General features: G+C 51.6%; 47 protein-coding genes and 2 tRNA genes (1 of these 49 only partly in view). 14 read left to right on the forward strand and 35 right to left on the reverse strand.

Annotated elements, in window-relative coordinates:
* Nucleotides 1-102 precede the first annotated feature (102 nt).
* A complete protein-coding gene (gene cas1, locus G497_RS18475) occupies nt 103-1011 on the forward strand; it encodes a type II CRISPR-associated endonuclease Cas1 (RefSeq protein WP_034638146.1) in 909 nt (302 codons plus the stop codon).
* A gap of 11 nt (nt 1012-1022) precedes the next feature.
* Here the strand turns inward: cas1 and cas2 are convergent, their stop codons facing one another.
* The 3 genes from cas2 to G497_RS0114410 all read right to left on the reverse strand — a co-directional run bounded on the left by cas2 (nt 1023) and on the right by G497_RS0114410 (nt 5356).
* Nucleotides 1023-1340, reverse strand: coding sequence for a CRISPR-associated endonuclease Cas2 (gene cas2 / locus G497_RS0114400; RefSeq protein ID WP_027188671.1), 318 nt, complete (start codon nt 1338-1340; stop codon nt 1023-1025).
* Nucleotides 1341-1362: 22 nt separating this feature from the next.
* Nucleotides 1363-4971 (reverse strand): type II CRISPR RNA-guided endonuclease Cas9, encoded by a 3609-nt coding sequence (gene cas9 / locus G497_RS0114405; protein ID WP_027188672.1) that lies wholly within the window; start codon nt 4969-4971, stop codon nt 1363-1365.
* Between the two features lie 309 nt (nt 4972-5280).
* Nucleotides 5281-5356, reverse strand: a tRNA-Ala gene (locus G497_RS0114410).
* Between the two features lie 257 nt (nt 5357-5613).
* Here G497_RS0114410 and pagP point away from each other — a divergent pair.
* From pagP to G497_RS0114445, 4 genes are all read left to right on the forward strand, one after another.
* On the forward strand, nt 5614-6339 hold the full coding sequence (gene pagP, locus G497_RS19425; RefSeq protein ID WP_051258174.1) for a lipid IV(A) palmitoyltransferase PagP: 726 nt from the start codon (nt 5614-5616) through the stop codon (nt 6337-6339).
* A 328-nt stretch (nt 6340-6667) separates the two neighbouring features.
* Nucleotides 6668-7876: an FIST signal transduction protein gene (locus tag G497_RS0114430; protein WP_027188673.1), complete on the forward strand. Its 1209-nt coding sequence runs from the start codon at nt 6668-6670 to the stop codon at nt 7874-7876.
* Nucleotides 7873-10158 carry an ATP-binding protein gene (locus G497_RS19430; protein ID WP_051258175.1) on the forward strand — a complete coding sequence of 762 codons (2286 nt, stop codon included), beginning with the start codon at nt 7873-7875 and terminating at the stop codon, nt 10156-10158. Before G497_RS0114430 ends, G497_RS19430 begins: the two co-directional genes overlap by 4 nt.
* An 864-nt stretch (nt 10159-11022) precedes the next feature.
* Nucleotides 11023-11679, forward strand: a complete 657-nt coding sequence (locus G497_RS0114445) for a hypothetical protein (protein ID WP_156908135.1) — start codon at nt 11023-11025, stop codon at nt 11677-11679.
* Nucleotides 11680-12329: 650 nt separating this feature from the next.
* Here G497_RS0114445 and G497_RS0114450 read toward each other — a convergent pair.
* On the reverse strand, nt 12330-16076 hold the full coding sequence (locus G497_RS0114450; protein WP_034638149.1) for an ATP-binding protein: 3747 nt from the start codon (nt 16074-16076) through the stop codon (nt 12330-12332).
* A 455-nt stretch (nt 16077-16531) separates the two neighbouring features.
* Between G497_RS0114450 and G497_RS0114460 the strand changes: the two genes are divergently transcribed.
* Together G497_RS0114460 and G497_RS0114465 are read left to right on the forward strand one after the other, a co-directional pair.
* A tRNA-Leu gene (locus G497_RS0114460) sits at nt 16532-16617 on the forward strand.
* A gap of 377 nt (nt 16618-16994) precedes the next feature.
* A complete protein-coding gene (locus G497_RS0114465; protein ID WP_281171067.1) occupies nt 16995-17903 on the forward strand; it encodes a substrate-binding domain-containing protein in 909 nt (302 codons plus the stop codon).
* A gap of 115 nt (nt 17904-18018) precedes the next feature.
* On the opposite strand, the gene G497_RS18495 is transcribed toward G497_RS0114465, so the two are convergent.
* From G497_RS18495 to G497_RS0114580, 22 genes are all read right to left on the reverse strand, one after another.
* A complete protein-coding gene (locus G497_RS18495; RefSeq protein WP_169727015.1) occupies nt 18019-19788 on the reverse strand; it encodes a methyl-accepting chemotaxis protein in 1770 nt (589 codons plus the stop codon).
* A 748-nt stretch (nt 19789-20536) separates the two neighbouring features.
* Nucleotides 20537-21067 carry a hypothetical protein gene (locus tag G497_RS19435; protein WP_051258178.1) on the reverse strand — a complete coding sequence of 177 codons (531 nt, stop codon included), beginning with the start codon at nt 21065-21067 and terminating at the stop codon, nt 20537-20539.
* A gap of 719 nt (nt 21068-21786) precedes the next feature.
* Nucleotides 21787-22836, reverse strand: a complete 1050-nt coding sequence (locus G497_RS19440) for a hypothetical protein (protein WP_051258179.1) — start codon at nt 22834-22836, stop codon at nt 21787-21789.
* 229 nt (nt 22837-23065) lie between these two features.
* Nucleotides 23066-23746 (reverse strand): DUF2612 domain-containing protein, encoded by a 681-nt coding sequence (locus G497_RS0114490; RefSeq protein WP_027188679.1) that lies wholly within the window; start codon nt 23744-23746, stop codon nt 23066-23068.
* A gap of 3 nt (nt 23747-23749) precedes the next feature.
* Entirely contained in the window at nt 23750-24922 is a 1173-nt protein-coding gene (locus G497_RS0114495) for a baseplate J/gp47 family protein (RefSeq protein WP_027188680.1), read from the reverse strand.
* A 32-nt stretch (nt 24923-24954) separates the two neighbouring features.
* Nucleotides 24955-25308, reverse strand: a complete 354-nt coding sequence (locus tag G497_RS0114500; protein WP_027188681.1) for a contractile injection system sheath initiator — start codon at nt 25306-25308, stop codon at nt 24955-24957.
* 14 nt (nt 25309-25322) lie between these two features.
* Nucleotides 25323-26111, reverse strand: a complete 789-nt coding sequence (locus G497_RS0114505) for a Gp138 family membrane-puncturing spike protein (RefSeq protein ID WP_027188682.1) — start codon at nt 26109-26111, stop codon at nt 25323-25325.
* 63 nt (nt 26112-26174) lie between these two features.
* Nucleotides 26175-27128 carry a phage protein gene (locus tag G497_RS0114510; protein WP_027188683.1) on the reverse strand — a complete coding sequence of 318 codons (954 nt, stop codon included), beginning with the start codon at nt 27126-27128 and terminating at the stop codon, nt 26175-26177.
* 33 nt (nt 27129-27161) lie between these two features.
* Entirely contained in the window at nt 27162-27467 is a 306-nt protein-coding gene (locus tag G497_RS0114515; RefSeq protein WP_027188684.1) for a phage baseplate plug family protein, read from the reverse strand.
* Nucleotides 27468-27472: 5 nt separating this feature from the next.
* Nucleotides 27473-28060: a phage baseplate protein gene (locus tag G497_RS18510; protein WP_211228770.1), complete on the reverse strand. Its 588-nt coding sequence runs from the start codon at nt 28058-28060 to the stop codon at nt 27473-27475.
* Complete coding sequence (locus G497_RS0114525) at nt 28057-29718, reverse strand: phage tail family protein (RefSeq protein WP_027188685.1); 1662 nt, start codon at nt 29716-29718, stop codon at nt 28057-28059. The genes G497_RS18510 and G497_RS0114525 overlap by 4 nt, the downstream gene beginning before the upstream one ends.
* A 25-nt stretch (nt 29719-29743) precedes the next feature.
* Nucleotides 29744-29890: a DUF6889 family protein gene (locus G497_RS20255; protein ID WP_156908136.1), complete on the reverse strand. Its 147-nt coding sequence runs from the start codon at nt 29888-29890 to the stop codon at nt 29744-29746.
* A gap of 23 nt (nt 29891-29913) precedes the next feature.
* Entirely contained in the window at nt 29914-30369 is a 456-nt protein-coding gene (locus G497_RS0114535; protein ID WP_051258180.1) for a phage tail assembly chaperone, read from the reverse strand.
* Between the two features lie 184 nt (nt 30370-30553).
* The gene (locus G497_RS0114540; protein WP_027188687.1) at nt 30554-31006 is read right to left on the reverse strand and encodes a phage structural protein; all 453 of its coding nucleotides are present in this window, start codon (nt 31004-31006) and stop codon (nt 30554-30556) included.
* Nucleotides 31007-31021: 15 nt separating this feature from the next.
* Nucleotides 31022-32497: a DUF3383 domain-containing protein gene (locus G497_RS0114545; RefSeq protein ID WP_027188688.1), complete on the reverse strand. Its 1476-nt coding sequence runs from the start codon at nt 32495-32497 to the stop codon at nt 31022-31024.
* A 91-nt stretch (nt 32498-32588) separates the two neighbouring features.
* The gene (locus G497_RS19445; RefSeq protein WP_156908137.1) at nt 32589-33212 is read right to left on the reverse strand and encodes a phage neck terminator protein; all 624 of its coding nucleotides are present in this window, start codon (nt 33210-33212) and stop codon (nt 32589-32591) included.
* Between the two features lie 279 nt (nt 33213-33491).
* The gene (locus G497_RS0114555; RefSeq protein WP_027188689.1) at nt 33492-33932 is read right to left on the reverse strand and encodes a DUF2730 family protein; all 441 of its coding nucleotides are present in this window, start codon (nt 33930-33932) and stop codon (nt 33492-33494) included.
* A complete protein-coding gene (locus tag G497_RS0114560; protein WP_027188690.1) occupies nt 33932-34579 on the reverse strand; it encodes a hypothetical protein in 648 nt (215 codons plus the stop codon). Before G497_RS0114560 ends, G497_RS0114555 begins: the two co-directional genes overlap by 1 nt.
* Before the next feature lie 94 nt (nt 34580-34673).
* Nucleotides 34674-35381 carry a transglycosylase SLT domain-containing protein gene (locus tag G497_RS18520; protein WP_034638152.1) on the reverse strand — a complete coding sequence of 236 codons (708 nt, stop codon included), beginning with the start codon at nt 35379-35381 and terminating at the stop codon, nt 34674-34676.
* Nucleotides 35381-35737: a putative holin gene (locus G497_RS0114570; RefSeq protein WP_051258182.1), complete on the reverse strand. Its 357-nt coding sequence runs from the start codon at nt 35735-35737 to the stop codon at nt 35381-35383. The genes G497_RS18520 and G497_RS0114570 overlap by 1 nt, the downstream gene beginning before the upstream one ends.
* A gap of 121 nt (nt 35738-35858) precedes the next feature.
* Nucleotides 35859-36221 carry a helix-turn-helix domain-containing protein gene (locus tag G497_RS0114575; protein ID WP_027188692.1) on the reverse strand — a complete coding sequence of 121 codons (363 nt, stop codon included), beginning with the start codon at nt 36219-36221 and terminating at the stop codon, nt 35859-35861.
* A gap of 139 nt (nt 36222-36360) precedes the next feature.
* Nucleotides 36361-36678 carry a hypothetical protein gene (locus G497_RS0114580; protein ID WP_156908138.1) on the reverse strand — a complete coding sequence of 106 codons (318 nt, stop codon included), beginning with the start codon at nt 36676-36678 and terminating at the stop codon, nt 36361-36363.
* 454 nt (nt 36679-37132) lie between these two features.
* Here G497_RS0114580 and G497_RS0114585 point away from each other — a divergent pair, with 454 nt between their 5' ends.
* Nucleotides 37133-37849 carry a LexA family transcriptional regulator gene (locus G497_RS0114585; protein WP_027188694.1) on the forward strand — a complete coding sequence of 239 codons (717 nt, stop codon included), beginning with the start codon at nt 37133-37135 and terminating at the stop codon, nt 37847-37849.
* A 120-nt stretch (nt 37850-37969) separates the two neighbouring features.
* Here the strand turns inward: G497_RS0114585 and G497_RS0114590 are convergent, their stop codons facing one another.
* The 8 genes from G497_RS0114590 to G497_RS0114635 form a co-directional block, all read right to left on the reverse strand.
* Complete coding sequence (locus G497_RS0114590) at nt 37970-38230, reverse strand: ubiquitin family protein (RefSeq protein ID WP_027188695.1); 261 nt, start codon at nt 38228-38230, stop codon at nt 37970-37972.
* A gap of 117 nt (nt 38231-38347) precedes the next feature.
* On the reverse strand, nt 38348-39205 hold the full coding sequence (locus G497_RS0114595; RefSeq protein ID WP_027188696.1) for an NAD(P)-dependent oxidoreductase: 858 nt from the start codon (nt 39203-39205) through the stop codon (nt 38348-38350).
* Nucleotides 39206-39232: 27 nt separating this feature from the next.
* The gene (locus G497_RS0114600; RefSeq protein WP_034638154.1) at nt 39233-40429 is read right to left on the reverse strand and encodes an NAD(P)-dependent malic enzyme; all 1197 of its coding nucleotides are present in this window, start codon (nt 40427-40429) and stop codon (nt 39233-39235) included.
* On the reverse strand, nt 40426-42132 hold the full coding sequence (locus G497_RS0114605) for an aldehyde ferredoxin oxidoreductase C-terminal domain-containing protein (protein ID WP_027188698.1): 1707 nt from the start codon (nt 42130-42132) through the stop codon (nt 40426-40428). The genes G497_RS0114600 and G497_RS0114605 overlap by 4 nt, the downstream gene beginning before the upstream one ends.
* Before the next feature lie 148 nt (nt 42133-42280).
* Nucleotides 42281-43567, reverse strand: a complete 1287-nt coding sequence (locus tag G497_RS0114610; RefSeq protein WP_027188699.1) for a TRAP transporter large permease — start codon at nt 43565-43567, stop codon at nt 42281-42283.
* A gap of 3 nt (nt 43568-43570) precedes the next feature.
* Nucleotides 43571-44077, reverse strand: coding sequence for a TRAP transporter small permease (locus tag G497_RS0114615; protein ID WP_027188700.1), 507 nt, complete (start codon nt 44075-44077; stop codon nt 43571-43573).
* 153 nt (nt 44078-44230) lie between these two features.
* Nucleotides 44231-45241 (reverse strand): TRAP transporter substrate-binding protein, encoded by a 1011-nt coding sequence (locus G497_RS0114620; protein ID WP_034638155.1) that lies wholly within the window; start codon nt 45239-45241, stop codon nt 44231-44233.
* A gap of 462 nt (nt 45242-45703) precedes the next feature.
* Nucleotides 45704-46714: a LacI family DNA-binding transcriptional regulator gene (locus tag G497_RS0114635; protein ID WP_027188702.1), complete on the reverse strand. Its 1011-nt coding sequence runs from the start codon at nt 46712-46714 to the stop codon at nt 45704-45706.
* Between the two features lie 954 nt (nt 46715-47668).
* On the opposite strand from G497_RS0114635, the gene G497_RS0114645 reads away from it, so the two are divergent.
* From G497_RS0114645 to G497_RS18535, 6 genes are all read left to right on the forward strand, one after another.
* The gene (locus G497_RS0114645) at nt 47669-48643 is read left to right on the forward strand and encodes a Bug family tripartite tricarboxylate transporter substrate binding protein (RefSeq protein ID WP_027188703.1); all 975 of its coding nucleotides are present in this window, start codon (nt 47669-47671) and stop codon (nt 48641-48643) included.
* A 61-nt stretch (nt 48644-48704) separates the two neighbouring features.
* A complete protein-coding gene (gene betC / locus G497_RS0114650) occupies nt 48705-50273 on the forward strand; it encodes a choline-sulfatase (protein ID WP_027188704.1) in 1569 nt (522 codons plus the stop codon).
* A 110-nt stretch (nt 50274-50383) separates the two neighbouring features.
* Nucleotides 50384-50893, forward strand: a complete 510-nt coding sequence (locus G497_RS0114655) for a tripartite tricarboxylate transporter TctB family protein (protein ID WP_169727016.1) — start codon at nt 50384-50386, stop codon at nt 50891-50893.
* A gap of 11 nt (nt 50894-50904) precedes the next feature.
* A complete protein-coding gene (locus G497_RS18530) occupies nt 50905-52389 on the forward strand; it encodes a tripartite tricarboxylate transporter permease (RefSeq protein WP_034638157.1) in 1485 nt (494 codons plus the stop codon).
* 47 nt (nt 52390-52436) lie between these two features.
* Complete coding sequence (locus tag G497_RS0114665; RefSeq protein WP_169727017.1) at nt 52437-53600, forward strand: ROK family protein; 1164 nt, start codon at nt 52437-52439, stop codon at nt 53598-53600.
* On the forward strand, nt 53600-54760 hold the full coding sequence (locus G497_RS18535) for an anaerobic sulfatase maturase (protein ID WP_084516347.1): 1161 nt from the start codon (nt 53600-53602) through the stop codon (nt 54758-54760). Before G497_RS0114665 ends, G497_RS18535 begins: the two co-directional genes overlap by 1 nt.
* Before the next feature lie 208 nt (nt 54761-54968).
* Here G497_RS18535 and G497_RS0114685 read toward each other — a convergent pair whose 3' ends face one another.
* Nucleotides 54969-57671 carry the end of a glycoside hydrolase family 94 protein gene (locus tag G497_RS0114685; RefSeq protein ID WP_211228771.1) on the reverse strand. The gene runs 6135 nt beyond the window's last position, so the window shows 2703 of its 8838 coding nt (coding positions 6136-8838); the start codon falls outside the window, past its right edge; the stop codon is at nt 54969-54971.

Below are 57671 nucleotides of genomic sequence, written 5' to 3' on the forward strand. Positions count from 1 at the left end.
TTGCAATCAATGTGCTGATTTATTTGGAGAAAAATTGCAAAAAAAGACTACTTTCCCACGTGCGGAAAGTAGTCTCTTTTGCATATCCCCAAGGAGGCAGGCATGATAATTGAGGTTTCCGAAGAAGGCCGTTACATTCATGCGGAGCGCGGTTTTGTTGTGGTGCAAGAAAAAGGAACCGAGCTTGGGCGCATTCCCATTGATACCATTACAGCGTTTATTATAAGTGCACAGGGTGCCACGCTCACAAAGTCGTTTCTTTCCCGCCTTGGGGCATTAAATATTCCTGTTATTATTTGTGGCGAACAATACGCCCCCATTTCCATAGCTACCCCCATAACCGTGCATTACCAGCAGCAGGCCATAGCCCATGCCCAGGTGGGGGCTTCTGTTGCGTTAAAAAACAACCTCTGGCAAACCATTGTGCAGGCAAAGCTGCGCAACCAGGCGGCCGTGCTGCGCCAGCACGCCCCCCATGCCAGCAAGGTGGCAGAACGAATTGAGGTATTCAGCCAAAAAGTGAAGCCGGGCGACAGCGATAATTACGAAGCCAACGCCGCCCGCCTTTACTGGCCTGCCCTGCTTGGCAAGGGCTTTGTGCGTGAAGCAAGCGCGGCGGGCACCAACGCTTTTTTGAATTATGCCTATGCCGTGGTGCGGGCATGCATGGTGCGGGCCTTGTGTGCGGCGGGGCTATTACCCCTGTTTGGGGTGCACCATTGCAACAGGCTGAATGCCTTTTGCCTTGCAGACGACCTGATGGAACCCCTGCGCCCCTTTGCAGACGCACTTGTGGCACCTCTTGTGGCTGGAATAGCAGAGCCGGAACTGACCCCCAAAAACAAGCGGATACTGTGTTCCCTTACCGACCAAAAGGTGGCCATGCTGCAACGAACAAATTACTTTATTCCTGCAACGTACCTTATGGCCCAAACCCTGGCGGCTTCGTTTACCGAAGGGGCCATAAAACTTGCCCTGCCTGCTTTTCCTGCTGGACCTAAAGCCATATAGCATTACAGCGGCTAAAATAACATTAACTGCTGGTGCGTTGCCAATTCCGCTCCCTCATTTTTGGCTTTTGCCGGGCCAAAAAAGTTCTCTGTCATGCCGTATTGCCTGTCTGTAATATACAAAACAGAAACATAGCCATTGGGCACAAGGCATTTTTTTACCTTTTGGGCCAGTTGCTTGGCATTTTCCAGGTTGGCGGCATGGCGCATGTACACAGAAAACTGCTTTCTGCTAAAGCCAAGCTCCAGCAGGCTGTTTCTGAACAGGGTGGCCCGGCGCATTTCCATTTTTGTGCTCACGGGCAGGTCAAACATAACAACAACCCACATTATTTCGTAATGTCCTGGCCGTTTATGGTTTCTTGCCCATTTTCTTGCCATGCCACAACCTTGCGTGCTTGCGCGCTATCTTCCCAAACGGGGTCAACTCCACTTTGCGGGCTTGCAACTGGCAGTAATAGCTCAGTCCGTTTTCTCCAGTAGTCCACCGGGCATATGCCGGGTGTTTGGTCAACCCGGCCTGCACGGCCTGGTTTGAGCCATCCAGGGCGCGGGCGTCGTGCAGCAAGTTGCACTGCAGCCTTCCATTGCTCATTTTTTGCACCACAAAGAAGACTGGCCCCTTGGGCAGCAGTGGCCCCAGTTGTTCATGCAGGGCCGGGGTAGGCAGCACTTCCAGCACGTCGCCGTTACACAGGCCCCACAGCCGCTTGTATCCATCTTTTTTCCATTGCGGTACAAACTCGGGGTTGTTTATATCTATGCGCCGTATGCACTCCCAACCCACCTTGCCTTTACTATCCACAAAAAAGTCGGTGCGGTAGTTGTTTTTGGGTTCATAGCCAAATTGCAAGGCGCGGTTTATGCCCACTAAAGACTTGCGTGCCAAACAGGGGTACGTTGCCCCAAGCAACCCTTTTGTTTGCGCAAGCTGAATAGCCATGCTTACGGTGTTTGCTTCCTGCACCTTTGCAGGTAATGCCCGCACAGGCTTGCCATTTTCGGCAGCTTCCTGTTGTGCCCTGTGCAAGGCTTGTTCTGCCTCTGGCAAATGGTTGTTAATTACCTGCACAATGTGCAGGCATTGCTGGTAAGCTTGCTGGGCCTGTGGCGTGGCAAGGGGTATTGTTTTGGTATTAAACACAATGTTTGCAATGTCGTTATAGCTCGTAATTTTACTCAGGGCACGGCTGAAGCGTATGGTGAACTCGCCTTCTTTGGCTGGTTTTCCTTCCGGTTCTGGCAAAATACGGTATTTTGTGGCGTCGTGCAGTTGCCCTGCCATGCCGTGTTCGGCCTTGGGGGAAGGAGTAACGCACAACAAATGGTTTTGCACGTGGTGCCGAAAATGGGCGGTACTGTCACCAAACGGCTGTGGAAATTCGCTAATGCGCTGGCCAGCTTTTTCCTGCTCTACCATTTTTTTAACCATAGCCCTTGTGGTGCAGGCGGTAACCAGGGCATCCAGCGCGTGGTGGCGGTGGTCTATGCGTGGCTTTGCGGCCCATAGCGGGTTGTGGGCGGGGTAGCCAGTGGCGGGGTTTATGTGCACCTCACCTGTTTCCGGGTCCACTATGTCTTTTGTTACAGGTACGCCAAGCAATTCATATTCAAGCCCTTCCAAACCCCAGTAGCGGCGCAATGCCGCCGTGGTGCCCCCTTTTACCGGAACAATATCCGGGCACACAGCATGCAAGTACCGGGTGGCCAGTTTTGCCATGTAGCGGGTGTCTGTAAGGCGACGGTCTGTTTGTTCTTCATCCCCTGTTTCGCCAAACCGGGTAGCGGCTTCCGGCCCAAAGCGCCAGGCCTTTGCCTTGGGGAACTTGGGGTCGTGAATAATTTTACTGATTTCACTCCACTTATCTTTGGCTAGCTTTTGAATAACATCGTAAGGGAACTGTTCGCCCTTGGCCTTGTTTTCCGCATCAGGCACAAGGCACAGGTTCATGAAGGTGTTGGTACCCCCGTGTGAACGGGGAATAAGGTGCTCAATTTCGCAGGCAGCAATGTCGCTGGCTTCAATTTCCTGTAAAGTGAACAAGCTGCGCTTACCCTGCTGCAACCACAGCTTGTATTTAGTGCGGTTTCGCTTGCTCGGGGCAAGGTGCAGCTCTGCCAGTTCGCGGTGAATAGCTTCATTTTCCCGCTCATTTTTCTGCATTTCTTTAATCAACTCATCACGTTTTTTGGCGGAAAGGCCAAGTTCCCTTGCCAGTTCCACATGAATGCGCTGGGGCTTGCCATACAGGCCAATAATTTCATTCACAACTTTACGCAACTGGTTCAGCACCACATGCACCACGGGGTTGGGCACGCGCCCCTGCTCCCGTTCTTCTTCCGCTGCTGTGTGCTTGTGCCACGGGTGAATAGGGGTTACATCCTGCTGCAATATTTCTGCATAATAGGGCAACAGCGGGTAGTTGCCACCAATGGCTCGAATGCGTTCCGCTTCTGCCATAAACGCGCAGGCATCTGCCGCGGAACGGTGCGTGTGGGGCCGCCACACAAGGCATGGTGCACCAGTTTCGTCCGGCACCGCCTCTTCATACCCCTCACGCAATTTTTCAATAATTTGTCGTGTGGCGGTTATGCCAAGGTTGCTTCTGCCCTGTGGCAGCGCCGCCATAACCTGGCTTGCCACAGCTTCTGCTTGCGGCCCTTGCATCTGGAGTTTCTGGCACAAAAGTGCCAGAAGAGCATCCTCCGGGTATAGAACACTGGCGGGGTCTTGCGGGTCAATGGCGGGCTCTGCAATAAAGTCTATAATACTGTCTTGTTCCTGCTGGCTGAACGTGGCCCAGGCCGGAACATTGGCAAATGCTTTGATATGGGAAAAAGGCTGAATGCTTTTTACCTCGTCCGCAAGGTTCACCCCCAGCACTTTTTCGTTTGTCAGGGCGCTTATGGTTTTACGCAGTTCTGTTTTGGTAAGGGCAACACCCTGGTGCAGGGCCTTGGTAACCAATGCATCGCGCACGGGCTTAGTTAAAAAACGCTCCCCTTCCGGTGTGGAGTAGCGTATGTGGTTAATTTGCTCATAAATGCGGCGCGTTTCACTTAGGCGGTGCATACGGGGCAGGCGTTTTTCCCCCGGCACAAAGGTACAGTTGCCTGTGGCATACGGGGCATGGGGTGCATCTTGAAAAATGGCGTCATACACCGCTTCTTCCATGGCTGGCGTAAGGTGGGGGTAATGCTGGCGCTGGGTGGCCCACATGCGCCGGAACTCCTCCTTCACCAAAAAACGAGGTACCGCGTACTCCACTTCCTTTGTGCCTGCCAGTGCAGCGTAACCCGTTTCCGCTGTGCCATTGTTGCCTGTGCCAAGGTGAAACTTACGGCGGCGCACCGGGTTGCCATTATTGAGGCGTTGCACAAAAAAAGACGAAATGGTTTGCCCTGTGCCCCCCAGCACTTCTTCAAGCTTACGGTAGGCGCTGGCTGTTTTTTGGGTGTCTTTTTTGGGGGCAGCACCCTTTTTTGCCGTTGCGGTTACTGGTGCTGCTTCTGCGGTAAGTTCTGGTGCAGCAAGCGTATGCCCGGCTTCCATTGCTTCTTCTTGCTGGGTTAAAAAGCCAGCCCCCCGAAACTTTGCCATGTGCAGGCAGCAGCGGCCGAGCTCTGCTATATTTTCCAGTTTCCCCTGCACGGCGTTAGCCCGCAACTGGTAAGGGTTTGCCAGGGTAAGTGTGTGCATTTCTTGCTCGGCAGCAGGGAGCAAGCCCAAAGCTTGCAGTACAAGACGCACCCGGCTAAGACGCTGGCGTTTGCGCCGTGTGTGTTTACGCTCCATGCGTTTACCGCGCCTTTCAGAAGCACCATCGGGAGTGATAAAAGTACGTACCCCCATATCAAGTATTTTTAAAAATTCATTATTCGGTCCAACCAATACAAGGGCAGTGCCAGTGGATGCTATGCCAAGGTCTATGCCAAGAATATACCGATAATATTGGGGCATGTGCTTCTCCGTATAATAAAGTTGACAACACGAGATGTTCGGTGTAATTATTTTTTTATCTATACAATTAATCTCTAGCAGGATTCATTTGGTTAGGCAACTATAACAAGTGTTTTGCCCACGGGCAGAACACCGTAAGATTTGGCGGTTCCCTTCGGGGGCCGCCTCTTTTTATTCAATCGCTTCTATTTATATTCCCACCAACCCTCATTGACCAAAGTAAAAGTCATATTTGGGTCATAGACCGTACCCTGCCCCACACGCACAAAAAAAAAGGACTCCGTATTGCTACGGAATCCTTAAATTTTCTGGTGGAGCTGGAGGGAATTGAACCCACGACCTCTTGAATGCCATTCAAGCGCTCTCCCAACTGAGCTACAACCCCACGGGAACCCACATCTGGTGCAGGTAGTGTTCTGGTTGGGCATATGCCGTGCCAGAGGGCCATTGATGCCACAGGAACCCTGTTCTGTAAAGAATTTATTTTTGAGGAAACGCCATTTTCGCAGTCTGTCCTTAAGGCACATAAAAAAAATACAGCATCCCCATTCTACCTCTTGCCATGGATTTTTTTTCCGTTTAAATAAACGTGGTGCGGCCATGCCGCCTATTTTTCATCGCTTATATGGTTGGAGCAACCCTATGCGTCTTTTTTTGGTATCATTGTGTTTTTCCTGCAAAGTAGTGTTGACCGCATGCACCCTGCTTGCCTGCCTGCATACTGCCCCGGTTAATGCCGCCATGCCCCAAGGAGCAGGAAAACAGCCCACAGTTGCCGTACCTGCTGCCACAGCCAGCGCACCAGGACCTGTAGACAACGCGCCGGGTTCCGCACCTGCCGCTCCTGAAACAACCTATACGTTGCCTGCTGCAGAAGCCGCCGAAGGGGAAAGCCCTTCCCTGCTCACCCGTATCGGGCAACGTTTTTCCAACATTTGGGAAAATGGCAAATGGGACGTGTACGTGCCTGCCTACGCCTGGCACAACAGATTCATGTACCACACGGGGGAAGCGGAAAAATTCAACGAACACCCCTGGGGCGGCGGTTTTGGCAAGTCGTATTTTGATGAAGACGGCGACCAGCATTCCCTGTACACCATGGGCTTTATGGATTCCAACGACCGCTTCCAACCCATTGTAGGCTACGCCTATATAAAAAACTGGAAAGTGTTCGAAGACTTTTCCCTGGGCCTTGGCTTTACCGCAGGCATAACCGCCCGTCATGAATACCACTACATTCCCTTACCCGGTGCGCTCCCCATTGTCAGCATGCAGTACAAAAATGTGGCTATTCAGGCAACCTACATTCCTGAACGGTATAACCACGGCAACGTACTGTTTACCTGGTTTCGTTATCATTTTAATTAATCACCGGTGCCTGCACAGTACCCGGGGAAGCCTGCCACAGGCTTCCTTTTTTTGGTTTAGAAGCCCCTTCCATTCTATACAGCACCCCCCATGCTTTATACTTCCTTCGTCTGAAAAGCTATGCTATGTACATAGGAAAGCACGGAATACAACTGCGGCGTTTCTCTAAAAAAAGACCCTGCTGCACACTCCAGTTGTGCTACGCGGCCCTTGCCATTATCTTCTTACGTCTTATTTCCATACAGGCCCTCCACTGTGTCAATTATCCTTCATACCCATAGCACCCCGCAAGTTCAGGCAACACCTTGCGTAAAGGGGAGATATCCAAATGCATGTAGGCGTTGGCTACAGCGAACTTCCTGGCAGCACTGCCGCAGGTACCGAGGCTGCTGTGCAGGCCCTTGCCGGGCAAAAGAAACATGGGCCTTGCAGCCTTGTGTTGCTCTTCGCTACGGCCCGCCATAACGCTACTCATTTACGTAGTGCCGTGGCGGCTGTGGTGGGGGAAGGGGTGCCCATAATAGGGGGCAGCGCAGTTGGCATAATAACCAACACCCAGTTTGGCTATGCGGGTGAACAGGTGGGCGTGGCGGCCATTTGGTTACAGCAGGAAAAATACCAGATGTTTGTGGAAGAAAACCTCACTGCAGGGGAAACAGAAGCAGGTATGCGCCTTGGCAGGGCAATGCTGGCCCGCGGCATAACCCCCCAAACCCCCTTTTTCCTTTTCTATGATGCCCTGGTAAAAACAGACCAGGGCCTGCGCATGATTATGGCTACTTCCCTGCTGGCAGGGCTTGAACAGGGCCTGGGCTTTTTCCCCCCTCTGTTTGGGGCAGGCATGCAGGGCGACTTTATTGGCACGCCCACACAGCAATGGACAGGCAGCGGCACACAGCAACACACAGCCCTGGGGCTGGCGTTTTCCCCTGAAGTGCAGGTTGACTTTGCCATAATGCATGGGTGCCGGCCCGGAACAGGCTATTACACTGTGACCAAGGCAGAGGGACAAACCATTCTTGAAATTAACGGCCAGCCTGCCTTACCATTTTTGCGTTCCCTGCTTGGGGCTGCCATTCCCCAAGAAGCCTACCCCTTTTTCCTCCTTTTTGGGGTAGGCAGCAAAGGCAAGTGGCAAGAATTTGCGGAAGAACATTATGCAAGCCGCCTTTGTCTTGGGCTGGACTTGCAGCGCAACGGCATTGTTATGTTTGAACCAGACATGGTTGCCGGCACAGAATTTCAAATTATGTACCGTAATGGTGAAGACCATGGGTACATTCCCCCTAGAATAGAAGCTCTGTTTCAAGGGGTACAGCACCGCAAACCAGTGCTGGCCCTGTACATTAACTGTGCAGGCCGTGCCGCTGCCTATTCCGGCCTGAAACATGAAGATGCAGAAGTTGTACAACACGCTGTGGCAGGCAGAGCTCCCTTGCTGGGCCTGTATACAGGTGTTGAAATTGCCCCTATGGAAGGACGTCCACGGGGCCTTGACTGGACAGGCGTTTTCTGTCTGCTGAGTGTACCTATATGAACAAGAACAATATGATATCCATTCCCGCCCAAGAACTGGAAGAAATGCAGCAAGAGTTGCACTATTTACGCCAATGTGCACAAAGCAACATTGGCAAAATTCTTCAGCTTGATCTGCAAGCCGTTGCCCTGCGCCATGAACTGGAACAAAAACGCCGGGGCTTTCACCTAATGGCAGAACTTTCTGCCCGGCTTGGGCACAGAGCAGACCAAACAACGTTATTTGCCTCTGTGAGCGAGCGCATAAACTCCGCCCTGGACATGCAGCGCACCGTGGTGCTTACCCCCGCAAAAACACCTGGCCACTTTGAGGTGGCCATGGTGCATGGCTATGATGAAGCTGAGGCAAAGCGACTTACGGGAATGCCCCTTTCCATTGCTCCTTCATTGCTGGACAAAGCAAAACCAATGCTGGTAACCAGCCAAAGCCCTGCCAGCCTGGAAGCCCCCCTGCGCAAAGCCTTGGGGCTGCCCTACTTTATTACGGTCCCTGTGCTGGCGGAAGGCGAAATAGCTGCCCTGCTCATTACCGGAAGAATCGCCGAAGAACTGCCTTTTTTGCCGCAATTGGGCCATAGCGATGTGGAAACCGTGCAGGCAGTGAGCATTTACCTGGCTGCCATGCTTTCCAGCGTGAAGCTTATGGAAGCAGAAGAACGCACCCAAATAATGCTTGATGCAAACCCCATGTGCTGCAACTTTTGGAATGAACGGCTGGAAAACATAGACTGCAACGCAGAAGCGCCACGCCTGTTCGACCTAGCCAACAAGCAGGAATACCTTGACCGGTTTTTTGAACTCTCGCCCGAATTTCAGCCTTGCGGCAGACCTACCGCTGAGATGGCCTACGAATATATTCAAACAGCCTTTGCCAAGGGCCGGGTAACCTTTGAATGGATGCACCAAAAACTTAATGGAGACCCTGTTCCCGCAGAAATAACCCTGATAAGGGGAAAACGCAGTGAAGAAACGGTGGTACTGGGCTACACCCGCGACCTGCGGGAACTGAAAGCCATGTTGGCAGAAATGCAGAAAAAAGAGGAACAACTTCGCCTTGCCCGCGATTTGGCGGAAAAAAACGCACAGGCCAAAAGCGAATTTCTTGCCAACATGAGCCATGAAATTCGCACCCCCATGAATGCCATTTTGGGCATGACCCACATTCTTGCCGAAACCGAGCTGACAGAAAAGCAAGCCCTGTATGTACAAAAGGCCGAATATTCTGCCAAACTGTTGCTGCACATTATTAATGATATTCTGGATTTTTCCAAAATAGAAGCTGGCAAGCTTGTGCTGGAAAACACGTCGTTTTCCCTTCCAGCCATTATGGGACAAATGCAGGACATTCTATCCCAACAGGCCAAAGACAAAGACCTTTCCTTTACCACCACCATTGCCCAGGAAGTGCCCGCTAACCTTGTGGGCGACCCCCTGCGCCTGGAACAGGTACTGCTGAACCTTTCCAGCAATGCCATTAAGTTTACCCAAAACGGCAGCGTGCATGTTGCTGTTTCCCTGCACACCCCCCCCGCCACCCCGGACGAAGCCATTTGCCTGCGCTTTTCCGTACAAGACACCGGTATTGGTCTGCAACAAGAGCAAATTAATTCACTGTTTACTCCCTTTACCCAGGCCGATTCTTCCACCACCCGCAAGTATGGGGGCACAGGCCTTGGCCTGGCCATAAGCCGCAGCCTTGTGGAACTTATGGGGGGCACCATTCAGTGTGAAAGCACTGCGGGCCAGGGCAGCACTTTTTCCTTTACCGCCATGTTTACAATTGCGACAGAAAGCCCTGCTCACCAGAGTGGGCTCCTGCCTGACGCCCTGGCAGCAGCCGAGGCAACATTGCAAGGCAACACCCAAAGCCCCCCAAATGACAAGGAAAAAGACACCTTTGAAGACCTTGCCGGGCTGCGTGTGCTGCTAACAGAAGATAACGACATAAACCAGATGATTGCCCTGGATTACCTGGAAAGCAAAAGCATTCAGGCCCATGTAGCCAATAACGGGCGAGAAGCCCTGGAAGCCCTGGAAAAAGGCACATACGACCTTATTCTTATGGATATTCAAATGCCGGAAATGGATGGACTTACCGCCACACGGCACATTAGGAAGAACCCCGCCCATGCCACCTTGCCCATTATTGCCATGACAGCCCACGCCATGGTGGGCGACTATGAGGCAAGCCTGCAAAGCGGCATGAATGACCACATTACCAAGCCAATAGACCCCCAGGTACTGTTCGCAACACTACGCAAGTGGAGAAAACAGGGCTCGTAACGACATGGCCCTTCCACGAAAGTAATGCTTACCTCCACCAAGCAATTTCAAAATGAAAGTGCCTTAGCCAAACCAGTTCACACTTGCAAGAGTGGCTTACTGGCGAGCTTTGTTCGCCAGTAAGCCACTCTTTGATTCACCCCCTCTTATGGCTCTCTAAAATACATCTCAGCCTGCCAACTGCACGCATGCTCAAGGTATTTTTGGTGCATGGCCAAATCTCTAGACTTTATCTAGATAATATTTTGATTTCTTCTTGATAATATATAAAATACAACTCATTGCCGTTTATTTGCCATTCTTTTGGGTCTGTTCTATTGCACACACAACCACGACTGCAAAAATTCCTTGAAAATATATTGCTGCTCCACCACATACAAACATGTAATAAGAATCTTTCTCATATATGCATTCATTGGCTATGGCTTGTTCGGTAAAAATACGTACAGGAAATTGTAAAATAGTTCCATAATTGTTGCAAAATTAACCATTGCCTCCCAACGACTTCAGCCAATACTCATATTTGTTGAATGGATTATTTACGCAAAATCTTCGTTTGTGAATATTGCAAAATACATTTTTTTTATGTTGAATGCTCCTTAACAGACACGCAAAGTACAAGCGAGCACACTATGCAAGCAGCAAGCGTAACGTGCCTTGAAAAAACACAGTGGTGTTGCAAAAAGACTTAGCCACCACAGTGCACATGTTCAAAGCACACAGTTTGCACCAAGGCGCGGCTGGGGGGACTAACACCCCACTCAAAAAAAATCGCGCTTTTGCCTGCACTTCGAAAAAATCCTTGAAGAGCAATGCAATCATTTCATTTGGTGATTGCTCTTAAAAGGTACGGGAGGTGTTACCATGGAATGGATAATGCACCTTGAAAGTGGAGCCAAAGAGGCCATTGCCATGGTTCCCCACGTTTCACTACAGGCTGCTGTTCTTATTGGCTCTTTTGCCATGTTGCTTACCATGCGGCGTGAAGCCGTGCTTGACGCTCGCAATCATCTGATTTTGGGGAGTATTCTGGGGATTACCGGGCTTTGCTTGAACCTATTGTCCGAACATATGCAGAATGGTTCAGCCCCTATCCATGTATATACAGACTTTGTTTTCTGGTCAGGACTACTTGGTGGGTGGCGCAATGCTCTGTTATCAGTGGCTTTTCTGCTTTTGGGCCGGGTCCCCTTGCTGGGCATGGAAAACTTCCTGTTTTCCATGGCAGATTCCCTGCTCATAGCTGCAGGCAGTGTATTCCTGGGTAAATGGTTTTTACAGGGACAACCGTGCCTGCTTACCTTTCGGTTAAGCTTGCGCCTTGTGTTCCTAAGGGTCCTGGTGGTGCTGCTTCCCCCCGCTATGGTATTGCTGGCATCGGCTGGGCACAACACACTGGCCTTGGGGCTTTTCATCCGCAGGGTTATCGGCTCATTCACCTTCTCGGCCATTATTCTCTTCTGCTGTGCCTTACTCATACAACGAGAATGCAACCGAGAATGGGATACCCAAGAATATTAACAACGAGTGCAAAGTATTTACAGTTTTCTCATGAAGTGCCTCTTACTGCGGGCCTGGCCCGGAGGGAGCATCAGTCTGAAGCTAACCTTGCAGCACTGATACTACCCATGCACTTCCCCCCTGCCGCTCAAGGGCAGCATTCCCACACAGGTACTCGCACCTGTACACATGCTGCTCCGGCCTGTTCAGGTGCGGCTTCCAAGCGTCTAGCTCATATGAACTTTGAGAATATATATATTCGTAAAGTTCAAAGCGCACCTGGGCGCTCCTCAGTCCTCCCCACAGCGGGTCCTTCCCCGCATAAGGTCGCATTATTAAACGGCGGTGCGGCCTTACAGGAAATGCCGTATTACATATAGCCCACGTGTGGCACCAAGGCAGCCCTAGCCTCCAAAGGTTACCGCCTCCGCACAACCGCAATAGATATGCCTTGGTGCCACATCGGGCAACATGGTCACATGTGTTCCTGACCATCAGTACAAGATTATGTTTCGGTCTGCGCAGGCAGAGCGAAACATGATGACAAAAGCACGCAAAACGCAGTTTTGCAGTGGTCTTGTAAAAGAAGCATCCCGGTGGGGTAACCCACCGGGATGCTTCTTTTGCACTGCATTGCAGAAAAACGCTGCCTTATTCAGCGTTCTTCAAAACTATTGCTTGCCTGCCTGAGGGGCTAAAAAGCGCGACAGTACCTCCATCATCTTTTCCAGGTCAATGGGCTTTGCCAGGTGGGCATTCATGCCAATGGAAATGGCTTTATCCACATCTTCCTTGAAGGCGTTGGCTGTCATTGCCACAATGGGCACCGTAGAGGCGTCTTCTTTGCCACTTTCCCGAATTTGTTGGGTGGCAGCGTACCCATCCAGCAAAGGCATTTGCACATCCATTAAAATCAGGTCGTAATACTGCGGCGGGTGCTGCACAAATGCTTCCACCGCCTCTATGCCGTCTATTGCCTCGTCAATTTCAAGTTCCAAACTGGCAAGCTGTTCTGTTACAATAAGCCTGTTAATGTCCACGTCATCCACAAGCAGTATTCGGCGCCCTTTCACAGAAAGCTGTTCCAGGCTGGAATGTTCTTCAACGGCAATGGCCTCTGCTTCATCAAACCACACGTCAAAGCTGAATGTACTGCCCTGGCCTTCCTTGCTTTCAAGGGCAATGTCACTTCCCATAAGGTTGACAATGCGCCGGCTGATGGAAAGCCCAAGCCCTGTGCCACCGTAACTATGGGCTATGTTGGCATCTGCCTGCACAAATGGGGTGAATAACTTCTTTTGGGCGTGTTCTGAAATGCCTATCCCCGTATCCATAACAGTAAAGCGCACCAGCGCCTTGCCATTTTCCCGGATCAGTTCGGAAACCCCAAGGGTTATGGCCCCGCATTCCGGCGTAAACTTTACCGCATTGCCCAGCAAGTTAATAAGCACCTGGCGAAGGCGCAAGGCGTCATTGCTAAAGTAAGGGAGTTGCAGGGCAACATCACTTTGCAGGCGAATATTTTTTTCTGTGCAGCGCGGCTGAATAATATCCAATACACTTTGCACAAGTTTGCCCAGGTGGAACGGCTCGCGGGAGAGGACAAGCTTGCCCGCCTCTATCTTGGAAATATCCAAAATATCGTTGAGCAGCCCCAACAAGTGCTGGGAAGAAACCTCAATTTGCCGCACATGCGCCCGCAGTTCCTGCACATCATGCTGGGGGTTGGCAAGTTTTGTTTGCACAATATTGCTCATGCCAATAATGGCGTTCATGGGGGTACGAATTTCATGGCTCATACGCGCAAGAAATTCGCTTTTGGAAGCATTGGCCATTTGGGCATCTGCTGCGGTGCGTTCCAGTTCCAACTGGGTGTCGCGCAGTTGTTTCTCCACAAACACCCTGCGGGAAACGTCTCTGGCAAAGCCAATAATGCCAATAAAGTTTGATGCCCCATCAAACAGGGGAATACGCACCGAATCCAGTGTTTCTTCGTGCCCGTCGGCAAACATCACCACTTCTTCCGCATAGGTGGGCACACGGCTTTCCAGCGCTTCCATGTCGTTACGGGCAAATTCCAGCCCGCGTTCTAGGGGAAACACCTCAAAAGACCGCCGTCCAAGGGTGCCCTGGGGTTCAAGCCCGGTAAAGGAAGCAAAACGCGGGTTCACCGCAAGGTAGCGGCCTTGTGGGTCCATATACCAAATAACGTCCGGGCTTGAAGAAAAAATTGTGTCCAGAAGCATGCGCTGTTCTTCGGTTTTATGCCGCTCTTCTGCCAATTCGGTTACGTCGGTGGAAGACACAATAAAGCCGATGCGTTCCCCATGCCTGTTCAAAAAATATTCTGCCCGTGGCTTAAAGTACCTGTCTGCTGAAGCAAGATACATGGAATCCGCATCACGCCCTTCCTGCAAGGCCAAAATAGGGTCGCAGGCAGAACCCACAGGAAATATGCCGTAGTCGGCATAGGCCTTGCCAATAACCTCATCTAGCTGCTTTCCCATGTGGCGCAGGGCCACGGCATTGGCATAAATAGTGTTGCCCTCAAGGTCTGTAATAACAAGTGTGCCTTGCACGCTTTTCACAACGCTGTCGGCCATGTCATCAAACGCATTGGCAAGGGCGCCCAGTTCGTCTTTGGCCTTGGTGTGAAAACGGAATTGCCATTCCCCTGAACGGAAGCGGGCAAACCCCTTCACCAGGCGGGTTATACTGCGGGTGAACATGGAGGCCATCCACACCGCAATAAGCACCACCACCACCCCCATAAGGAGGGTGGAAACACTCAGCCGGACAGCGGTTTGCATCATGTTGCGCTGAATGGCTTTTTCCGCCTCGGCAAGCAATATGGCGGAATACAGGGTGGTTTGGCGAATGATGGTTTCAATAACATTCTTGGTTTCATTGGCAGGCCGGTGAAAGTAGTCAAGCCCTGCCCCAATGGTAACAAAGCCAAACCCGCGGGGGGAATTAGCATAACGGGAAGTATAGTAAGGAATAGCGGCAGCCGTATTAATTTTCCATAAATCGCTCCATAAAATCTGGAACGAACCAGAGCCCCCCTGGCGTGTCAAGTCCATCCACCCGGTACACTGGGCGGCAAAATTCAGGTAGCGGCAGTCCAGGCCTACTTTGCCTTGGCGCGTGAGTTCTGCAGCAGGCTTTTTGGCATTGCTCTGTTCAAGAAATTCAGGTTCATCTTGAATAAACGCCGCATACTCCTTGCCACTGGCCTGCCATGCTTCATAAAGAGAAGATTCCAGCCACGGCACTTCAGGCAGCCCGGTTTCCGGGTTGTAACCCACTATGGAAAAATGCCGGGGGTGAACAATGTTACGGCCTTTATAATCCCAAATAAAGGCATAGTTCCCCTCAGAAGCATCTGGAATTTCTGTATACCGCTGGTTGGTAGGGGTAATGCGGGCAGTGAACTCCATAATGTGGTCGTGGTCCAGGGCCAGGGTAACAAAGCCCACCACCTTTCCTTCCTGCACCACAGGTGTTGCCCAGCGCACTAACCCCTTAAAGCGCTTGCCCATGGGGTTCTCTTTCCCAGCAAAGGCTGACTGTTCCGGGGCAAAAGGCTCGCCTGCTTTGGCGGCATTTTCCGGGGTATAGCTGCCAATAACGCGTGAGCCAACATATGCCCCAACAACCTCGGAAACATATATTTCGCCTGGCTGCAACCCACGCAACTCATCAAAATACGTTTCCGCCTTAATGAACGTGTTGTGCCGGTCTGCCACGTTACGCAGTTCCTGCGTCATGCGCGGGGAAGACGTTACCTTCACCTTTTCATTGCCCTCAAGGTCAATAAACGTCATCTCCAGGTATAGCGGTCTGTTTTCACGGGTTAACGGATCTGCCGGGCGATAATGAAAGTTTGTAGCATTTTCTTCCAGGGTGGAAGTGATGTTCTGTCCTTCCGATATTGAAGTAGCGGGCTGCCAGCCAGTTTTGTCTGGCCGCAGCTCCCACTGCCCCGGCCGCACAAGCTGGGCACTTTTTCCGGCTAAAAATTGTTCATACCGTTCTTGGGAAGGAACAAGCTGGGCCGCCACCTTGATGTCGCCGTCCCGCTCATACAAAAATTGGGCAACCCTTTGGGCAGTATCTGTAGAAAGACGTTCCAGCCCTTCCCTTGCCCTGTCATCCAGCGCTTTCATGGCGTCACCTACGGAAACCGAAGCCGTTTCCATAAGCGCTTCATGGGCGGAATCTGCCAGGTCTTTTGCCTGCTGGCGCATGTCCGCCCCCAACAACAAGGCCTGGTGCCAAGCAAGCAAGGCCAACAACACAAGGGGCAATACCTTGATAACAACAAATAACAGAATCAGCTTGGCGCGCATGCCCAAACCAACCTGCCCAAGCAAGTTTTCAATAGCATAGCCAAATTTCTTCAACGGATTATTCATAGTAATTTTTCATCAGCATACTGCTGCCACCAAATGTTGCCCCCAAGCCTTTGCACACCCCATGGGCAAAAGCACATGCAGTAAAACTGCCTGATAACGGAATGGTTGCAGAAGATACCACAAAGAAACACTGAACACAATCGGGCAGAATGTTTACCCGGCTCCGTGGAAGCAACGGGCTGGTGGAGACCATAACAACACTGTATTTCGGGTACTTTTTTCGCCCGGCTCCGCTCTGGACAGGCTGAACGAAATACCCCTAACAAACCAAAAAGAGTACTTTTACTGAAAAAACGCTCGCCCTGTTCGTGCATTTTGAAGCTCCCGCTTTCTCGTAAACGACCAAAAATTCTTTTGCAATATTCTTTGATACAAAGAGATTCATGTAAAAAAATCTCAAAACGGAAAAAAACACTTGCCTCCCCCTGGCAAACGAGCTATAAGCCTTTTCTCACGCCGAGGTGGTGGAATTGGTAGACACACTATCTTGAGGGGGTAGCGGACTATGTCTGTGCGGGTTCGAGTCCCGCCCTCGGCACCAAGTGAATTTAACGCCGTTACAAGCAGTAGCTTGTAACGGCGTTTTTTTGTCCGCTGTCCGGCGCATGTTCCGGGCTAAAACAGGGCAAAACCTGCCCCCTCCCCTTCTTGTGAGCAAACAGCAGCGTAGGGCTTCCTGTACTTCCTACCTTTACCTGTAGAGAACTATTTACCATTTTGGCTGGACACAAAGTCGCTGGAATAATTGCCATTTTCATTTCACTCTATTTTGTAGCGGCTCCTTTTGTTATGCGGTATGATACTTGGTAGCATCTACGCATTTAACAGCAGACAAAACTACCATTCCAGGCACCTTTTTCTCAGGCAAGCCCTATAAAAATAGATACATATCATTATAAAATCGCCCTTGCCGTTGTTGTGCTATGCCTCCTTGCGGTTCCCTTTGTCCTTCTTCATCAGGAAACTGCCAATATCCCTGTTTTGCAAAAGAACAAGCCTGTTCCTGCCGTTTCTGAAGGAACATCCCCCCCACACACCTCATTACCAACACTCAAAGTTGCTGTTGGTGCTATGATTTCCCCCCGCGATACAGAAGTATATTACCAGCAACTTCTGCGCTACCTTGGTGAATCCATTAACGCCAATGTTGAACTTGTACAGCGCAAAACCTATGCTGAAGTAAACACCTTGCTCATAGCAGGAGAAATTGACCTCGCTTTTATCTGTTCCGGGCCCTATGTGACAGGAACTGAACAACACCCACTCCACCTGCTAAGCACCCCCCAGGTACAGGGGCAGCATACCTATAAGTCGTACCTTATTGTGCACAAGGATAGTGCCCTAAAACAGCTCAATGACTTGCAGGGGAAAACGTTTGCCTTTACCGACCCAGACTCCAACACAGGCTCCCTTGTACCCCGTTACTGGCTACAACAAAAAGGGCTTACACCTGAACATTTTTTCAAAGAGACTCTTTTTACCTACAGCCACGATAACTCCATCTTTGCTGTAGCAAAAGGTTTGGTAGACGGGGCGGCGGTTGACAGCCTTATATGGGACTTTTACCAACACAACAATTCAGAACTGACAGCTAAAACGCGCATCATTCATAAGTCTGAAGCGTATGGCATTCCTCCTGTTGTTGCCGCCTCCAGCATGCCGCAGGAACGTAGAGAAGCCATTCAACATGCCCTGCTCGCTATGCACACCTCAGCACAGGGAAAGCAGATTCTCCAAAACCTGCTTATTGACCGTTTTGTGCTTCCTCAAGACCATTGGTACAGCTCCATTCGCACCATGCAGCAAACTCTTCAGCAAGCGGAGTAACCACACGTATGCGCTCCTCCCAAAGTTTAAAGGGTAAACTATTACTGACTGTGGGCCTACTTACCTTGCTCGGGTATGTCTTTATTTGTACACACGCCGTTGCAACAATTGTCTTTCATCGCATGCGCATGGTACGAACAAGCTGGTTCAGAGTATCAGCCTGCTTTGTGAGAGTGGCAACTGTATTTGAAGAATGATGCATTGTTTCAGCTGTGTTTTCCGAAACTTCACGAGCTTGTGAGATTAAAGAGTATACTTCTTTTCCAGAGCGGGCCTGTTCTGTTGTTTCTTCAGCGATGGTCCGTACTTCCGAGGCCGACTTTTCAACAAGGACAACAATTTCTTTTAACGCATCGCCAGAGTGTGTTGCCAGTTCCGTAGCCTTTAAAACGTTACTTACAGCACAACTCACGTTTTCTCTGTTCGTTTGAGTGCTACTTTGTATGGAGGTGACAGCTTGTTCAACCTCCTTTGTTGCGCCAACGGTTTTTTCAGCCAGTTTCCGCACTTCGTCAGCAACAACGGCAAACCCTCTTCCTGCTTCACCTGCTCTGGCAGCCTCAATAGCCGCATTCAAAGCCAGCAAATTTGTTTGGTCGGCAATGTCATTGATTACACTGATTATTTTACCAATTCCGTCTGCTCTCACTTCGAGTTCTTCCATATTGACGGCAAGTGATTCCGCTTGTAATTTAATCTCAGAGATAGCGAGAATAACATTCTCAACAATAGATGCACCACCAATGGCCTTTTCCTTAGTATCATTGCAAATATCTGAAGCTTTAGTTGCAGTATGCATCATCGACTCGAGGGTTTCGGTGACCCCTTTAACGCTTTGAAGAGTATCGTTCAGACTGTTTAATTGTGATTCTGCGCCATTTGTTGAGGCGGAAATTTGCACCGCCAGGTCTCTTGCGATATCTTCTAATGTTGAACACATAGAATCTAAACTTATTGCAACATCCTGTAGTTTTTTATTTTTCTCTGACTCTGCTTGACTTGTCGCCTCAGCGGCTTGCATCGCCTGTTCTGCCTTCGCTGTCTGTTCTTCTGCCTCGTTGCTTTTTTGCAGGAGCATTTCCATATTGTGCTTTAAATTATCAGACATAGTTGCAAGGGTACGTTGCAATTGACCAGCTTCATCGGAAAATTCTGTATCAAGCTGAATTTGCATATTTCCCTTGGCAATTGAAGCAGCAGCCGAAATGGTTTGCTGAAGTGGTGTGTCAATACTGCTTGCAATGCGCCTTGCCAATAAAAGTGTCATTAACAGCATTAATGCACCTGTTCCTCCAGCCCATAAAAGAGAGTTTCTTCGGGTGGTATTGAGCTTTTGCTGAATGACAGTTTTTTGAGCCTCCACGTTGTCAATATAAATGCCAGTTCCCACCCAAAAGTCGGTACCTGGAATTAATCGTGCATATCCAAGCTTAGGATAGGCTTTGGTGTCTCCAGCTTTTTTGGGAAAATGCCATATAACAAAATTACCTCCGCTTCGAGCAGCTTTGTCAAGCTCGGCGACAAATAGCACACCGTTTTGATCTGCTGTTTTGCCAAGATCCTTTCCTTCATTTTCTGTTTTTACCGGAACAGAAATGGCCACCGTATTTTGATAAATAAAATAGTAGCCTGAATTGTCGTTTTCGAAGCGTATATCCTTTGTTAAATTTCGCAAGGTAGGTATTCTTTCTGCTTCGGGAATGCCTTGGATAGCCGCAGCTAAAGTTGTAGCTAAAGAGTCTGTAGCTGTTTTTATTTTATTTTTTTCTCCTGAAATATAGGTCTCGCTAATGCTATCAAGAGATTCTCTGGTGAGGTTGCTGAAAAATGCTAAGAGAATAGCAGAAATAGCGATGCCAACAAGCAGAGCTACGGAAATAAGCATTACCAGCCTCGTCCGAATTGAAAAAGCACGTAACATTGCATACGTTGAATTCATTAACATACCATCCTTCATTTTTTGATAGATGTTCAAGTTAGATTATTATATTGATACTTTCTTGTAGTGGTATTTATATCGGCTTGCGTTGGAGTTACTTAACCCGCAGTTTCTTTTTTTGTGAAAACGTATATAGTTTTCATCTCAATAATCTGCATGCAGTTACAATAATATCATTGTCTGTTAGCGTTAAACAAGAGTTCTTTTTGTTTTTGTAAAAAATGATTCTATTACACTAAATTAATGTAGAAAATAAACGCATGCGCAAGATTCACATAAGTAAAGCATAGAGTTATATTCCAAGACTATTTGGATGTGCATTAAGCTAGGGAAGCAGAAAGGATGTACTGGAAGCATCTAAAAAAACGAGTTATGATTATTTGTACGTAGTAGTAGACTTGATCTGACAGTCGGCTCCGTTTTGCTGGTACCTCTGTCTGATTAGTTAAGCTGTCCGACTTTTTCCTTCCAGAGAGATTTTCCATCAAGAAGAGTTTGCATTGGGGTTTCCTGTGCCTGCGGACCCCGGCTTTTTGGGGCTGGTCACCGCCCAAAGTTTTTTCGGGTTGCCGGAGTTGGGGTAGTAGATTCATTACAAGAACGGTGAAAACAGAATGAATGCGACACGCCGCCGCCATAATAACAATGAGGGAATGGGGAACGCTGTACAGTTCCCCATTCCCTTTCTGTTTCTCTACGCAGGCCAATTGAGTATTGGCAACTCTGCTAATAGCTCTTCCACACTAGGCACCGGGCGCTTACCGGAAAATGCCTCGTCCAGAACCTTGAACCCGGCTTCCCACACGGCGTCGCGGGCTGCCACCATATACTGCGCCTCCTTGGCGAAGGTGGGATTTGCCGAAGTGGCATAGCTGGCGCAGGCCATAGCGCTGTCGTAATTACGGGCGCGGGCGAAAGCATCCAGATGGGCCTGAATGGCTGTGATAAGCGTAGCCCGCTGCTCAGCTTCTGTGGGGGGAGGGGGCGTTTCCCTCCACCCTTCCGGCAAGGAACCATAGGCGGCAATGGTGAAGGGTGCACCGTTCACATAGCCTTGCTTGCCTTTATGATCTTCTGCCTGTTCCCAAGCGCTGCCGTTCCAGCAGGGCACATGCCCTTCTGTGAACACGGGCTGCACAGGGGTAGCGTTGTGGGGCAGCAGGCCGTAATCTTCCACCGGGCCTGCAAAATATCCTTCGGCTGTATATTGATAGGCTATTGCCATAATTATTCCTTTTTTGGTTTTACCTGGACAGTCCCAGATAGACACAAGCCAGTTTGCCGTATGCGCGGGGCTTGGTTGCAGAACCACAACTATAACCATAAGGGGTATTTTAAACATCGATATTGCATACCCCATTATCGATCCATTATGGGCTGTATCCCAAGTTCCCATAGACCCAAAGGGGGCAGGGGGGCCCATTAGGACCACCTGGGCGGGCAGCGATGAGCCCCCCGATATTGAGATTGTGATCCTGCATTTGATTCCCATGTACGCTTCCAACCCCCAATGCCGTTCCATCCAACTTTGGCGCCATCTACCAACGTGGCTCATGTGGCTGTGGTCGTGGCCTGCCATTCGGCTTCCGTTCTGCACAGTTTTTTGCACTTAAAGGCTGCAGGCAGCCCCAGGCATTCGGAAACACGGCAGGAGCGTTCATAGTCACCCCCCCTGTAGCAGGCTGAAAGCCGGAGCGTAAGGTGGAATGACGAAAACTATATAATTCACACAGTTCATAGCGGTCAAATTCCGGATAGAGGGATGGCATGTATTACTTCAGTAATTACCAACACAGCGGTAATGATGCCAAGCAGGAAGAAACTTTCCATCAGGCAAAACTTCCGGTGCTTTTTCCCGATCTCACCCATGTAACAACATCCCATTGAACTCTTCCGTTGCGCCAATTAAAAAACAACATAAGTCATATTGATACACAGTAGCCTTTACTCACCTCCTATGTATACGCAGCCAAGCCACCCAAAGCCTCGGGTACGGTTTTCATTTGCTGTGGGCACCTGGTTGGCAGCATTGAACTGTATATTCCAGCCGTTACCATCAGCTTGTCCGCCCAAGCCGCCTCCGACCATACGAAAAGCCCCAGTATAAGCTGATTGTGAAGAGTTATCCGCCACAAAGTTACCGGTAATATTTCTGATGGCGTCACCATGCCACTCGCCGACACCCGGCAAATAGGGGCTCCCGGCATCGCGCCCGTAGTCCCCCCGAGTATCCGGAAGCTTAATAATTTTTGTGACTGCATCCATACCAAAAAAAGGAACCCCGCCAACCCCACCTGCCTGCTTTGACAATTCATTCCAGCGGGTAATACTAATGCACTTCCACTTCCAATAAGGGTTTTGCAGCGTTACCCATAAATCAGGGTAAGTTGTATCTGCCCGGCTAATTTCCGCCCCGTTGCGCACCGCCCACCCAACAGGTGGTACTTTTTCATAAAACGTTCTAAATTCTGTAAGGTATCCGGGCTGAACAAGTGTAATAACACCCCCTGGGTCTACTTCTAAACCACCTCCCCCCCCACTGGCTAAGCGCAGCCAGTACGCGGCACCATCTCCCTGAACCGGATTCCTGGCTCCAACTCCGGCAATGTTTTTTCCGGAAGGTTTAAGGGCAATATACAGCTGGTTATCTTCACCAAACACAAAGGCTGGCAAATAATACGTTGCATCCCCGCTCCATTTGAATGAACCAAGAACGGCCTGCATCAACCCCTCTTCCACCTTGTCCAAATCGCCATCGTCCTTCACACCCGGTGTGTAGCGATTGGCAATGAACTGGGCCACCCCAGCCGCCATGTGGGCGGCCTGCCGGTTGGCCCTGTTTTGCACTTCCCGCAGGGCAATGCCGGGAATGTGTCCCCGCTTGCGCAGGGGGTGGGTTTTGTACTCATCCAGGGGCAGCAAATCCCCCGCGCCTTCCAGCCCTTCCGGGGCAAAAGGCAGAATTTCGTTCACTGCGTTGTTGTTCAGTGGCATGGAGTATTCTCCTGTGGTTAAAGCTGGTGAATGCAGACGCATTGACCAACGCGTTTCAAAATGACGATGCTCTCGCTAAAAATTTGAGGAATTGATTGTAATTTTTTAAAAATGCTCAGTTTTTCGTTTGGCAAGGCACGAGCTTTTTTTAAAGAGGGGCTGGACTCTTCTGTCCTGCCCCTCTTCAAAAAAGGCGAGTAACAAAGCGAAACGGAATAAATCAGCATTTTTATGCTTGCGGGCGTAGCACACGGGGCCAACGCCCCCCATTGCCGCTACTATCAGCCCAGCCGGAAAGCGCCGGGGAATTGCAGTTCCAGGCGAACAGCGGCCCGCCATCCGGCGTTACGGCGTACCATTGAATACGCACGCCTTCGGGCTTCAAGGGCACATACTGTTGCAGCAAAAGCTGCTCAAACACCGGGTTCATAATGCGCCCGGCAATGCCCACAATCATGCTCATGTCCTGGTTATCTTGCAGCACAATCATGCTGCCTGTATCGGCAAAAGCCACTTCCCAGGCTTCGTAAGCACCGGGGGTGGTGCCGTTCCAGGCATTGGCAGCCACCTTGGCTTTGAGCAAGGTGCGGTACACATCGTCTGGCAGTGTGGTCAGCCCGTTTTCCGCATCGTACTTGCCCTTCCACACGCCTTGCCCCCAGCCAACGCCTTCTTCATTCCAGCTAAAAAACACCCCTTCCAACGGCGTATGCAGGTAACGGGTGCGGCCCACCCGCACACCCACGGCATCAAGCTGCCTGCCTGTGGCTGTGTCCAGGTCAAAGGCCGTGCGCAATTCTTCCAGCAAGGCTTCCACTGTGTGCAGGGGAGCCAGCACGGCCTGCACTGTGGCCATAAACCGGGGGCGCTGCCTGTGCTGGGAAGGGACAAGGTTCAGGTATTCTTCCATGGCTTAATATTCCTGAAGGGTTATATCTTCCACTGCACACAGCACCACATGGTTGAATGGCACCACAAGGCTACCTGTTTGTTGCCCCTGCCCCTTTACCCCCACGCCAAGGTACAGCACGTCAAAGGTTCGCAGGCCGGGTTGCGGTTCCGCCGTGTTAATAGGAGTATAGAGCTTGGAAAGCAGCACATCGTCGCCAATGCGCAGGCTGTTCAGGTATTCCGCAATGTTGCGGCGCATGGCTTCCCCGGTAACGGAAAGGTAACCGGGCAACGGCGTTATGCGAATAGACACGGCAATGGAAAGCACCTGCGGCCGGAAAAACGAAATAATGCAAGGGGTGCCGTGCTTGTCCCGCGTGTCCACAGCAATGTCGCCAAAGGTGCCGCACCCCGGCCCTTTTTTCAGGGCAATGGTGTTGGCAATGGTTTGGGGCTCGCCCCCTTCCACCACAAAGGCAATGCTGTGCGGCGGCAGGCCGTTGGCATCTTGCACGCTTGTATCGTTTTCATAGCCCCGGCTGCGGCTTACCCCCGGCAGGCTTGCCACGGCCCCCTGGGTGCCTTCAAAAATGGAAAGCGAAGGCAAGGCCGTGCTTATGCTTTGGCGCTGGCGCAGGGCCGAATCCTGCTCCACAGGCGCGCCCGGCCGGGCGGCAATGGGGTTTGTTACGGCCTGCCAACCCCGTGTGGGGGTGGCAATGGTGTTCACTTCCCCTGGGGCGGCGCGCACTTCCCCCATGGTTTCCGCCAGGGCGTTAACCGTGGCTTCCCCTTGCAAGGGAATGACCACTTCTTCCGGCAGCAGCCAGCGCTGCCCGGCGACATCAGTAACCACCCCGCGCCGGATAACCGTGCCCGCCTGCCCGATAACCCGCACATCCACCTGGCTTCGGGAAGCGCTGGCGCGGCGTATTCCATTGGTTTTTACCACGCTGGAAAGCCCCACACCCTGCGCCGTGGCAGGGGAATAGGCGTTGTATACGGAAGCTGCCAGCGTGTAGCAGTCGTATATGCGCAGGGCAAACACCGCGCACAGTGCCCCTTCCTGGGCATCTGGCTCCAGGTACACATCCTGCCCGTAAATACCGCGAAAGTCGCTTTTCAGCGCTTCCAGCACCTCCGGGTAACTGGGCACATGCATGCCTGTTGCATCAATAAAAGCAGTTGCTGTCATGTTCTTCCCCTTTCCTGAAAAATGGCATCCCCTTACAGTATTTCCTGCACTGTGGCAGGGCCATACACCGTGTTAATGCACATGGTTATGCTCAGGCCGCGTGTTTCGCCATCCAGCCTGCTTTCGTAGCTGACAATTTCGGTAACGCCCTCTGTTTCCAACACCCGCTGGCGAATGGCAAAATCGTAACTTTGTGCCGTGTGCTTGCCCAAAATGGCGGGGGAGTAAGGGGTGCCTTCCGTTACATCCAAAAACCATTCTCCCCGTAGTAAACGCAAACGGGTAAGCACTGCCTGGGCCACTGCTTCCGGCACGTTATGCAGGTAGTCTGCATTGCCATGCCCAAGCACCATGTCGCCGTTGGTGTCCAGCTTTCTGTATTTCATGTTCTTACCGCCCGTTATCCCGCAATGGGTGGGCCGCAGGGGCCAGTGCCGCCAGCATCCCGGTGCGGGTGGTTTATTTGGCTTACGCCCCCGGCAATCTGGTCGCCTGTGCTGCGGTGGCTGCCTGTTTGGTTGATGTCCCCTGTAAACGTGGTAGCGGCCTTGCTACCGTTTTTCCCTGTAATGCTAATGCTGTCGGCCTGAATGTTCAGCTTGGGGCATACCAGATTGATTTCCTTGTCAGCCTGGGCGGTAACGGTGCCATCAGGCGTTTGCAGCACCACACAGGCCGGGTTTTGCGAACGTATGGTATAGTCTGGCATCATGGTAATGTGCGCCTTGCCATCGTCGGTGCGCAGTTGCACATTATCTGTATCCACTGCCGGGTCCAGCACCCGTGGCTGGGAACGCGGGCCTACAATGGCGAACCCGTCGGAAAGGTCGTGCATGCGTTCATCTGGCCTGCTGCCAATGCCACCCCCCTGCCACCAGCCATCAATACAGCGGCTGGCAAACACCACCAGGCACTCGTCATCTTTCTTCACCGGGTGTGTCAGGCTGAAGCCCCCGCCACAGGGGAACACCACAGGCACATCCACCAGCAGAGGCAAATTCACTTCCTGCACCTTTCCCGTTTCTTGCTGTACCCACCCTTTTATGGCAGGCTGCACAGAAACCGTCATGGCGGCAGGGTTAAAGCTATTCACAAGGCCTGGCAGAGCTGTCCACATTTCCAGTTGCCTGCCGTCCAGGGCAACGCGCATGGCTTCCACCGCGTCATGGGTTCGTTCTCTTCTGTCCATTCTCCGCTCCTGCGGCGGGGTATATGTGCAGGTGGCAAAGCCACCCGCAAAACATCCCGTCTCTTACGCTACATCCAAAGGAACCTGACTTGTGCCATCAAGAGCCACACACACCAGCTTTGCGAACCAGTCGTTGCCGCGTGTATCGCCAACGAACGTCACTTTCAAAATGCGGTACAAACCGTCGGCACTTATGGTAGGAGGGCGTTTGGCACTTTCCTTAACCTCTGTTTTTGCCCCTTCCTTGACCTCTGTTTTTGCCCCTTGCACGCTGCGGTTATCCAGCTTTATTCGCCCATTTACCCGCAGGCGGGGGTTCAGCAGGCAGTTCACGTTCAGCCCTTCATTTGTCCATGTGGGGGCACCAACAAGGCCTGTTTCATGGGTTAACACTACGGCTTCTTCAGGCAGATAGCCTGTTTTGGGCACCATGGTCAGCGCCCCATCCTGCACAGACCAACTACACCGGGTATTCACCGCCTCGTCGCGCAGCACCTTTTTGGCGCTGGCAAAAAACACCTTGCCCCTTGGCAGGCTTGTGGGGTCAAATTCCGGTAAATAGCCTGTGTTTACCCCTTTTTCTGCAAAATACTGTGCGCACAGCTTTACCCTGTCTGCCGGGGTGCTGCCCGCAGCCAGGGTGGAGTTGACCACAGCCCAGTTGTAGGCTTTGTCGCCATCAGCCGCAGTAATTGCCGTAAAGGTATCTGTGCCATTTTCCCGGCCCCGCTGTACCTTGCTGATGGTGCCATCAAAAATTGTGGTGCAATTGCCCTTATACCCGGCAGAAAGGACAACCCTGCCAAATTCTTGCTGAATACGGTTGCTGGTGCCTTCCGCCAAGTTGTACACCGTTATGTTGGCTTTATTGGGCGTTTCGGTGTCTGTTTTGGTAATGGAGAATGTTATACGCATTTCCCCCAGTTCCAGCCCTTTGCCGTCCACACCTGCCACTTGCAGCAAGCAGGCCCGCAACCACTGCGCCCCTGAATCATGCGGTGAATTTTCCTGGCTCATTGTGTGTTCCTTTCACGGCGTAGCCCGTGCCATTTATGCATAGGTGGAAAACACCACATCCACCCCACTCCCCAAATTTTCCAGGGAGGGGGGCAAATCCCCCGTTACCCACAATTCGCCGCCAAATTCCATATGGGCATATTGTTCAAGCAGGTTGCACCCAGCCACCAGCGGTATGCCTGCCAGCAATGGCGTGCCGGTGGCGGTGTCTTCCATGTCTACATGCCAGCCGCCTTCCGGGGCAGCAAACCAACGCACAACCAGTGTGTATGTTTTTCCGGCAAGCGCTATGCTGAAGCGCTGCGGTTCCGGCGTAAGCGGAACAAGATAGTCTGCCATGCTGCTTACCTTCCTGAAGGTTGAAGAGGATGCGGCATGGGGCCAGCCTTGGCCTGCCCCGCCCCCACAGTATGGGCAGGCAGGCAGGCCATTGCCTGCTTTTGCCCCTTTTCTGCCGTGGCCCCGGTTTTGGCAGGAGTGGCCTGATTTTTGCGCGGGGCAACCGAAGTGACCTGAGTTTTCACAATAATAATTTCCTGGCATACGGCAGTAACCGACAAAGCCTGTTCTGCACTGGCATTGGTTACCACTTGCAGGCTTTGTAACAACATGTTGCGGTACAAGCGTTTACCAGTAACTATATCAAAGGGTTCCCGCCTGCTTTGCAACTCCAGCAGTTTTTCATAAAATTCCTGGCTGGGGTTCTCCCCACTGGCAAGCAGGGAAGAGTCTGAAACGCCTGCTGCAAGGGTTACCTTTGTTACGGTTTTATAGGCATGGTCATTAATGTTAGCCCCCTGTTCCACGGGGTGGCTGGTAATGGTAAGTTGGTCGTCATGGGTTTCGCTCACCACCACGTCCGGGAACAAGCCGCCAATGCTCCGGCGGGGCCGAATTTCTATCATGTCGCCTGGTGCCTGGAAAAAACTCATCCTACATTCCCCCTTAAATCTCGAATGTTCTTTTCCGTTTCTTCCCTGCTGCGCTCATACACCTGGTTACCAGCCAATATGGGGTCGGCAGTTTGCATGTGTATGGTTGTGGTAGCGGTCATATTCATGTTTTGTTGCCCATGTGCTCCCAAAGCCATCATATATCCCGCCCCTGGGGTCAGGGCAGTTGTTTCCAAAGCACTTGCCGCCTGCAAGGCCGCGCCTGGTTGCCCGGCATTGCTAGTAATTCCCAGTGCTTCGTTTACAAATTCAGGAAGAATGCTCTTAATTTCCTTGAATTTATTCAGAACCCACTCAAACCCTCGGCCAAACGCACTGGTAATTACGGTAAGCTGCCTCTCTGCCCAGGCTGAAAAATCTGGAAAATTTTCCTCCACACTGGGCCACAGGGCGGTAAAGAAGGATCCAACCAGCGTACAAAAGTTCTCGATAACTGCTAGCCAGGCATCTACTGTATTCGCCAAAAGGGCAAAAAAAGTTTGTAGCGCACCGGAAAAATCGCCTGCGAAAACCTGAACAAACAGCTTGCCCAGCAATTGAAGCTGAGTAAGCACACTGCCCAGCAGGTCAGTAAACAACCCCTTAACAGGCTCCACACAGGCAATAATACCGTTGCCAATACCTTCCATTATCCCCATAACAGGGCTGAGGGCTGAGAGCACAGACTGAATAGAGTCTGCCCACGGGCTCCAGTCAAAGGAGCTTTTGCCGCCTTCCATAAAGGTAAGGTAATCGCCCACAAGGCCCACAAGGGCAACAAGGCCAGCAATAACAGCACCAAGGGGTGTGGCGACAAAACCAAGATTCAGCAATTTCCACGCGGCAAGCAGGGCCAGCGCCCCGCCCACCATATTTTTCTGGCTGCTGCCAAGGGAGTCAAACCAGCGCACCAGCCCCAGCACCCCCTGCACAACCCGCAGCACCACAGGCCCGGCAATATCGCCAAACGCCTGCAACCCCTCCGCAACAAAGCCGAGCACCCGGCGGATTGGCCCCATGTTTTCCGTAAACAGGGCCCGCAGTTTTGCAAGCCCCTGCTGCCCTTGCCCAAGCAAGGCCGTGAAGACCGAACTTGCCATGAGCTGGGCCATGGTGCGCAGCTTCTCTATTTCTGCCAGAAAACCATTGGCAGCCGCCCCCGCAGCCTCCCCATCTTTCTCTGCTCCGGCATACATTTCCTGAAATTCTTTTTTCAGTGCCGTCACATTGCCCGTAAGCGCGGCAACAAGTGAAGGGTCGATGCCCATTTTCGTGGCAAAAGCCTGGCGCTGGGTCGCGTCCATGCTGCGCATTTGTTCGCCAGCCTGTTCCAGGGCGTCGGCAACATTGCTCACCCCTGGCTGTTGGGCAAGCAGCCCTTCCAGGCTACGCACCATAACTTCAAAGCTGGAACCACCCTGCTCTGCCACATAACCAAGTTCTTGCAGCCGTTGCGAAGTAAGGCCAAGCTCCCCTGCCTGCCTGGCAAGTGTTGCCTCACCTTCTGCCAATTGCAGAAAACCGTTGTAGGCGCCCAGGGTTACCGTTTTTACCTTGTTTGCAAAGGCATCCAGTTGACTCAAGATGTTTGTCAAATCTATTTCGGTAATTCCGCCCCCTACAGCAGCAAGAAGCGTTTTCAACTCTCCCACACTCATAGTATTCATCCTTTCAGGGTGCAGGTTATGTTTCCCGTGCCTGCATAGCCCTGCGCTCATTCTCCTGCTGCACGTCCAGGGCATCGTTCATCAAGGCCACATCCGCAAGGGAAAGGGTGCTGTCCTTCAGGCTTTCAAACCGGCACATGCCTTGCAACACAGGGCGCAGCAAATAATCTTCTCCGTTTGGCAGGCTTACCCATGCAACGGCTTGCTCCCCATGCCCCCCAAGCTGCCGGGGGGCAGTTCGGTGAAAAAATCTGTCAGATTCTCCCGAAGCACATGGTAGGCAATTTGCAACATTACCGGCAGGGAAAGAGAATCAAACATGGTGCTGCCATTGGCACGCATACGTGCCCAGCCAGCCCCCTGCCGGCAGTCCGTTACTTCCAGGCAGGCATGCAGCACATACTCAACGTCATCATCACTCAGGGCAGCCATGGCATTTGCCAACGGCTCCAGCAGCTTTTCCATGCCGCCTTCCACATCCACAGGGTTGCCCTGTGCATCACGCTTCAGGCCCGGCCCTTCCCCGGCAAGGCCTGCAAGCTTGCCAAAACACGGACTAAGCCGACGGACAATATGCAACTGTTTAAAAGCATTGAGCTTGCCAATGCGGTAGGCATGCTGACCAATGGTTACTTCTTTCATGTGATTCTCCCAAAAAGAACAGGATGAGAATGTGCCTGTGGATAGCGAATGCCTACCCACATGGCCTGATTCCACGTTGCTTCAACACAAACACCAAAGAAACTGTGAGGCAGGGAAGTAACAAGGCAAAAGACACCCCTGCCTCACGAAGCACTACATATGCTCAGGCAGTTTCAGTATTTCCCTAGTAAACCAACCCAGTACCAAGCTTGGCATCTACCTTACCGCAATGGAAGGCCCAGCCAAGGCTGGCGGCCTCATTACCAAACTTGTTTTCCGGCTGCTTGGAAAAAGCGCACCCTTCACAGGTGAACACATCACCCGTGGCAATGTTCCGAATAACAATGGTGTTCTTGCCGTGGGTTTTGCCGCTTTTGGTCTGGAAGTTGAACATGTTCTGCAACTTCGCGTTAGCTTCACTGGTTTTCAGCAGTGTTACCGTGACAGAGCCGGAACGGTCGGCTTTCAGGCTGTGCATAAAGCTGCCGTCTGCCCCTACACTCATAGTGTTTTTGTCGCCTGTGGCAGTAATGCTGATGCCTTCACTCGCCACCCCGGCACCGTTCCCCAACTGGAAGCTGCCACCTGGGCCAACAATGGTGGCCTCTACATCCAAAAAACTGTATGTTACTTCCATAGTACGTTCCTTTTGCTATCGGTTCACGTCAATCTGCACATCCACAAAGTGCACTGCGCCTGCCAGCTTTACCGCCACTTGAATGGGCGGGGCCTTGCGCTGCTCACGTTCACTTTGGGGTTGCTCATCAATGGGCTGGGAGTAAATATACCAACCCTTGGGCAGGTATTCACCGCGCTCAAGCTGCCCGAAGCCATCGGCATTCCACACGCCAGGGGCAATCAGGCCGTTGTTCACGCCTTCTTCCAGCACTTTGCTGATGGTGGTGACAATCTGATTAATGCCAGCTTCCGTTTGCGGAATTTTGGTTTTGGATTGATACAGCAGGTTGTAGCACTCTGTTTGAATGGCGTTTTGCAGCCAGTCTGTGCCATGCACCTCATCAAAAAAGGCCCCGTTAGCCATAACGCCTTCTTGCAAAATGGCTGTTTCGTTATCGTATTTCACGAACACGTTGCAGTTTTTGCGGGCCAGAACAGCCGCCTGCGACTCTTTCAGGCCTTCCGCCACAACACCAGGTTCTTGCTTGAACTTCAGGGTAATGGTGCTGCGGTTGGCATTAAAGTTCACGGTAAAAGCCCGGCCCACGGCAGAACACACCGCATATTCATTGCGGCTGTACTGGGTAAAGCTGCGCTGGCGGGCAAGGGCCTTGAAGCGGGAAGCCAGGTCGTTTTCCACAGTGCTGGCAAGTACCTGGCTGTTGGTAATGGTCGTCAGGTAAATGCGGCTTTTGGCGCACGCTTCAATAAAGCCGGAAACAGCCACATGCTCGTCGTCACTCAGGGTATCGGCAAAAGTCAGGCCGTACCAATCGCCATAGGTATCTGCCAGGTCGGTTGCGCACTCCAGCGGCGTTTCCCCTGCCATACCCGGCACAAGGGGTTGGGCCAATTCGCTGGTAAGAGCCATGCGCCTTGAAAGGTCTGTGCCAGTGCCCTGGGGCACGGCAAAACCAATTTCTGCCCCGGCCCCCACGCTGCTTGAACGCAGCACAAAGTGGTCATTTTCCCACAGGCAGGTGGCCCCTTTGCTTGCCAGGGCAGCATTCACCACGCCTGCCACACCATTCATGTTGGTTTGCCCTGTAAAATCCAGGGTATTCACACTCACGGTCTGGGTGTTCACAACCATGCTGAAGCTGCCGTTGGTCACCGTATTCCAGTTGCTGGCGTCCAGGTCTGCATCTGCCACCAGGCCACCTTTCAGGTATGCCGGGGAAGAATTTTTCACCCAACGGGCAATACCCAGAATATACGGGCGCGGAGTTTGGCTGAAAAAGAGCTGGGCTGCCTTGTATTCCGGCGCATCCACGCCAAAATCTTCCACAATACCGGTAATGCCGGTGTAATAGCGAATACGCTCGGCAGGGTCGATAACATCGCTGCTGCCAGCAATGCACAACACGCCAAAGTTGCGCCGGGGCACAGCCTTGGGTTGCAGGTTTACAGAAACGCGCACAAGGCGATCTACAGATAACGCTGTTGCCATACTGATTTCTCCTTTAAAAAAACGCTGCATAAACACTCTGTTTGCAGCTTGCACAACACATGTGGTGCCCAGCCTTCCTCAAAAAACGACCTTACCCCTGCACCTGCAACGCGCATTTGCGCCTGCACGCCGCACAACCCATGCCCACGCCTGATACCGCGGGACTATCGGTAACAACGCCACCAACCACGCCCACCAGGTTACGCACTGCCACCTGCCGGGCTGTTGCCTGCCTGAATACCAGGGGCACATCCACACGCACCCGCCAGCCAGCACCCAACTCTTCCTGCACAGGTTCCAATGTGCCTGCACTGACAAAGGCAAGGCCAAGGGGGCGTAAAAGGGCACGGTTTTGGGGAACATACAGGCTGTCGCGCAATTGCTGGGCAGTGTCTGTTGCCAGCGGCCCGTACATGGAAATGAGAACTTGCACTTCATCATGCAGCACAAGGCAGCCCAGCCCCTGGCCTTCTCCTGTGTGGCGCAGTTCCGGTTGCTGGTACAGGGTGCGTGCCGTTACCCCAAATTGACACCATGTGGTGTTGGCATCGACTTCACCTGTTGCCTCTACCCCCTGTTGCCAGCGGTGAATAATGCTGCTTTCCCCCAGGCCTGCTGTTCCGGCTATAAGCGCACGCAGGGCTTGTGCCAGTGCCTGTTCCGGCAACGCTTGGGTAAGGGATAAAAATCCGCCTGTTGCACTTGTTGTTGCCATTTTCGTTACCAGCATTCCCTTTTTTGCCTTGCCCTTTTCTACCCACGCACCGCAGGGCTCATTCCCCTTGCGGTGTTCCCTCAACCTCATGGCAAGAACCTACCCGAAGAGGATAAAAAAAATCACTCTGAACTATTTCAGAGTGATTGCTTTATCCTGTAATATATAGAAAAAATGGCCAGGCCCATGCCGAAACATGTACCTGGCCCAAACGCTTTTTTATAAGCAACAACCACCAGCCAACACGATTGTCACTCCACTATTTGCAAGAAAAAGTTCCTACCTCTTGCGGTTGCCGTATTCTGCCACATGTGTTTCCAGCAAAATACCCACGTTGGCATTCAGCGCATCCACCTTGGCATCAAGGGTAGCAACAGAACCATCAATATGTTTACCCATGGTACTGATGCTGCCTTGCAGCGCCGTAAGGGCGTTATTCAGGCGGTTTATGTCTTCCGCCTTGGGCAACACATTTACAGAAAGTTCAAGCACATCAAGCTGTGCGGTAATTCGGTGTTGTGCCTGCTGCAAGGCTGCCACCCTGGCGGCCTCTCTTTCGCGCTGCACATCGCGGGCAGCCCGGCAAGCAGCACATTCTTCCTGGCGCACAAACATTTTGGCAAAGCTCCACCACAACCATGCCACAGCCCCCAAGGCGACAGGTGCCAACAAGGAAACCCACCCCGCCACCGCCATATGCCAGTCAGGGTCTTGTAACATTATTCACGCCACCCTTTTGCCAGTTCTCTCCAGGCATGTTCTTTCGCTTCCAAGCGCTGGCAACGACTTCCGTAATAGGCCATATATTCCAGCACATCTTCTTCTGTAACCATGGCACGTTGCCCTGCCCCCCTGGAGGACTCCCCTCCCCGTGGGGCTCCACTTCCTGCCGGGTTTACCCCCGGAATCCCGGTTCCAGCGGAAGCACCTGCGGTTCCGGTTCCAGCAACACTCCCGGCACTACCGGGGGCGGGCAGGGCACGGGGGGCGGAAGTAACTGCCCCTGTGAAACCGTTCCACAACCGCACAAACTCAGCGCTAAAAATATGCACACTACCAGCCGTTGCATGTTTAATTTCCCTCCGTAATGTTTGTGCCTGGCTTTCCAGGGCGTTATTTTTCACACTCAAGGCATGGGCTGTCTGTTCCGCCGCCATAACCTCCTGCTGGTAGCGGGCAAGGGTATTTGCCAGGGCCGCGCCATATGCTTCGGCTGCGGCCCGCCGTTCTTCTTCCTGCTGCACCTGCACAAGCCGCAAGGCAGCAAGCCCTTCCGCTTCTGCCTTGCCATAGCCAAGCTGGTATGCCCCAAGGCACACGGCCCCCAAGCAAAGCAACACCAGCCCCCATTTTATTGTATTACTCACACAGCACCCCCTGTGCCCATCTGTTTAAGCGCATGCCACAATATTCCAATTGACCGTTATTAGGGAGCGCTGCCCCCAGCCCCTGCAAGGGGAATCATTCACACTCGCCTTGCGGCCACCCTGCTTTTGCATACACAGGCACAAGGCTGAAAATCCGTTTAGGGTAGGCCCTGTTTTCCTTAATAGCAGCGGCGCTGCGCCCTGCATTCACCAGTTCCACCTGCCCCCAGTACTGGTTTTTGTCTTTGCCCAACCGCGGCGCCATGGCCCTGTCTTTTATCACCCAGCCAAGGCCCCCGTTATAGGCGGAAAGCACAAACGCCCAGCGGTGGGAACACGCACTTTGCTCGTTAACAGCAGCCGGAGCATTACCCGGCAACACTATTTTTTTCCACAGCCATTTGTCATACCCGCACATGGCCCGTATGGCCCACCCAGGGTTAAAAGGAGCAGGAGCAACCCCAGCTTCCTCCTCTCCTAAATGGGTAAGGGCAGGCACCACTTGCGGCAACCACCGCGCCGTAGCGGGCATAAACTGGGCAAGACCCTGTGCCCCAACAGGGGAAACAGCCCCTGCCTGCCAGGCCGATTCCGTGTGTATTTGTGCTGCCAGCAGTGCCACAGGGGCACCCAGGCCAAACTCTGCCCGCGCTGCACGAATAAGTGTTGCCTTGTGCGCCAAAGCCCTATGCGGCACGGTGCCTGGGCCAGCGGAGGCACCAGCAGCAACACTTACCCACAGCCCACACACCAGCACAGCAGCCGTGCAGGTAAGCCACAAAGGCCAATCATGCCCCCTCATTACAGCCCCAGGCTCACAGCCAAGGCCCCTGCACAAAACACCAGGGCACACCCCAGCACACAGGCACAAAACACTCCCTTGTAGCCCGCTGCAACGGGGAAGTCGGCCCCATCATGGTTGTCTGCATCCGGGGTGCAACGCCAATCATCTGCCAGGTACCGGGCCGGGTTGGCGTGGGGGACCAAAGCCACCCACACAAACAGCAACACAGCCCCGCCTAGCAACGGCAAAAGTAGCTTGTACACAAGCACAGGCAATTGCTGTGGCCCAGCCAATGCCAAAAGTACGAACAGCCCCAACGCTAAAGCGAGGCACACAAGCGGTTGCCACCGGGAAGAAAGAAATGGGTTCTGCATACAAAAATCCTCCTTTTGTATTGTAGTACGCCAGGAGGATAAAAAATATCACACTGAACTATTTCAACCAATCCACGCAGACTCAGCAAAGGGTGCACTGTACTCCTGCATGTTCATTCACCTAACGTGCATGGGCAGCAATGTGCCGTCCTTTTGCAGGCTTACGCAAACAATAACTGGCCAAGTAATACACATACCGCTCGGTAACACCACACAGTTGGGCAATTTTCCGTTTGCTCAACCCCTGTTGCAACATGTCCACAATTTGCTCTTTCTTCACCCCACCACTAGGAACAGTAATATACTCACCAGGGTAGCTTGCACACAGCGCTTCCATGCCCTGCACCCCCACGGCCCTGGCAATGTCATGCGCCATACAAGCCTGTTCTGGAATGTATATGGGAACGCCCCCAAAGGTATTGCATAACGCACCCGCCAAATGTTCCCCCATAATCTCTTGCAATGCATGCATTGAAACCCACATAGCCACCTCGCTTTTCGCATTACCGCGCTGCACCGTGCTGGCAAAAACAGCGTCACTGTCCCGTGCCTGTGCCTGCCTTACCTCTTCACAACTTCACTTGCCAGGCCACTGCCAACCGAATAACAAACACAGTGCCACTTCACGTACTCCCTTTTTCTTGCACGGCGAAAAACTCTGCCTGCCTGTCTGGCACCTGGCTCACAGGCAAAGCGCTTAATGGTTTCCACGGTTCCGGCACCAACGCCACCCGCACACGCTTCAAACGCGCACTATTTGCCAGGGTGGGATCAATGCCCTGGGCCATATCTTCACAACTAAAGCCACGTAGCTTGCGCCAGCAGTCTTCGCAGCGGTAATTAGTGGTGGGGGCACCGCAGGTGGTACACCGCCTTCTTCTTTTTGCCTTTACCTCGGGTAGGTTCTGCAACTCCCCGTTGTACCTGTTCTGCTCTTCCATACGTTCCTGTGTTGCAAACGCCCCTGCAACGCGGGATTTACAAAATGCTGCCATGTGTTCACAAACAAATTCCCCTTCCAACAAAGGTTGCACTTTCTTTTATATTTCCGGGCACACACCCTTCCGTGCGTTATGCTCAATGCCAACCAACACCTGTGTGACAACGAAACACGCCCACATTCCGGCAAACATGCGCTTTACACTTCCCTACATGCCCACGCATGTGCGTTGAGAAGTTATGGTTGCAACACCATTGACCCTTTGGGCCATGCCAGTTACAGTAAAAAACAAAACAGAAAGTTGCATCCTCATGCACCCTGTATATGCAATATTTATTGCATATAGTCAACAAAAAGTTTATATAACGATTTCAAGCACATCCAAAGTTGCAACAAGCAGTACTTACTGCCACAAGAAAGTATTTATAACCCACAGTAACAATTGCAGGTTTGCCATGAACAACTCCACCCCAGAAAAAATCCTTGAGCGTTTGATGCTTGCAACCAATGCCCGAAGCGAAGCAGCCCTGGCTGCGGCCATAGGCATTAGTCATCAGGCGGTTTACAACGCGCGCAACAAAGGGTCCGTGCCTCCGGCCTGGGTATTTGAGGTGGCAAAGCGGTTTGCCGTTTCTACAGACTGGCTGTTCTTTGGCACTGGGGAAATGCAACCAGAGGTGTACTCTCCAATACACCCTGCTCCCATTGTTCCGGCCCAGTCAGTCAACACTCTGGCTGTTATCAATTGCCACGATTGTGAAATTACCCTGGTGCCCATGGTGGAGGCGGTGCTTTCAGCCGGGGGGGGGAGCTTTGAAACAGGCGGAGTAACAGACAGGCGCTATGCCTTTAGAAGCGACTTTTTGCAGCGCAAGGGGCAAGCCAGCCAGATGGTGCTTATGCGTGTTGCAGGAGACAGCATGGAGCCAGAAATTAAGGATAGCGATGTGGTGCTTATTGACCAAAGCAACAAGCGCCTGCTGCCCAATGGTATTTATGCGGTTGCTGTGGAAGACATGGTGTACCTGAAACGCGTAAATGCCCTGCCGGGCAAAATTATTTTGACAAGTTACAATGAACTGTATGCCCCCATTGAAGTAGAAACAAACGGCGACCTGGAAGATTCTGTACGTATTATTGGCCGTGTGGTGTGGTGGTGCCGGGAAGCATAAGGGGAGGAAATCGAGGAAGGAGGGCACTCTTCCCGCAAGTGGGTTCAGGTACAGTGCCACTATCAGTCGTTATCGCAGTATCCGGTTCATTGGGTGCAGCAGACGTGCCCGGCCCTGGGTTTAGCCTCCCAGCATAAGTGGGAGGAGCACCAAAATATCGTTGTCGTACAATTGTTCCTCATACGCGCATACTTTTTTATCACGAACAACAATGATTTGCTCATGCAGTGTCGTGTCGGGAAATAGGCAGGCAAGGGCTTGGGTAATGTGCGCTTGGCCCGGAAGGGAAAGAAGGTGTGTTGCGTTGTCGCACCATTTAACGCGAACATGCACCGTAACGGTTATGGTCGGGGCAAATGACGGCTGCTGATTCTCCACCATGGTTATCTCGTATGTGTTTCAACTGGGTGCATAGGGAACAAGCCTCTTTTACGTGATGCTTATGGGATGCCCCCCCTCAAAACGGCAAAACCCGCTGCCTTGTGGGGGGACAACACGTTATTTCATGAGTTTATACACTGCCACGCAATCTTCATTGCCAAGGCCTTTGTCAGCCGCCTGGGTATACAGGCGCAAAGCTTCACTAAAGCAGGGGCACTGCACCCCGGCCTGTTCTGCCATGCCAACGCCAAGGCGAACATCCTTCAAGGCCAGGTTAACAGCAAAGCGTGGGGCAAAGTCGTTGGAAAAAATCCACGGGGCCCGCACGGTAAATTGATAGGACATGGCCCCGGTATCTTTGCAGGCACTCATAAACACCTGGGGGTCTATGCCCATTTGTTGGGCAAGCTTTACCCCTTCAGCCATCACCTGCACATTGGTCATGCCAATGAGGTTGGTTATCAGCTTAAAGGCTGTGGATTGTTCAATGTCGCCAATGTACGTTACCGGAGTGCCCATTTTTTGCAGCGTTTCCCGGTATTTTTCAAACACATCCTTGCGCCCGCCCACAAAAATGGGAGCTTCCCCGGTGTTTGCCTGGGCAGGGCCTTTCCCCAAGGGGCAGGCCAAAAATTCCAGGCCGCGTTCCTCCACTTCCTGGGCAATTTTTCTGGCACAGGCCGGGTCAATGGTGCTTACATCAATAAGCGCAGCCCCTTTTTTCATAACAGCCAAAATACCAGCCTCGCCAAGCAGCAGGCGCTCAAGGTCTTGCGGCAAAGGCAGGCTGGTGAACACCGCGTCCACGTCTAGGGCGGCCTCATGGGCAGAACGTGCGGCCTTTCCCCCCATGCCCACAAAATTGGCAACTGTTGCAGGGACGATATCATACACCTTCACATCGCCGCCATTTTTCAACAGCGTTTTACACAGCCCACCACCCATTTTCCCAAGACCAATAAATGCAAATTTCATGTGCTTTTCCTTGTTTGGTTATGCTGTTCAGGCCCGCGCTACCCCAGACTGGCGGGCGGAGTGTTCCACTGCCTCTGTTACCGCTTGGGCCAGGGCAGAAGACAGTGGGTTGGGCAAGATGTTGAGGGGAGAGAGTTCTGCCGGGGGAACAAAGTTAGCAATGGCATGTACGGCTGCCAGCTTCATGGCCTCATTCACCTTGGTGGCCCGTGCATTCAGGGTGCCGCGCACAATGCCGGGAAAGGCCAGCAGGTTGTTCACCATGTTGGGGAAGTCGCTGCGGCCTGTACCCACTATGCATGCCCCGGCGGCCAGGGCGGCATCCGGCATTATTTCCGGCACCGGGTTGGCCATGGCCAGAACAATGGCATCCCGGTTCATGGAACTGACCATGGCAGGGGTAACAACACCAGGTGCAGAAAGCCCAATAAACACGTCTGCACCGCAAAGGCTTTCCGCCAGGGTTTTGTGGCTGTGCCTGTTGGTTTGTGTTGCCAACTGGACCTTCCAGGGGTTCATGCCCTCTGTTCTTCCGGCGTAAATGGCACCAGTGCGGTCGCATAGGGTTATGTGCTGTGCCCCCAAGGCAAACAACAACTTTGCTGTGGCTATGCCGGCTGCGCCAGGGCCATTAATGACAATAGTGCTTTCCTGCAACGTTTTGTGCACCAGCTTCAGGGAGTTAATCAGCCCGGCGCACACCGCTATGGCGGTGCCGTGCTGGTCGTCGTGGAACACGGGTATATCCAGCTCTTTTTCCAGCCGTTCTTCTATTTGGAAGCAACGCGGTGCTGCGATGTCTTCAAGAAAAATCATACTGAAAGAAGGCGCCACCGCCTTGGCAGTGAGGATAATTTCTTCCGAGTTCTGGGTGGACAAACACAAAGGGAACGCATCTGCCCCGGCAAAAACCTTAAGCATGGCGGCCTTGCCTTCCATAACCACATGGGCAGCTTCCGGGCCTATGTTACCAAGGCCAAGCACAGCAGAACCGTCTGTTATAACAGCAACCTGAGAGCCGCGCGCTGTATAGCGGTATTGCAGGCTTTTGTCTTTGTGCACCCGGCGGGTAGGTTCTGCCACACCGGGTGTGTAGGCCATGGAAAGCTCGTCCATGTTCCTTATGGCAACTTTCAGGGTCACTTCCAGCTTGCCCCGGGTTTTTTCCACCAGCTCTACGGCTTTTTCGTATATTTCCTGTTCGCTCAATGCAGGGGTTGTCATTTAAATACCTCTTGCATCTCTTTTTGCGAAATATCAAACACCGCCTGGTTTGTGGGGTTCACTTCTTCATAAAAGAACTCTGGCAACGTGTCGTGTGCTTCGCTCAGCCCGGCCTTGAGGTTAAACTCCCGTTCCTGTTGCAAGGTATTGGCAGCCGCTTTTTGCACTTCTTCCAAAGAAACGCGCACCCCGTAACGGGCATGTACCAGGTCAAGCATCAGGTTCAGGTCTTTCACTGCCCCCCCAAGCATAAGGCAAAAGCCCAGGGAATCCATAAGAGTAAAACCACGCTGGGCGTTTTTGGAAGTTTCAACCTGATGGTCTTTCAAGTGCTGGGGAATGGGGGCACGGGCCGTGTTCCCTGCCGTGTGGTCTGCCCCCTGGGTGCTGGTGGCATAGGTTACGCCCAGGCCTTTTATAGACCGGGGGTCATAGGCGGGCAGGGCCTGGTTTTTCACCACAGGCACACGTAAACTGCCCAAAACAATGCCCGTTACCGCTGCCCCTGCAGCAAGCACCCGGCCAAAAACTGTGCCCTGGCGAATCTCTTCCAAGGCATTTTCTGTGGCTTGCACATCGCCAAACGGCAACACGCCAGTTTCCATGGCTATGCCAAGCGCTGCCCCAAGTTCAATGGTGTCTATGCCCAGGTCGTTGCACACGTTATTCAGGCGGGCAATGGCGTCCAGGTCGTCAATGTCCAGGTTAGAACCCATAAGGCCCATGGTCTCGTATTCCATGGGTGAACAAAGCACCTGTTTTCCATCTGCCGAGGGGTACACGTTGGAACATTTGATAAGGCAGCCTTTCATGCAGGCATGGGAAGGGCTGCCAACACCGCCGCGCTGGACAATGTTGTTGTACAGCGCGTCTGCGTTAATCTTTTCAAACCCGTTGAAAGAGCCAAGGGAAAAATTCCGGGTGGGCAGCGCACCTATGGCGTTTGTGGTGGCCATCATGGCAGAGGTGCCATACTTTCGGAAAATCTCGGCTGTTTGCGGGGTGGTGTTAATAAGCTCTGCTACCTGGCGGCTCAGGGCAGAAAAAACCTTGGCGTCGTGCAAAACTTCTTTGGTGGCCTCTTTGGCATCAAACACAATGGCAAGTATACCCTTGGAAGCCATTACAGCCCCAAGCCCACCACGGCCATTATACCGGGAAGGCATTGCGTCCGGGTCGGTGTTGGTTATACCTGCACTAGGCAAAAGGCGCTCTGCCACCGGACCAATAAGGGTAAGGCCACAGTCTTTCCCATAGCGTTCATGCAGAATTTCCGCTTTTTTGAAAACGCCAAGGCCTGCCAGGTCATTGGCCGGAATCAGGTTGGCGCACGCCGCAGTTATGTGCAGAATACGCCATTGGCCCGATGTTTGCGGCTTGTCTTCCAGCACAATGGCCCGTAGCCCCAGCCTGCCCATGAGGTAAGCAGTCACCCCGCCAGCATTGCTTTCTTTTATGCCTCCGGTGAGGGGGCTTTTTGCTCCAATGGACAAACGATTGACACTGGAAACAAGCGTGCCCCCCAGTGGGCCGCAGGCCAACACCAGCTTGTTATGTTTGCCAAGGGGGTGGCATAGGGGGGGAACTTCTTGAGCCACAATTTCGCTGGTCAGGCGGCGGCCACCCATAATAAGTGCCTTGCCTTGCAAGGGTTTGCGCTGCATAGCGCCTGTGCGCATATTGACACGAAGAATAGCAACCATAATGACTCCTGCTCAAACAGGTTAAGGGGAAAAGCTAAAACCGCGCATGCAAAAAGGGGGTTGAAGGCCTATTTATTAGGGGTACTCCCTGAGATGCTCGGCGCAAGCTGGCACAGTAGGAACACGACAAGGCATAGGGACAAGGGGCCTACCGAAGCAGCCGCGGCAACCACAAGGTCAAATCAGGCCAGTAGGAAATAACGCCAAGCCCTATCATGAGTGCGGCAAGAAACGGCAGCACAGCGCGGGAAATTTGGGTCATGCCCACATTGGCTATTGGCGCAGCAACAAACAGGTTTACCCCCACAGGCGGGGTAATCATGCCCACACAAATATTGACACACATGATAATGCCAAAATGCACAGGATGAATGCCTACCATTTTTGCCAGGGGTGCAAGAATGGGGGCCATAAGCAATACAATGGCTGCCCCTTCAAGGAACATGCCTACAATAAGCAGCAGGCAGTTAATGAGCAGCAGTACAATAATGGGGTTTGTGGTGTAGCTGAGTAAGGTTTCAGCAAACATGGCAGGCACGCGGCCCACGGAAATAATCCAGCCAAACGGGGCTGAAGCAGCCACCACCAGCATGATAATGGCGGCGGTTATCCCGCTGGAAACAGCCGTTTCAAAAATCTTTTTGAACGTGAGAGTGCGGTACACAAACAAGCCAATAACAAGTGAATACGCTACCGCAACAGCGCCACCTTCCGTAGGGGTGAACACCCCGCCCCGAATGCCCACAAGAATGATCACGGGCATGACAAGGGCCAGCGATGCGTCTTTGAAGCCAGAAACAAGCGCACTGAAGGTGAAGGGAATGTTGCTTTTGGGGTAGCCCCGTTTTTTGGCAATAATGGCCACTGTTACCATAAGCAGCAACCCCAGGAATATTCCCGGCACAATGCCCCCCATAAACAGCCCACCAACAGAAGTGCCCACGGTTGCGCCATACACAATCATGATAGTTGAAGGAGGAATGATGGGGCCAAGAACCCCGGTGGAAGCCGCCAAGGCTGCGGTAAATTCCTTGTGGTAGCCTTCTCTTTCCATGGAAGGCCCAAGAATTTTGATTGTGGCCGCAGTGTCTGCCGTGGCGGAGCCAGTTAACCCGGCAAAAATGGTACCGGTAACCACCATACTTTGGGCAAGGCCACCCCGCACCCGCTGGAGCAGTATTTTACAAAATTCTACCAGACGGTGCGTTATGCCTGATTCATTCATCAGGCTTCCTGCCAGAACAAAAAATGGAATAGCCATAAGGGGAAATGAGGCTGCGGCGGAATACATTTGCTGGCTCATAACGCTGGTGGGCAGGGAGCCGGAAAAATATAAAAACACCAGCACGCCAAACCCAAGGCACATGGCAATGGGCACACCCAGCATCAGGGTAACAGCAAAAGGAATAAGCAGGTACAGTATGTCAGAAGTCATGGCTCAGCTTTCCTTATATGTCTGGAGGTTGTGCAAATCCCCCAGGATAAAGGTGATAATATGCAGTGTCATGATTGCGCCGCCAATGGGCATGGAAAGCCTGGGGTACACCATGGGAATGCGCATGCCATCGGAAACAATGCCCGCACTGCCCATAACAAACAGGCTGCCTTCAACAAGAAGAAACAACGTAAAAGTAAGGGCCACCAGGCGGATAAGAAGCAAAAGGAATATTCTTTTTTTGCCGGAACACTTTTGCAAAAAAAAGTCCACCCCAATGTGCCCCCAGCTACGCAAGGCGACACTGGCCCCAATAAAGCTCATCCAGGCCATTAAAAACATGGTAACTTCTTCCGGCCAGGAAAGGGGACTATTAAAAAAATAACGGCTGATAACTTGCAGTAGTAATGAACCAAACATGACCAGTACAATGATGCCAAGCAAAATGGAGGCATAGTGGTCAATAATGGCACCGATTTTGTCGAACTCTTTGTAAGCACTGTTGAGCATGGTCACTCCTTTGCGGTGGAAGGTAACGTGCGGCATACCCACCACCCCCTGTGCACCAAGGCCATGAAGGGGTGTGGCTTATGGCAATGCCCACGGCGTGTACCACTTGCCCTACACAGGGCAGGTGGTACACGCGGAAGGCATGAAGCAGCCTTACTTTTGGGCAGCCAGAATGCGTTCAACCAACGCCTGGGGAACTTTGTCCTGGTACTTTTTCCACACGGGCATGGCAGCCTCGCGCCATACGTTCACTTCTTCCGGGGTCGCGGTATAAATGGTCACACCCGCATCCAGGCACGTTTTTTTCAGGCTTTCGTTCATTTTTTCCGCATTGGCAAAGTTAAACTGCTGTGCTTCGTCGGCTGCTTCCTGAAGTATTTTTTGCCATGCAGTGGGAAGTGCTTCGAATTTATTCTTATTGATCAAAGCAAGGTGCAGGGCATGCTGGCCAGGCACTTCAGTTACATACTTGATAACCTCCTGGTGCATGGCAGTAACCGCCCAGTGGTATTGCTGCATTTCACCATCAACCACTTTTTGTTCAAGGGCCATATAGGTTTCAGGCCAACTTACCGGGGTGGGGCTTGCACCAATGGCCCGCACTGTATCCATTTCCACGGGGCTTGGGGCAGAACGAAACTTCAACCCACCCATATCAGCAGGAGAACGCAATGGGCGCTTTGAGCTCATAAGGTTACGAAAGCTGCCTGGGTCTGCGTAAAAAAGGCATTTAAAATCTGAACTCTTTTCCAGCTTTTCTTTATACTCGTTGCCAATTTCGCCAGCATAGACCTTATGCACAGTGTCAATACTTTTGAAGATGAAAGGCAGATCTGCCCAAAAGAATATGTCTGTAAAAGGGGCCATGTTGTTACTGCCTGCAGAGGCGATGTCGATGGAGCCTTTCAGCACACCTTCTGCGGTGGGCACATCTCCGCCAAGCTGGCCAAGGGGGTACACTTGTACGATAATTTTTCCCCCGGACTTTTCTTCCACCTTTTTCTTGAACAGTTCGTATGTTTCAAAAATGGGTGTATGCGGAGCGGATGTGTGGGCCAGCTTCAGCACAAGAGTGTCTTGGGCGGCCATGGAGGTTGCTGGAGTAATGAATGTAAGCCCGAAAACGGCAAGAAGTGAAACAAAAATACGTGATACCCTGCACATAAGTACTCTCCATTTGCTTCTATAGTTACGGAGTGCTTCAAATGCCAATGGCCGGGGGCACTTCACGCGGGAAATGCCGGAAAAGGATTTGCCCGGACACTCTTGCAGCAAAACGGCAGGTGCAAGCTGCACACACAGAGTGTGGTGCACCTGCCGCAAACGACCACTTCAAAAGAAGGCTACCCCTGGTTGCTGTTGCCGCCATTCCCTCCTTTGTTCGGCGCGGCTGGGTTTCCCCCAGGGGCATTGCAAAACAGTTTCAATGAAACTGTCGGATGACACTTCGCGGGTGAGCGCCAAGTGTGTCGTTTATAGAATCGCGCCTGGCATAAACATTGGTAGCCAAGACGCAGATTGCGCAGAGAAAGAAAAAGAGAAAGAGAGAGAAGCTGTGGGATATATAGAAAGGCAGACAGTTACCGCATAAAACCAGGTAACGTGCCACCGGAGGAAGGACAAAGATTACGCATTATACTGGCAACAGGAGTCCCTGAAAACCAGCGGTGTTTCTACTATATGTTGCACAATACCGTGTTGTTGGGCGTGAATGCAGCGAAACAGCAACTCTGTTGAAAGCTTGCCAATTTCGTAGCCGGGAACATGCACAGTACTTAATGAAGGGGAAAGGTAGGGAGCCAGTTCAATGTCGTCAAAACCAAAAATAGAAATATCTTCAGGCACACGCAACCCTGCTTTTTTAATGGCAGAAATTGCACCTACGGCCTGTAGGTCGTTGTTACACAGCACAGCGCTTGGCCTTTGGGGAAGGGCAAGTAACTGGTGCATGGCTTCATTGCCGTCTTGAATTGAAGGACAACGCTCTGAATACAGGCTGGCAGAAATTTCCAGCCCATGTTTTTGCAACGTATCCAGGTAAGCTTCCAGGCGTTGCCTGGCCCGGTGCATAACGGAAAAAGGCCCGGCTATGGCTGCAATGCGCTTGTGCCCAAGGCTTACCAAGCATTCCACAGCGCTGCACGTTACTGTGTAGTTGTCAAAGCCAACACAGTGCAGGGGAACTTGGCTTATTTCCCACATCACTACCACGGGCAATGTTTTGGCCAGTTCAAGCACGGCGCGCTCATTTTCCGCACAGTACCCTGTAAGCAGTACCCCGGCGCAACGCTGTTCCCGTGTTTGGCGCAGTAATTCGAGTTCTTTGTGCGGGTCATAGCCTGTGCTGGAAACCACCACATTGAACATATTCTTGTAAGCATATTCCTGAATGCCCACAACAGTGCTGGAAAATACTGAACTTTGCAGAAACGGCACCAGCGTGGAAATGGTGGTGGAACTGCCCTTGGAAAAATTGGCTGCTGCGGCATTGTAGCTGTAATTGCATTCTTCCATGGCGCAGTGAATGCGGTCCAGGGTGCGCTGGCTGAGCTTGTGCGGTGCATGAATGGCACGGGAAATGGTGGCGGCGGAAAGGCCAACCTTGGCGGCAAGTTCATAAATGGTCACTTTTGTCATTGCCGTGCCTTGATGCAACAAAATGCAACCGGTTGCATTTTAGGGGAAATAAAAAAGCGAAATAAAAATGCACTTTTACACCGCTTGTGGACACCCTGAATCAAATTGCAATGCCTACTGCAATTAGTTATATGTCTATTCACAAAAATTATTTTTGTCAATAAAAAAATAAGTATTACTTTTCAAATGGATAGAACCCTTTATTCGTTACCAACACGTTGTCCTGCGCATTTTTTGGCTGAAAATACACACCCTCATGTTTCAGAATAGTCACACAAGGGCTGCTCTTCAGCCATTATTACGCCAGGGAAGGCGTGCAAACGTCTAGCCCCGGGAACTTACCCCGCAGCAGGGAAAACAGCAACATTAGGCAATTCAAGGCTGCCACCTACCGCAGTGAGCAGGCGTTGCATGCTGCACTTGCCTATAGTGCAGAAGCCATAACCAAGCGCGAACGGGCAGCAGATGGCCACAATCAACGAAAGTAATAACAGAAGAACAAATACACCCCCAAACGTTCCGCGGCTCTAAGAGTTTATCAGAAACACCAGGGAGTGACCGCCCAGACCACAGTAAGATGTGGACGTGGCCAGGAATAAGCGTTTTGGAACTGACCAGAAGGGGTGAGAGGCAGCATGAATTAATCAGCAAATACAGTATAGTGCATGATTTACATTGCAAAACAGCCAACCTTTTCAAATACGATTTATTTAATATTATAATAAAAATTTAATTTAAATAATACAAATAGAAATTAGCAACATTTTAATATTGTTGAATAATTAATTATAATTAACTTGAAATTAATTGTTTACAATATTCTGAAAGTCAATTAGCCTATCCGCAGAATCGTATAGCCTTACATGTCAGTAAATTATTTTATGCAGAAGGAGGAGACGTTCACGCTTAAAGGATTGTGCATTCATTATCATCTCTACTTAAAAGGAGAATCCTGTGCATACTCATCGCTTTAAGACCTGTATTGTGGCTTTATCTTTTTTTGTGCTGTTATTTGCTGTACCCCAATCTTTTGCTGCATATCCTGAAAAAACAATTACTATTGTGGTGCCGTTTGCCCCTGGTGGTCAAGCAGACGTGTGCGCCCGTATGCTGGGCCAAGCATTGCAGCCCTATTTCCCTAAAATTGCCATTACCAACATGGGCAGCGCCAGCGGCACCACAGGTGCTGCACATGTGTCCGTTGCCAAGCCAGACGGGTATACCCTTTTGCTTGCTTGGTTGCCCTCTGTCGCCATTGCCCCGGCCGTTATGTCCGACATTCCGTATTCATGGGACAGCTTTACCTACCTTGGCCTTATTCAGCGCCATTCATTTGCCCTGGTTGCCAACCCCAAGCAACCCATTCAAACGTTTGAGGCCTTAAAAGCTGCCCTTAAAAGCGGAAACAAGAACCTTCGTTTTGCTACGGCTGGCGTTGGCACGGTGAACTATATCGCGCCCGTTGCTATGCTTGAAGAACTCGCTATGCCGGAAGATTCCGTCAAATTTATCCCATTTAAAGGCGGCGCTGCCCAGGCTGCGCCTTCGGTAATGGGGGGGCATATGGACTTTTTATGGCAGGGGCTTGCCCCCATGACAGGAGCAATACAGGGTAAACAGCTTACTTGCTTGGCTGTGACTTCCCCTGAGCGCGACCCGGCAGTTCCTGATTGTCCCACTGTACGGGAACTTGGGTACCCAAACCTTGAGAACATTGCCTCGTGGGGGGCATTGGCTGGCCCCAAAGACTTGCCTGCTGAAGTAGTCACTGCATGGGCTGCCGTTCTTGAAAAGGTCAAAAATGACCCTGCCTGGAATGAAGCGTTACTGAAAATTGGTGCGCAACCTGCTATTATGGCACCAAATGAAACAACGCATTATGTAGGTGAACAGTTTGAATTGTTTAAGAAAACTAAAAAAGAAAACTAGAGCAGTTGCCCAAAAGCGAATGCCAAACGGTTACCATAATTGACTCTAGCAAGGAACAGATATGGCTACTTCTCCCAATATTCTCTTTATTATGGCAGACCAACTGACTGGTGCAGCCATGCCCATGAATGGACGAACGGTAGTTAAAACCCCTCATTTAACGGCTTTGGCCAATGAAGGGGTTAACTTCAGTAAAGCTTATTGTAACAACCCTATTTGCGCTCCATCCAGAGCTTCAATGCTTACCGGGCTACTTGCTTCACGCATTGGAGCATATGACAACGGCGCTTCTTTTTCCTCAGAAGTACCAACCCTTGCCCATTACCTGAGCGCCATGGGCTATTCAACGACCTTGTCGGGAAAAATGCATTTTGTTGGTCCAGACCAACTGCATGGTTATGAAGAACGGCTTACTACCGACATTTACCCTTCAGACTACGGCTGGACAGCCGACTGGACAGTGGAAGGCCACCCCTACGCGCCTTCTGTTATGTCATTGCGGGGGGTTGTGGAAGCAGGCGTATGCGCCCGTTCCATGCAGGTTGACCACGACGAAGAAGTAACAGCCACGGTTGTGCAAAAGATATATGACCTTGCCCGTGTGGAAGAGAAAAAGCCTTTTTTCCTCACCGCCAGCCTTACCCACCCGCACAACCCTTACACGGTTCCGCAAGAATTTTACGACATGTACACAGACGAAGAAATAGACATGCCCACAGTTGGCCCCATTCCACTGGAAAAAATGGACCCGTGGAGCAAGCGCTTCCATTCTCTTATTCGGGCAGACGAGCATGACGTTTCCCCGGAAAATGTGCGCAAGGCAAGGCGCTCCTACTATGCCACTGTGAGCTATATTGATAACTGTGTGGGAAGAATGTTTACTGCCTTGAAAAAGTCTGGCCTTGATGAAAATACCATCATCATTTTCACTTCCGACCATGGCGACATGCTGGGGGAACGCGGGTTGTGGTATAAATTTAACCCGTTTGAATGGTCTATTCGTATACCTATGATTATTCGAACACCAGACTGCCGCAAGGGGAGCGCCGTTACCACTCCCGTTTCCCTGCTAGACCTTACCCCTACCTTATTGGGATATGCAGAATCTAAAACTATCCCTACGCATATGGAGCAATTTGAAGGGAAAAGCTTACGCCCCCTGCTTACAGGCAAAGGTTCATTGCACCGCGAATGTGTACCTATTGAGTTTACGGCTGAAGGGGTATGCGCGCCTGCACTCATCCTTGTGGGAGAAGAATACAAATATATTTACTGTGAAACTGACCCGCCCATGATGTTCAATTTGGCAAAGGACCCCCATGAGCTTAACAACCTTGCAGGAAAAAAGGAATATGAAGCCATAGAGAACAACGTCCTGAAACAACTGCATAATTTGTGGGACCCGAAGCGCTTGCGGGAAGACATACTTACAAGCCAGGCCAGGCGGTTATTTCTACAGCGCCAGGTGCTGCAAGACAGTAACCAGCCGGAGTGGGACTACCAGGTGCGCAAAGATGCTACCCAACAGTATGTGCGCAGCAGGAAAGACCCAAGCACTGCCATGAGTAAAAGCAGGGCCAGGCTGCCATATGTTCCCCCCACACCGCCAGACAACCCACGCAACGATTAATGAGCGTTTCTGTGTGCCTGCCTGATACCAATGGGCAGGCACACAGAAAAAACAAACGCAACATCCCAACACATGGTTTACCCCGCACACTGTATATACAGGAGGGTATAATGAAAGCTCTTTTTCAAGCCGACGTATTGTGGAGTGTTCTTTTACTTCTTTTGGCAGCAATAGGACTTACTTTTCTTGTGCCAAACTACATAGCTGTTCCAACAAAACTCAACAACCCCTTCCTCTCCCCCAGGTTCTGGCCAACGCTCATTTTCTATTTAATCGGCATATTAGGGTTTTGTATGTTCTGTAAAGCCCTGTTTGCTACCTATGCAAACAAGGGTGTTCTTGCCACTGCCCAAGCACATAGCAAAAAAGTACCGGAAGAAAACACCCGTCGCACCCTCTCTGTTTTGGCGTGCATTGGGTGTATGACAGTGGGCATAGCCCTCATCAAGCCACTGGGTATGCCGCTGGCTATTACCTTATGCGTATTGGGCTTACTCTTGCTCGCCCGTAAAAAAACATCCATTGTTGGTGTTCTGTGCCTTCTTGCCTTGCCCACCATGCTGTATTTATTCTTTTTTCATGTTGCCGATGTCTCCATTCCCCTTGGTTTTTTTGAGTAACCGGAGGATATATGTTGGATGCACTCGTTTCAGCTTACGGTTTATTGATGAGTTTCAGCAATTTCGTTGCACTTTTCGTGGGGGTAATTATCGGGCTGGTTGTTGGGGCCATACCTGGCATGACAGTCGTTATGGCTGTTGCTCTTGCGCTGCCCTTCACCTTTGGCATGCCACCCTTAACCAGCCTTTTACTCCTTATTGGCATTTATAAAGGGGGCATATATGGCGGCTCCATTACAGCCATTACCATAAAAACCCCGGGCACTGCTGCCGCTGCCTGTACAATTCTTGACGGCTATGCACTTACCCAAAAAGGCCAGGCCCGCAAGGCTTTGGATATGGCACTGTATGCTTCCATTGCAGCAGATATCATTTCCAACCTTTCACTTATTTTGTTTACGGGCATGCTTGCTTCTTTGGCCCTTGATTTTGGCCCCCCTGAATATTTTACGCTGGGTATTTTTGCCCTCACTATTATTGCCGGGGTTTCCGGTGCCCGCTTGCTTAATGGCATAAGCGCCGCCGCCCTTGGCCTTTTATTTGCCACCATTGGCCTGGACTTGCTGTACGGCCAGGCCCGCCTCACTTTTGGCAACCATGAGCTTTTTAGCGGTGTGAGCTTTATTCCCCTGCTTATAGGGTTATTTGCCATGCCTGAAATAATTGGTTACTATTTCGAATCAACCGCCCAGCGCATACACAGCGCAACCCCCCAAAGCCAGGGGGAGCCGTTGCGCTTCAAGGAATTCATCACACATTGGCGCACTATTTTGCGTGGCTCAATTATTGGTGTTATTCTTGGGGCCATTCCTGGCCTTGGGGCCACACCCGCTTCGTTTCTCTCTTACAGCGAAGCCAGGCGCAAATCTTCCCACCCCGAACGCTTTGGCACCGGGGAGCTAGATGGAGTAGCGGCGGCTGAATCAGGAAACAACGGGGTTGCAGGTTCCACACTCATTCCCCTTCTTTCCCTGGGCATTCCGGGCGATGTAGTTACCGCCATCTTGCTTGGTGCGTTCATGATACATGACCTCAAGCCTGGGCCAATGCTGTTTCAAGAGCATTTAGATATTGTTTACGCCCTTTTCATAGGCATCATGCTTTCATCGCCTTTTTTGTTTATCTGCGGTAAAGTGGCAATACGTTTATTCAGCAAGGTAACGGAAGTACCCCGCCATGTGTTGTTTCCGTGTGTTTTTGCTTTTTGCTTGTATGGCACATACGCAGTAAACAGTTCTTTGTTTGATGTGGGCATTATGCTGGGTATGGGTGTTCTTGGCTACATTATGCATTTATGTGCAGTGCCTGCGGCTCCTTTTGTTATCGCCTACATTCTGGGCCCGATGATAGAAGACAGCTTCCGGCAAGCGTTAATCACCTCCGGCAATGATGTAAGCATATTTTTCTCAAGCCCTATAACCATTGTCTTTTGGCTGTTTACCCTTGCAAGTATTGTATTTGCCTGGAGGCAGTCCAAAGCGCTTCAAGGAATATGAGCAATATTACTAGGTTAACTTCTGGTTCGCAGAAAGAGCTACGCCGTGTGAATCGCAATAGGGTTTTTCGCACACTTTTTTCTGCGAGCCAGGCCATTACGCGGCAGGAAATTTGCCAAAGCACAGGGCTAAATCTGCCCCTTGTTTCCCGCATTATTACTGAACTGCTGGGAGCAGACCTATTGGAAGAAGTAATTTCTTCCTCTACCCTTGAACGCCGGGGAAGGCGCTGCACAGCGCTGCAAATTCATGCAGAAGGGGCCTATGTTATTTCCGTTGCCATTACTGCGTATTCACAAGAAATTCTTGTTGGCAACATGAAGGGGCATATACTCTACAACAAAACCCTTCCGGGTATTTTTGCCCTTCCCCCCCAGGAACTTATCACCTTTTTGGCAGATTCCATAGAAGACGCCCTTCAAGCCACGCGCATTCCTCGGGAACGGGTACTGGGAGGTTCCATGGCCTTGCCAAGGCAAATGTTGCTCCCCGGCAGCAGCGCTTCCAGCCTTTCCTTTTTGGGTTCCGCATTACGTGAAAAGTTGGAACAAAAGCTCTCTATCCCGCTTGTTTCCATACGCCTTGCGGAGGTTTTGAACCTTGCGGAGGTAACATGGGGGGCTTCGCGTGGGTATAAAAACGTAGTATGTGTGCACCTTACAAGCCTTGTAGGGGCAAGCCTGCTACATGCCGGGGCATTATTGCCCCCCCCTGATACAATAGGCAATATTAGCTGCCTGCCGATTGCCCGTGCAGGCAAGAGCATGGACCTGTTACCTCGTATTGAAAATATGGCTTCAGGCATGAGTATTTTGCAACGGCTGGGTTTTCTTTCCCCTGATTCGCAACTTTCAAACTACAGCATTGAAGACACTCTCAACCTTGCTCTTGTACATAGCAGAAGCCTTACTGGCGATAGTGCCACCATAGCAGCGTTTTCCGATGCTGGAGAATGGATGGGGCATGCGCTGGAAACACTATACCATGCATACCAGCCTGAAATTTTTATTCTCTCTGGATCGTTAATAGAAAACCCCTACTATTTGAAAGCCTTGGAAGCAGCGTGGGAAGGCCTGTATCCTTCTGGCACACCTGCTGCACTGCGCCTTGGTACTATGTCTATCGGTTCTGCGGCTATCCTTACCGCGTTAGAAATGTTTACCGCTATGCCAACGCTAGACCTTGAACCATTGCTCGGGGGAGCCGCATAATGCTGCGTAATTCTTTCCCCCTGTTAATCAAGCCTGCTTCATTCTCCTGTAATTTGCAGTGTAAACACTGTTTTTACAGCCTGAAAACCCACGGTAATGGAAGCCAAAAACAGCTTCATATGTCGGGTAAAACACTACACAGGCTTATAAAAATGTACCTTGCACTCCCCCTGGAGCGGCACGTGTTCATTTGGCAGGGGGGGGAACCCACCCTCATGGGACTGCAATTTTTTACACACGCTGTGCAGTATCAAAAGCAGTACGCCACAAAGGCGCATACCATTGAAAATTGCCTGCAAACCAACGGCACACTCATTACCAAAGATTTTTCAAAGTTCCTGGCAAGAAACCATTTTTTAGTGGGGGTAAGCATAGACGGCCCAAAACATTTACATGACTTTTACCGTACCTACCCAACAGATAAAGGGAGCTACCAAAAGGTAATGGACAATTTGGGGCTTATGCAAAAAGACGGCGTAAATGTTAACGCATTAACGTTGCTTACTGCAAATAATGTGCAACATGCCGCAGACATATTCCACCACCTCACAACCAAACATATTCTGCACCATCAGTATATTCCTTGTGTGGAATTCCAGCCGGACGGTAGCCCTGCCCCATGGGCAGTAGACCCATTGGAATGGGGGAAAGCGCTATGCAGCTTGTTTGACCTGTGGCTTGAAGCGCGAGGGCGTGTTTCTGTACGGTATTTTGATGCCCTGCTCTATACCCTTATGAGCGGCAGGCCTGGCATATGCCACATGGACAACCGGTGTGGGCAATATGCTGTGGTAGAATACGATGGCAGCATTTATCCCTGTGATTTTTTTGTTTCTCCCCAATGGAAGCTAGGCAATATTCATGAAACATCCTGGCAAGAAATATGGCAACACCCCTTGTATACTGCATTTGGTCAGGGCAAAAAAACAAATTCAGAAAAATGTTCGTCTTGCCAATGGGTTGGCTTATGTGCTGGCGACTGCCAAAAACACCGGATAGGGGCATACAGCACTGCGCACTCCCAGCACTCATGGCTTTGCAATGGTTACCGTTTATTCTTTGAGTATGCTGTTCCCATTTTACGAAGGCTGGCAGGCCCAACACGCCTACCTGAAGCGGCCCTACCCGAAGTTCCTGAAGGAAATGTCAACGCTGGGTAGAAAATATTGGCCTACAAGAATCATCAGGATATCGGCGAATATCAACAGAGTGTAAAAATGGTGGAAAAAGCTGGAAGGCACCCCTGTTGCCAGCCATGCAGGCAACAGGGGCATTTTATTTGCCCCAAAAACCATGCCGGAACACACAAAGGCAATGGCTGCAAACATGGCTGTTTTACGGATAATACTGTACCTGTCAGAATATCACTTATGAAAGAACTATCTCCACCGTATGCTCCTGCTTGTCATTACCCATGGTAATTATGGGAACTTTCTGCCCTACTCCGTCCAGCGTAACATGCACGGTGCCTGTTTTTTCAGGCCGTTGTGTCACCGTAATATGGTACATTGTTTCCTGGTGCCTGTAGTGTGCGCTAAAACCACTCCAATGGGCTGGCAGGCAGGGGTTGCATAGCAACTGGTTGCCTTCGCGCGTAAGCCCCAACAGCGACTCTGTCATCAAGCGGTATGTCCAGGCGGCTGCCCCTGTGTACCATGTCCAGCCGCCACGCCCAACATGCAATGGGGCCGCGTACACGTCCGCCGCCATGACATAGGGTTCCACTTTATACACTGCCACTTCTTCTGGTGTTCTGCCGTGGTTAACCGGATTGATTATGTGCAGCACTTCCCATGCCCGCTCCGCATCGCCTAGTTGTGCAAACGCCATGGCCGCCCATACGGCGGCATGGGTATACTGGCCGCCATTTTCCCGTACGCCGGGTACATAGCCCTTAATATAGCCAGGATTCATAGCTGAAGAATCGAACGGTGGCTCAAAAAGCTGCACAAGCCTGTGCTTTCGGTCAATCAGGTGTTTATCCAGCGAATCCATGGCCTTGCGGGCTTGTTCCATATCCCCAGCCCCGGAAAGCACAGACCAGCTCTGCGCAATGGAATCTATGCGACATTCAGGGTTCAGGAAAGAGCCAAGGGGTGAACCATCGTCAAAATAGGCGCGGCGGTACCAATCGCCCCCACACTCACCGTCCCAGGCATGCAGGGCGATATTACGCCGCAACGTAGTGGCTTCTTCCAGGCAAAGCGCTGCAAAGGGTGCATCGCCCCGCTTGGCAGCAACGCTGCTAAAGGCAGTAAGCACCGTATGCAGGAAAAAAGCCAGCCACACACTTTCTCCCTGGCCATTCCTGCCCACCAGGTCCATACCGTCGTTCCAGTCTCCAGAACCCATAAGCGGTAAACCGTGCACCCCGAAGGTAAGGCCGTTGTTTATGGCCCTGGTACAATGCTCATACAGGCTGGCGGATTGCTCGGAGCGCCCTGGCAGGTCATAGTAGGATTCTTCATCCGCCTTTAAAAGACGCCCATCAATAAAGTAGACGGGTTCATCCAGCACTCCGGTATCCCCCGTGGACACTACATAACGGCAAACCGCCAGCGGCAGCCAAAGGGAGTCGTCCGAACAATGGGTACGCACCCCCCGGTCTAAGGGAGGGTGCCACCAGTGCTGCACGTCGCCCTTGGGGAATTGATGGGCTGCGCACAAAAGCAGGTGTTCGCGTACAAGATCAGGCCGGGCATGAATAAGGGCCATGGCGTCCTGCAACTGGTCGCGAAAACCAATTGCTCCGCCGGATTGGTAGGTTGCACTGCGTCCCCAAAAGCGGCACGCCAAGGTTTGATATACCAGCCAGCCATTGGCCAGCAGGTTGAAGGCCTGGTCTGGCGTTTTCACCTGAAGAGCACCCAAAGTATATGTCCAATGTTCCCCTACCTTGTTCAGGGCGGTGTGTGCGGCTTCTGCCCCTGCGTACCGGTGAAGCAGGGCTCTGGCGTCTTCCAGGTTTTTCCCCACGCCCAATGTAAAGACAACGTCCTTTTCTTCACCATTTCCCAGGAAGAACACCACCTGAATAGCGGCACAGGGGTCCATTGCGGCCCCCACTCTACCAGAAAGTTTTGCGCGGGACATGGCAGCCGGAGCGCCCAGGGTGCCGTTGCGTCCAATAAATTCCGTCCGGTCGCCGGAAACACTCGCTATAGGAGAATCCACTCCAAAAAATGCCGTGCGGTTGGGGAATTCAGTATTATAAGGATTGTGGGCCAATATCGAACGTGTATCCGGGGCTATTTCTGTAACCACATGCATGCAATAACGTGCGCGCAAGTCGCCAAGCACCCATTCCGCATAGCCCGTGGCGGAAAGTTTGCGGGCCCGCCCTGAAACGTTGCGTATTTTTAATGAAGAAAACTTCACCGCTCCATCCAGGGCCACATAGATACGCAATTCAGAATAAATGCCGTCTTCCGTATGCTCAAAAACACTGTACCCAAAACCGTGCCGGGTTACATAGGGGCTTTTTCCTGGGCACGGCGCGGGCGTAGGCGACCAGTAGTGCCCGCTGCCTTCATCGCGCAGGTAAAAAGCTTCCCCCCGCCCATCGGTTACGGAATCATTACCCCAGGGAGTAAGGCGGAATTCATGGGCGTTTTCGCTCCATGTGTAGGCCGGGCCGCTTTCCGAAACAACTGAGCCAAAATGCGGGTTGGCCAGCACATTCACCCAAGGTGCCGGGGGCAACTGCCCCGGTGCGTTATTTGCTCCCACGGCTGTGGTAATAACATACTCCCTTCCATCCTGGGTAAAACCCCCCAGCCCGTTGTAAAACAACAGGTCAGGGCGGGCTTCTGGACGCGCTGGGGGAAATACTGCAACAGGCTTTTCCACAATAGTTAAGGCGGGAATAAGGGGCTTTTTAACCTGGTAACCTGTAATTTGTTCAGACAATGTCCCCATGGCGTCGCTTAGTATAACCCTGGCAACGGTCTGAAAAAGAATGCGGTCTTCGTCCACTATCCTATCCGCAGCTCGCACAAAAATCCCCCCTGGCCTGTCTATCAGGTTCGCGCCGTTTCCTGCGGTAATAAGCCCCATAATCTGGTCATGCAG

The sequence above is a fragment of the Desulfovibrio cuneatus DSM 11391 genome, from assembly GCF_000430005.1.
GTDB classification, from domain to species: Bacteria; Desulfobacterota; Desulfovibrionia; order Desulfovibrionales; family Desulfovibrionaceae; genus Frigididesulfovibrio; species Frigididesulfovibrio cuneatus.

Coding starts and splice junctions, on each gene's coding strand:
- cas1 (WP_034638146.1), top strand. CDS start 103: ATGATAATTGAGGTTTCCGAAGAAGGCCGTTACATTCATGCGGAGCGC.
- cas2 (WP_027188671.1), bottom strand. CDS start 1,340: ATGTGGGTTGTTGTTATGTTTGACCTGCCCGTGAGCACAAAAATGGAA.
- cas9 (WP_027188672.1), bottom strand. CDS start 4,971: ATGCCCCAATATTATCGGTATATTCTTGGCATAGACCTTGGCATAGCA.
- pagP (WP_051258174.1), top strand. CDS start 5,614: ATGCGTCTTTTTTTGGTATCATTGTGTTTTTCCTGCAAAGTAGTGTTG.
- G497_RS0114430 (WP_027188673.1), top strand. CDS start 6,668: ATGCATGTAGGCGTTGGCTACAGCGAACTTCCTGGCAGCACTGCCGCA.
- G497_RS19430 (WP_051258175.1), top strand. CDS start 7,873: ATGAACAAGAACAATATGATATCCATTCCCGCCCAAGAACTGGAAGAA.
- G497_RS0114445 (WP_156908135.1), top strand. CDS start 11,023: ATGGAATGGATAATGCACCTTGAAAGTGGAGCCAAAGAGGCCATTGCC.
- G497_RS0114450 (WP_034638149.1), bottom strand. CDS start 16,076: ATGAATAATCCGTTGAAGAAATTTGGCTATGCTATTGAAAACTTGCTT.
- G497_RS18495 (WP_169727015.1), bottom strand. CDS start 19,788: ATGCTTATTTCCGTAGCTCTGCTTGTTGGCATCGCTATTTCTGCTATT.
- G497_RS19435 (WP_051258178.1), bottom strand. CDS start 21,067: ATGGCAATAGCCTATCAATATACAGCCGAAGGATATTTTGCAGGCCCG.
- G497_RS19440 (WP_051258179.1), bottom strand. CDS start 22,836: ATGCCACTGAACAACAACGCAGTGAACGAAATTCTGCCTTTTGCCCCG.
- G497_RS0114490 (WP_027188679.1), bottom strand. CDS start 23,746: ATGGAAGAATACCTGAACCTTGTCCCTTCCCAGCACAGGCAGCGCCCC.
- G497_RS0114495 (WP_027188680.1), bottom strand. CDS start 24,922: ATGACAGCAACTGCTTTTATTGATGCAACAGGCATGCATGTGCCCAGT.
- G497_RS0114500 (WP_027188681.1), bottom strand. CDS start 25,308: ATGAAATACAGAAAGCTGGACACCAACGGCGACATGGTGCTTGGGCAT.
- G497_RS0114505 (WP_027188682.1), bottom strand. CDS start 26,111: ATGGACAGAAGAGAACGAACCCATGACGCGGTGGAAGCCATGCGCGTT.
- G497_RS0114510 (WP_027188683.1), bottom strand. CDS start 27,128: ATGAGCCAGGAAAATTCACCGCATGATTCAGGGGCGCAGTGGTTGCGG.
- G497_RS0114515 (WP_027188684.1), bottom strand. CDS start 27,467: ATGGCAGACTATCTTGTTCCGCTTACGCCGGAACCGCAGCGCTTCAGC.
- G497_RS18510 (WP_211228770.1), bottom strand. CDS start 28,060: ATGAGTTTTTTCCAGGCACCAGGCGACATGATAGAAATTCGGCCCCGC.
- G497_RS0114525 (WP_027188685.1), bottom strand. CDS start 29,718: ATGAGTGTGGGAGAGTTGAAAACGCTTCTTGCTGCTGTAGGGGGCGGA.
- G497_RS0114535 (WP_051258180.1), bottom strand. CDS start 30,369: ATGAAAGAAGTAACCATTGGTCAGCATGCCTACCGCATTGGCAAGCTC.
- G497_RS0114540 (WP_027188687.1), bottom strand. CDS start 31,006: ATGGAAGTAACATACAGTTTTTTGGATGTAGAGGCCACCATTGTTGGC.
- G497_RS0114545 (WP_027188688.1), bottom strand. CDS start 32,497: ATGGCAACAGCGTTATCTGTAGATCGCCTTGTGCGCGTTTCTGTAAAC.
- G497_RS19445 (WP_156908137.1), bottom strand. CDS start 33,212: ATGGCAACAACAAGTGCAACAGGCGGATTTTTATCCCTTACCCAAGCG.
- G497_RS0114555 (WP_027188689.1), bottom strand. CDS start 33,932: ATGTTACAAGACCCTGACTGGCATATGGCGGTGGCGGGGTGGGTTTCC.
- G497_RS18520 (WP_034638152.1), bottom strand. CDS start 35,381: ATGAGGGGGCATGATTGGCCTTTGTGGCTTACCTGCACGGCTGCTGTG.
- G497_RS0114570 (WP_051258182.1), bottom strand. CDS start 35,737: ATGCAGAACCCATTTCTTTCTTCCCGGTGGCAACCGCTTGTGTGCCTC.
- G497_RS0114575 (WP_027188692.1), bottom strand. CDS start 36,221: ATGTGGGTTTCAATGCATGCATTGCAAGAGATTATGGGGGAACATTTG.
- G497_RS0114580 (WP_156908138.1), bottom strand. CDS start 36,678: ATGGAAGAGCAGAACAGGTACAACGGGGAGTTGCAGAACCTACCCGAG.
- G497_RS0114585 (WP_027188694.1), top strand. CDS start 37,133: ATGAACAACTCCACCCCAGAAAAAATCCTTGAGCGTTTGATGCTTGCA.
- G497_RS0114590 (WP_027188695.1), bottom strand. CDS start 38,230: ATGGTGGAGAATCAGCAGCCGTCATTTGCCCCGACCATAACCGTTACG.
- G497_RS0114595 (WP_027188696.1), bottom strand. CDS start 39,205: ATGAAATTTGCATTTATTGGTCTTGGGAAAATGGGTGGTGGGCTGTGT.
- G497_RS0114600 (WP_034638154.1), bottom strand. CDS start 40,429: ATGACAACCCCTGCATTGAGCGAACAGGAAATATACGAAAAAGCCGTA.
- G497_RS0114605 (WP_027188698.1), bottom strand. CDS start 42,132: ATGGTTGCTATTCTTCGTGTCAATATGCGCACAGGCGCTATGCAGCGC.
- G497_RS0114610 (WP_027188699.1), bottom strand. CDS start 43,567: ATGACTTCTGACATACTGTACCTGCTTATTCCTTTTGCTGTTACCCTG.
- G497_RS0114615 (WP_027188700.1), bottom strand. CDS start 44,077: ATGCTCAACAGTGCTTACAAAGAGTTCGACAAAATCGGTGCCATTATT.
- G497_RS0114620 (WP_034638155.1), bottom strand. CDS start 45,241: ATGTGCAGGGTATCACGTATTTTTGTTTCACTTCTTGCCGTTTTCGGG.
- G497_RS0114635 (WP_027188702.1), bottom strand. CDS start 46,714: ATGACAAAAGTGACCATTTATGAACTTGCCGCCAAGGTTGGCCTTTCC.
- betC (WP_027188704.1), top strand. CDS start 48,705: ATGGCTACTTCTCCCAATATTCTCTTTATTATGGCAGACCAACTGACT.
- G497_RS0114655 (WP_169727016.1), top strand. CDS start 50,384: ATGAAAGCTCTTTTTCAAGCCGACGTATTGTGGAGTGTTCTTTTACTT.
- G497_RS18530 (WP_034638157.1), top strand. CDS start 50,905: ATGTTGGATGCACTCGTTTCAGCTTACGGTTTATTGATGAGTTTCAGC.
- G497_RS18535 (WP_084516347.1), top strand. CDS start 53,600: ATGCTGCGTAATTCTTTCCCCCTGTTAATCAAGCCTGCTTCATTCTCC.